Below are 57,021 nucleotides of genomic sequence, written 5' to 3'. Positions count from 1 at the left end.
AAACAGTCTGCCAGACAAAAAAAGAGCAAGGTCGGCACCTTGCTCAAGGACGGGCTGACGCCGTTTTGGCGCATTCATGCTGCTGTTGGCACGCCAGATGCAAAGACTTATATGTCCTGCATAAGGATATGTGTGTGATTGTTACCCCAATGTTCAGGTATTCAGGCCATTTCTCGCGAAATGGCCTCTTTTTTGGCTGATTGTCGGACGTTGGTCTGCCACAGGCTGTCATGAGTGCCGCTGATTGTGCCCGTTTGGGGCATCTCCTTGGTGAACTTATCCCATCATGGTGCGTTGGAGGGCTTAGTTGGCAAAGCCGCTCATGTCGATCACCAGCTTGCCTACCATGCGGCCCGCTTCCACCTCGGCATGGGCCTGAGCCAGCGTGACCGGGGTCAGTGACGGGATGGTTCTGGTCAGGGTGGTCTGCAATACCCCTTCATCGACCAGTGCCGCCACCCGGCCGAGCAGGCGGTGCTGTTCGATCATGTCCGGCGTCTGGAACAGGGAGCGGGTGAACATGAATTCCTGGCTGAAGGTGACGCTCTTGCTCTTGAGCAGGGAGAGATCCCACGGCTCGCTCGATTCTGCGATGGTACAGATATGGCCAAACGGACGGATCAGCCCAGCCATGGTGGCCCAGTGTTCGGCGGTGGCGTTGGTGCAGAAGATGGCATCGACCTGGGTGATGCCAAGGGCGGTCAGCTCCTCCTGCAACTTGTGGTGGTTTACGACCTGATGGGCGCCCATCTCGAGGCACCACTCGCGGCTCTCGGGGCGGGAGGCGGTCGCAATCACCTCCATGCCAGTGAGCTGGCGGGCCAGCTGGATGGCGATGGAGCCCACGCCACCGGCGCCGCCGATGATCAGCAGTTTGCCACGACTTTCGCGGGTAAGAGCGAAGCGCTCAAACAGGGTCTCCCAGGCGGTGATGGCGGTGAGCGGCAGGGCGGCGGCTTCCACATCGCTCAAGCTGGTGGGGGCGATGGCGGCGATGCGTTCATCCACCAGTTGCAGGGCGCTGTTGCTGCCGGGGCGGCTGATATCGCCGGCATACCAGACCCGGTCGCCCGCCTTGAACAGGGTGACTTCGCTGCCGATGGCGATCACTTCCCCCACCGCATCCCAGCCCAGTACCCGGGGCGAACTTTCAATTTTGGCCTTGGGGGAACGCACCTTGGTATCCACCGGATTGACGGAGGTGGCGGTGACCCGCACCAGCAGATCCCGCGGACCCGGAACCGGATCGGGCAGGTTGGCGGCGATGAAGCAGTCGGGGTGGTCGCTTGGCAGATAGTGAGTCAGGGCAATGGCTTTCATGGTTTTTCCTTTCAAATCGCTGTGTTCGGGATTGCCACTCACTCTAGTCTGGTTGATTATCAAGATTAAGATGGGTAATCGGTAAAGACTGTTTGAATATATGAACAATGTCGATCTGGAGTTGATGGGACTGTTTGCCACCGTGGTGGAGCAGGGAAGCTTTACCCGGGCCGCCGAGCTGCTTGGTATGCCCAAGTCATCGGTGAGCCAGAAGATCTCGCGGCTGGAATCCCAGCTCGGGGTACGGCTGTTGCAGCGCACCACCCGCAGGTTGAGCCTGACCCCGCAGGGGGAACTCTATGTGGAGCACTGTCAGGGGCTGCTGGCACTGGCCCGCAGTGCCAATCTGGCGATGGCACGGCTGCGCTCGGCCCCGGCGGGGCGGGTGCGGATCACCGCCCCCGAGGCGACCGGCACCCTGCTGCTTGGCCGGATCCTCGCCGAGTTTCGCGCCCTCTATCCCGAAGTGGTGCTGGAGCTGACCCTGAGTGACGATCAGCTCGATCTGGTGGGGGAAGGTTATGATTTGGCGCTGCGGGCGGCGCCGCTGAAAGACTCCAGCCTTATCTGTCGGCGTATCGGTCAGGTGGCGCGTCATCTGGTGGCAGCGCCCGCCTATCTGGCGGCCCACGGCATGCCGCAGCAGTTGAGCGAGCTGGGCCGTTATGCCTGTCTGGTGCACTCGGCCATGCCGGTGTGGCCATTGCAGGAGGGGGGCTGGCGGCCGCAGGGGGCCTGTGTCAGCAACAGCTTGCTGGCGCTGCGGGAGATGGCGCTTCATGACGGGGGGATTGCCCTGTTGCCCCACCATGTCTGTGAAGGGGATTTGGCGGCGGGGCGGCTGCAGAAGGTGTTGCCGGATCAGCCCATTCCGGCCAACCCGTTTTACCTTATCTATCCGAGTCGGGAGCATCTGGCTCCCGCCCTGCGCACCCTGATGGATTTCGTGGCCGAGCGGTTGCCGTTCGCCTGAGTTACCAGCTGCTCTGGCTGGCCGACTCCTGATTGGGTTTGAGGCCGAGCGGGACCGACTGGCGCTCCGCCAGCATGCGGATCTGCCCTTCAATCAGGCTGGCACTGGGGCCCAGCACCAGCACCAGCTGGTGGTCGTTGAGCTGGATCCAGGAGAGGCAGCCCAGGCCCAGCAGGCGGGATTCATCCACCAGTGAAATATCGCGCACCCGCAGGCTGAGGCGGGTGATACAGACACTCATCGCCACCAGATTGTCCATTCCGCCCAGTACCTTGAGATACTGGATCGCCAGCATCTGCGGGTCTGAGGGGGCAACGCTGGCAAGGCGCGGATGCTCCACCGCGATGGGCTTGCTCGGCATGCTGAGGGGGGCACGCTCCAGCAGTTGATAGAACAGCAGGGTGTAGGTGACGAAGAACAGGATACCGACCGGAATGAGCCAGAAGCTGTGCTCCCCAGCCTGATAGCTCAGCACCAGATCCAGCAGACCGGCGGAGAAGTAACTGCCCACCTTGATCCCCAGCCCGCTACAGACCGCCAGCGACAGTCCGGTCAGCAGGGCGTGGGCGAGAAACAGCCAGGGGGCGGTAAAGGCGAACAGAAACTCGATAGGCTCTGTGATACCCACCAGTGCCGAGGTGAGCGCCAGGGTGAGCAGCAGCCCGCCCTGCGGCAGCCGCTGCATCCGCTGGCGGTGCAGCCAGATGGCAAAACAGGCGCCCGGCAGGCCGAACATGATGATGGGGTAAAGACCGGCCACATACCCTTCATGAAGGGGTTGGGCGGTGGCCAGCGCCTGCAGGTTGCTCTCGCCAAGGCCGATGACGCTGCCCAATACCTGATGCAGCCCGAGCGGGATCAGCAGCCGGTTGAGGGTGCCGTAGCAGAAGGCGCCAAACGGCGTGGTAAGCAGCTCGGAGGTGAGCAGGGTCAGCCCGCGCTCCAGCGGCGGCCATAGCAGCGAGAGGGGAATGGCGATCAGCAGGCAGGCCAAGGCCGACACCAGCAGGCTGGGAAACTCCCCCTTGGCGATTTGCAGCCAGCGGGGCAGGGTTTGCTGGTGTACCCAGGGGTAGATGATGGCGGTGGTGAGCCCCGCCAGCAGGCCGCAGATCATGTCGGCGTGCAGGTTGGGGGCCAGCGTATTGAAGGCGGTGCTGAGCAGCAGGAAGTTGACCGCCCCCGCCAGCGTTTGTCCGCCCAGCTCCTGCCGACTCAGGCCAAAGGCGATCGCCACCGCATAGATGAGCGGCATCTGGCTGAAGATCGCCTGACCGGTGAGGGAGAGCACCGCCAAATCGAGCACGTCGGGTTGCCCAAGCCGGTAGATCAACGCCGCCATCGGCAGGATGGAGACGGGCAGCAGCAGGGCATAACCGAGCCGCTGCAGGGCTTGAGTAACGACTTGTCGAGTGGCTTTAACGGGCATACAGCGGCTACGTTCTGTGACTTGGCGCACAGTTTAACCGGAAAACACCTATTTGGGGATAGTTTTGGAACCCCTAATTTATATTTTTATTATTTCTGCCCGAAAAGCTCGCGCACTTCCCGCGAGGGCGGTGCCGTTAACAGGCACACCGTGACAAAGACCACCAGCGCCAGTGTAAGGCTTGGCACGATGGCGTGCAGGCCAGCCAGCTTGATCCCCCACTGACTGAGTACCCCATAGCTGACGATGCCGCTGACCATGCTGGCCAGCGCGCCCGAGCCGTTGGCCCGCGACCAGTAGAGGCCGAGCACCAGTGGCCAGAGGAACACCGCCTGCAGACCGCCAAAGGCGAGCAGGTTGAGCCAGATGATCATCTCGGGCGGTTGCAGCGCCGCCAGCAGCACTAGGGTGCCCAAGATCAGGGTGCAGAGCAGGGAGAGGCGCGGAATGCGCACTTCCAGCTTCTCCTGCTTTGGATTGAGATAGTTGAGGTAGAGATCCTTCACCAGAGTGGCGGAAGCCTGGATCAGCTGGGAGTCGATGGTGGACATGATGGCCGCCATCGGCGCTGCCAGAAAGACCCCGGCCAGCCAGGGGGGCAGCACTTCCATCATCAGGGAGGGCATGATCTTGTCCGGGCTGTCCATGCCCGGCAGGATGGCGCGGCCAAGGGCACCCGCCAGATGCATGCCGAACATCAGCAGGGCGCTGACCACTGTACCGATCAGAATGCCGCGATGAAGCGCCTTGCTGTCGCGATAACCAAAGCAGCGCAATGCCGAGTGGGGCAGCCCCACCACCCCGACACAGACCAGGATCCAGAAGCTCAGCATAAAGGGCTGGGTCAGCATGTCGCCGGCCCCCTGCGGGCTCACCAGTTTGGGATCGATCACCCTGAGCTGGTGGATGAGGTTTGGCAGCCCGTCACCGGCAATCAGAATTCCCGCCAGCAAGGCGCCGGTGCCGATCAGCATGATGATCCCTTGCAGGGCATCGGTCATCACCACCGCGCGGAAGCCGCCGATGATGGTGTAGAGCAGTACGCAGCTGGCAAACAGCATCAACCCCTGCTGGTAGGAGAGGCCGGTGGCGGTCTCCAGCAGGCGGGCGCCGCCGATAAACTGCACCACCATGGTCGCGATAAAGGCGAGGATGATAGTAACGGAGCCGAGGATCACCACCGCCTTGCTCTGATAGCGGGCCCACAGCATGTCGTTGATGGTCACCGCATTGACCCGGCGGGCGATGATGGCGAACTTCTTGCCAAGCACCCCCAGGGTGAGCCAGACGGTGGGCAGCTGGATCATCGCCAGCAACACCCAGCCCAGACCGATCTTGTAGGCCGCGCCCGGCCCGCCGATAAAGGAGGAGGCCGAGGTGTAGGTGGCCACTAGCGTCATCGCCAGCACCAGCCCGCCCATGCTGCGGTTGCCGATGAAGTACTCCTGCACGAAGTTGCCTTCTGCGCGATGGCGGCTGGCCCAGAAACCCACCCCCAGCACCAGCACCAGATAGATGACGAGTGGCAGCATCAACTCAAGATTCATGGGATGACTCCTTGCCGGAAGGGGAGTGGGTATCGAGGGGGATCTCCACAAACAGCCTGTTCACCATCAGGGCGCAGAGCAGAATGAACAGCAGCGGCATCACCATGCAACTGAGCAGGAACCACAGCGGCAGCCCCCACAACTCCAGCTGGAGCGGGATAAAATAGGCGGTGCCATACCAGGCAAAGAAGTAGAACAGGGTCAGCAGCAGGCAGAAAGCTGCTTCCCGGCGGGCGAGAGCAAAACGGTTCACCTTGGCCTCCGACAAATTTGAGGGGCGCAAGGATAACAAAAAAGGGCCATGTCGCCATGGCCCTTTTTCAGCAGAGGCTCCTTGCGGAGCAGACTTCCATCGGAAGTCCGGTCTCTATCAGCGATCCTTACAGACCCAACTTCTTGTGCAGATAGTGGGCGTTGGTACTGCCACCGTGCAATGTCATCGGGTCTCTATCAGCGATCCTTACAGACCTAACTTCTTGTGCAGGTAGTGGATATTGGTGCCACCGTGCTGGAAGTTTTCGTCTTTCATGATCTCTTTTTGCAACGGTACGTTGGTCTTGATCCCTTCCACCACCAGCTCGTCCAGCGCATGGCGCATGCGGGCGATGGCAATGTCACGATTCTCGCCGTAGCAGATCAGCTTGCCGATCATCGAATCGTAGTGGGGCGGTACCTTGTAACCGGCATAGATGTGGGAGTCCCAACGCACGCCCAGACCACCCGGCGCGTGGAAGCGCTGCACCAGACCCGGAGAGGGCATGAACGTGGCCGGATCTTCGGCGTTGATCCGGCACTCGATGGCATGGCCACGGATGCGGATATCCTGCTGGGTGATCGACAGAGGCTGGCCGGCGGCGATGCGCAGCTGCTCCTTGATCAGATCGATACCGGTGACCATCTCGGTGACCGGATGCTCAACCTGGATACGGGTGTTCATTTCGATGAAATAGAACTCGCCGTTCTCGTACAGGAACTCGAAAGTACCCGCACCGCGGTAGCCGATCTCGATACAGGCACGCACACAGCGCTCACCGATGAACTTGCGCATTTCGGCGGTGATGCCGGGTGCCGGCGCCTCTTCCACCACTTTCTGGTGGCGACGCTGCATGGAGCAGTCACGCTCGCCCAGATAGAGGGCGTTGCCCTGGCCGTCTGCCAACACCTGAATTTCGATGTGGCGCGGGTTTTCCAGGTACTTCTCCATGTAGACCATGTCGTTCTTGAAGAACTGGCCTGCTTCGGATTTGGTCAGCGCGATGGCGCCCGCCAGTTCCGCTTCATTGCGCACCACGCGCATACCGCGACCACCACCGCCACCGGCGGCCTTGATGATCACCGGATAGCCGATGCGCTTGGCAATGGCGGCGTTGTGCTTGGCGTCGTTGTCGACGGGGCCGTCAGAGCCCGGTACACACGGTACGCCCGCTTTCTTCATCGCTTCGATGGCGGAGACCTTGTCACCCATCAGGCGAATGGTCTCGGCGCGCGGGCCGATGAAGATGAAGCCGGATTTTTCGACCACTTCGGCGAAATCAGCGTTCTCGGAGAGGAAGCCGTAACCCGGGTGGATGGCCACAGCACCGGTTACCTCAGCGGCGGCGATGATGGCCGGGACGTTGAGGTAGGATTCAGTACTGGCCGGTCTGCCGATACAGATGGATTCGTCGGCCAGCAGCACATGTTTGAGCTCCCGGTCGGCGGTGGAGTGAACGGCCACTGTCTTGATCCCGAGCTCTTTACAGGCGCGCAGGATCCGCAGGGCAATTTCACCGCGGTTGGCGATGACTACTTTGTCCAACATGGGTGGCGATTTCCCTTATTCGATGATGAACAGCGGCTCGTCAAATTCGACGGCCTGACCATTTTCAACCAGGATCGCTTTGATCACACCGGCCTTGTCAGACTCGATTTGGTTCATCATTTTCATGGCTTCGACGATGCACAGGGTGTCGCCGACATTGACTTGCTGACCCACTTCCGCGAACGGCTTGGCATCCGGGCTGGAGGAGCGGTAGAAGGAGCCAACCATCGGGGAGCGCATCAGGTGACCGCTCGGGGCTGCATCTGCGGCCGGTGCGGCGGCAACTGGGGCGGCAGCAGCAGGTGCGGCAACCGGAGCGGCTTGCTGCATCATCATCTGCGGCATGGCGGTGGTCACCTGACCGGAGAAGTTGCGGCTGATGCGAACGGACTCTTCACCTTCGGAGATCTCCAGTTCGGCGATGCCGGACTCTTCAACCAGTTCAATCAGCTTCTTGATTTTGCGGATATCCATTAGCATTCTCTTTCTTCTTTATCTGATCAGTGATTATCAAGCCGCGCGCAGATGGTGCACGGCCGCGGTTAAAGCGAATTGGTAGCCATCGGCCCCCAGACCACAAATGACCCCTTTGGCGACATCAGACAGATAGGAGTGATGACGGAACGGCTCCCTGGCATGGACGTTTGACAGGTGAACCTCGATAAAAGGGATGGCGACACCCAGCAGCGCATCGCGAATGGCGACGCTGGTGTGGGTGAAGGCGGCTGGATTGATGATGATAAAATCCACCTGGCCCATGGCCTGATGGATGCGGCCGACCAACTCATGTTCGGCATTGGATTGCAGATGTTCCAGAGTGACACCGAGTTCGCTGGCGTTAAGCTTCAGATCGGCGACGATCTCATCAAGCGTCTTGCTGCCGTAGATACCCGGTTCCCGTTTGCCCAGCAGATTCAGGTTTGGTCCGTTGAGCAGGAGGATTCGGTGATTTTGCGACATATTGAGTACATCCTCGATGATAATGCTGCCATCTATCAGCTATCTTGTGGACTACCAGAAATCTAGCCATTTTCTGCGCAAATCGGTGTGCCCTGGCACACAGATTTCGCAATTATATTGATTTCGTGAAAATTAGCAGCATTTTACTGGTCTAATCTCTACATCTGGCTATTTATTGCACGTTTCGGTCGGCAAGGCTTCGTAGCTACTGCTTTGCTGTTTGCTGGCGGATGAGAAACGACAAAGCCGGCACGGGGCCGGCTTTATCGAGCTACAAACGAAGCGGGATCAGGCTGCTTCCGACTTCTCGCGGATGAGTTTGTCTACTACCCCCGGATCCGCCAGGGTGGAGATATCCCCCAGGCTGTCGGTCTCGCCGGTGGCGATTTTGCGCAAGATGCGGCGCATGATCTTGCCGGAACGGGTCTTCGGCAGCCCCTCTGCCCAGTGAATGACATCTGGCGTGGCGATGGCGCCAATCTCCTTGCGGACCCACTCCTTCACCTCTTTGTGCAGCTCGCGGCTCGGCTCTTCCCCGGCGATCAGGGTGACATAGGCATAGATCCCCTGACCCTTGATCTCGTGCGGTACCCCTACCACCGCAGCTTCGGCGATCTTGGGATGGGCCACCAGCGCCGATTCAATTTCGGCGGTACCCATGCGGTGGCCGGAGACGTTCAGTACATCATCCACCCGACCGGTGATCCAGTAGTAGCCGTCCTCGTCGCGACGGGCACCGTCGCCTGTGAAGTAGCGGCCCGGGAAGGTGGAGAAGTAGGTCTGCTCGAAGCGCTCGTGATCGCCGAATACGGTGCGCATCTGGCCCGGCCAGGAGTCGGTGATCACCAGGTTACCCTCGGTGGCACCTTCCAGCGGTTCGCCCATGTTGTCGACCAGCGCCGGTTGCACCCCGAAGAAGGGACGAGTCGCCGAGCCCGGTTTCAGGTCGGTGACGCCGGGCAGCGGCGTGATCAGGATGCCGCCGGTCTCGGTTTGCCACCAGGTATCGACAATGGGGCAGCGCTCGTCACCAATGGTGCGGTAGTACCACTCCCAGGCTTCCGGGTTGATCGGCTCACCCACCGAACCCATGATGCGCAGGCTCTGGCGTGACGTGCCGGTGACCGCTTCGTTGCCTTTGGCCATCAGGGCGCGGATGGCAGTGGGGGCGGTATAGAGAATGGTGACCTGGTGCTTGTCCACCACCTGACTCATGCGGTTGGTGGCCGGGTAGTTGGGCACTCCTTCGAACATGATGGTGGTGGCGCCGTTGGCAAGCGGCCCGTAGACCAGATAGGAGTGACCGGTAACCCAGCCCACATCGGCGGTACACCAGTAGATATCCTCTTCGTGGTAGTCGAACACATATTTGAAGGTGAGGGTGGCATAGACCAGATAGCCGCCGGTGGTGTGTAGCACCCCTTTGGGTTTGCCGGTGGAGCCGGAGGTATAGAGGATAAAGAGCGGATCTTCGGCGTTCATCGCCTCGGGCGGGCAGTCGCTGCTGACGGCGGCGGTCGCTTCATGCCACCAGATGTCGCGGTGGTTGTGCCAGGCGACATTGCCGCCGGTGCGCTTGAGGACGATCACCTTGTTGACCTGGGTTTCCGGGTTGGTGAGCGCTTCATCCACATTCTTCTTGAGCGGCACCGGACGGCCGCCACGCAGCCCTTCATCGGCGGTGATGACGATGCGCGAGCCCGAGTCGATGATGCGGCCAGCCAGCGCTTCCGGCGAGAAGCCGCCGAAGACGATGCTGTGTACCGCGCCGATGCGGGTACAGGCCAACATGGCGATGGCGGCTTCGGGCACCATGGGCATATAGAGGCAGACCACGTCGCCGCGGTGAACCCCTTGTGCTTTCAATACGTTGGCAAACTTGCACACTTCGGTGTGCAACTCGCGGTAGGTGAGTTTGCGATCTTCGGCAGGGTTGTCCCCTTCCCAGATGATGGCGACCTTGTCACCTCGTTCGGCGAGATGGCGATCGAGACAGTTGGCCGAGACGTTGAGCTGGCCATCTTCAAACCATTTGATGGAGACATGGCCCGGATCGTAGGAGGTGTTCTTGACCTTGGTATAGGGCTTCATCCAGTCGAGAATTTTTCCCTGCTCTCCCCAGAAGGTATCGGGATCCTCGACGGAGGCCTGATACATGGCGGCGTAGTCGCCCTTGTCGAGCAGTGCATTGCTGCTGATGTGGGGTTTGACCGGGTAGACCTTGCTCTCGCTCATCACTCACTCCTTTGAATACATACTTTTAATAATTAAGTAACAACTTATACCTTTGGCTGATGGGGGCAATTAGACTTTTGGATAGACAGCAACATTTGGTTACAGGGTTATGGGTGACACTCACGCAGTGAGTCGGTAAAAAGGAGGACTTCGATGGATGGAGGTAGTTATGTTCTCTCTATTGCTCTGTGCATCCCTGTGGCAGTTTGATACGACTGTTCTTGCAGACAACCCTCCCAAAGAGTTTGCGATTACACACCAGGAGCCTTCACTGACTGTGCGGGAGCGGGTTGCTGATCAGCTTGGTCATGCATGGCAGGACAAAAAGTCGGGAACCAAGTTTTCCCTCAGTGAGCCAGGATCCCGTTACTCTGGCGACTCACCGCTCACTCGCATGGCCAATGACCTGGATAATGGTGGTGTTCCTACCCTGACGTTTGGAAAGTAGTTTGATTGGCCGTTTGTTTCCTTGGTATCGCTAATGTTGAACGTTTTGGCAATCCAAGCGTTCGTGCATCTGTTCGACATGCAGTGGTTTGCTGAACAGATAACCCTGTCCTTCGCCGCAGTTGAGTGACTGCAAGAAGGCGTGTTGTGCCTTGGTTTCAATCCCTTCGGCGGTGACCTCCATATCCAGACTGTCGGCCAGATTGATGATGGTGCGGCAGAGCTCCCGACTGTTCTTGTCCTCCGGTAATGCTTGCACAAACGCTCGGTCGATCTTGATGCGATCGATCGGCAGGGTCTTGAGCAGGCTCAGTGACGAGAAGCCGGTGCCAAAGTCATCGATGGCAATCTGCACGCCGAGATTTTTCAGGCGGGTAAAGAGATCCAGACTCTGTTCGACCCGCTGGATGATGCTCTCCGTCACTTCAATCTCCAGCCGTTCTGGCGGAAATCCGGTCTCGGCCAGAATAGCGGCGACCCGTTCAACGTAGCCCGGGGAGCGCATCTCCCGTACCGACACATTGACCGACAAGCGGGGCACCGGCAGTCCGGCGGCCAGCCAGTTTTGTCCCTGCTCACAGGCGTTGCGCATCACCCACTCCCCAATTTTCTCGATCAGGCCGCACTCCTCCGCCACCGGAATAAAACGGGTCGGCGCTATCATCCCCTCATTGGGATGCTGCCAGCGCAGCAGGGCTTCCAGTCCACTCAGGTGGCCGTTGGCCAGATTGGTCATGGGTTGATAGAAGATGCAGAGCTGTTCGAGCTCCAGGGCCTTGAGCAGGCCCTGCTCAATCTGCATCCGCTCGCGGGCTCGAGCCGCCATGCAGGGGGTATAGAACTGGAAGCCGTTGCGCCCCTGACTTTTCGCCTCGTACATGGCGCTGTCGGCGGCGCTGACCAGGGTTTCCGGGCTGTCTGCATGATCCGGATAGATGGCGATACCGATACTTGCCGAGATTGCCACCAGCTCATGGGCCAGCTCAACCGGTTCACGCAACACGGTCAGCAGGGTATTGGCCAGGGTTGCCAGCTCGTCAGGCTCCTCCAGATAGGGGATCAGCACCAGAAACTCGTCTCCCCCGAGGCGGGTCGCCAGATCGTTGTGCTGCAGGCAGCCGCGGATCCGCTCTGCCAGCCGCTTGAGCAGCTCATCGCCAACTCCGTGGCCCAGGCTGTCGTTGATCAGCTTGAAGCCATCCAGATCGATAAAGAGCAGCCCCAACCGTTTGCGATTGAGCTGCGCGGTTTTCAGCTCAAGGGCCAGCCGCTCCTGCAACAGATGGCGATTGCCCAGCTCGGTCAGGGGATCGTGATAGGCAAGGTGATTCAGCTCGGCCTCCACCTTGCGAATGGCGCTGATGTCGGAGAGGGCGATCACATAGTGAGTGGTGTTGTTGAAGTTGTCATAGACAGCGCTGATCTGCTGCCAGGAGGAGAAGTAGCTGCCATCCTTGCGCAGACAAACCATCTCGCCATGCCAGGCGTTGTTGCCGGGGCGCAGGTGATACCAGGGATAGTCGAGGTCGGTGTAGCGCCTGGGATGCATGATGATATCCGGGGTACGGCCTATCACCTCCTCGGCATTGTATTGGGTCAGCATGGTGAAGGCCGGGTTGACCGACAGAATATGGTGCTCGCTGTCGAGGATGATGATCCCCTCGGCCGTGGTATCGAATACCACGTTGGCCTGATGGAGCCGCTCCTCCTGACGGCGGCGGGCGGTGGCATTGTGAATGACCCCCATGACCCGGTGGCCGACCGACTCGGTGGCGGGGACATGGTCGGCATGAATATCGACCCAGTGGCGCTCGTTGAGAGCGGTGAGGTAGCTCAGGGTGAGATGGATGGGGTCATGACTTTGCAGGGCGGCCTTGAGCTGGCTGCCGGATTCCGGTTCAAAACAGTCGACGAACGCTTGCAGCCCGCCGTGGAACTGGTTGGCCTCGATGCCCAGCAGCGGCTCAATCTGGCCGTCGAACAGCAGTCTGTCTTCCGCAACGTGCCATTCCCACACCCCGATTTGGGCCGCTCGCATTGCCAGTTGCAGCCGTTGTTCGGTTTCGTACTGCTCGGTGATGTCCCGCACGATGGCGAGGATGCCGTTCAGCTCTCCCTTCTCATCACGCATCGGGCTGTAGGTGGCCTGAAAGCGGCGTGAGCTGCTGTCGTACGCCGCGGTTTGGCCCGTGATGGCGATATCCACGTAGGGCATGCCGCTTCGCATGATCTGCTGAAACATGGGCTCCAGAGTCGGTGCCAGCTTGGGAACCACCTCTCTGAGGTGCTTGCCCTGATGCTCCTCGATGCTTTTGCCATTGATGTCGGCCAGCACCTGATTGACTTTACGGTAGCGAAATTCGCAGTCAAAGACGCCGATGCCCAGAGGGGCATTATCCATCAGCTGTTCCAGGACGGTGTGATCTGACAGCTGGGTCAACATTGCCTCGGTGTCGGCGTTGAAAAGCTTCCCATCCATGATGACCTCGGCATTGATTGTTTTATCACTTGCATCAGTTGTCAGTATGGCACGAACTGTTTGGCCGGGAGTCAAGCGGAGTTATCTGGTTGTTTTGACGGCAAGAATAGGCAGAAAAACCTGATAAAAAGGATGGAAAAGGGGCGAGTGGTTATCCCTTCTGGCGACCAAACGCCTGAATGCCGCGCACCAGTACCAGCCAGCCGAGCAGATGGAAGGGGAGGGCAAGCAGATAGAGCAGCAGGAAGTGTGACTCGCTGCCACTGCTGTTGATGAAGTCGATCCAGGCGGCCAGCAGCGCCAGCATGCCGGCGATCTGGAAGCGGCGGCGCAACACCACCTCGACGCCGAGGTTGGCAAGGTAGAGGGTGAGCAGGATGCCGGCAAAGCCGGTGAGCTGGGCGGTGCCGTAGAGCTCGCGATCTGGGTTGAACAGCAGCGCAATCAGGGGAGTAATGCCCTGATCCAGCGGGATCAGGGCCAGCAGCCAGCATGCAATCAGAAGCAGGGCTGTCTTCATCGCGGGCTCAGTCGGCGGACGGTGCCGGTTTGACCAGAGAGAGGTAGTTGGCATCCATCTTGAGGAAGACCCCCAGCAGACGGGCACTGGCGCCGTAGAAGCCAAACCGGTCGGCGGCGCGACAGGCGCTTTCGAACTTGTCAAACCAGCCCAGCAGATGGCCGTGCAGCAGCGCTTCCTGCTCGTCGAGCCAGCGTTCCCGCTCGGCTGCGCTCTTGGCTTCCGCCGCGCGGATGATGAGATTGCCCATCAGATCCAGCTCGATGGCTAGATGATCCGCAGGCTCTTTGTATTTATCGCTGACATTGATGCCGAGGCGATCTAGGCGGGCCTGCATCTCGGCCATCGGGGCCTGCATCAGCAGCTTGGCCTCGCCGCGGTAGAGCGATTCGTAGGGCAGGGCGCCCTGTTTGGGATCCACCAGAAACAGACCGGCGAAGTCGGCGGCGAGTTCCAGCTGGCGATCCGGACGCACCAGCAGGCGGGCGATGGCCTCGTTGAGTTCGGCCACGGCTTCGCGCATCGGATCCAGGGTGGAGAGGCTTTTCAGGAAGCTTCGTACGTCATAGGTGTCATATTCGGCGATCTGCTCATCACTGAGTTCGGCGGCGAACAGGGTGGAGAACCACCAGTAGAGTTCGGCCCGGCGTTCGCTGGTAGCCATAAATTCCTGCATTTTTCCTCCGTGGATGGCAATCGGGAGCCTTGATGGCTCCCGATTCTAACGACTTTAAAAATAAAGGAAACTCAAGGGGGCGCTTTCGTCCCCCCGGGGTCAGAGTGCCGGGAACATGGGGTCGATGCCTTTGGCCGATTCCGGCGCGCCGAAGGCAGTGACGGCAGGTGCCTGCCCGCGGAACTTCTCGATCTCCACCAGCGCGGTATGGGCCGTGGTAGCCTGCGCCAGGCTGGAGGAGCCGATGTCGGCAGTCAGCACGTTGGGATCGCCGTAGGTACAGAGAGTCCCTACCTTGCCACCCTCTTGCGGGCCATACCAGGCTCCTTCCTGAATGCGCACCACGCCGGGGGCGTAGTCATCGCTTACCACCAGACCGGCCAATACCTGACCGCGGCCGTTGAACACCCGCACCAGATCGCCGTCCTTGAGGCCGCGGGATTTGGCATCCTGCGGATTCATGTAGACAGGCTCGCGACCCTGCACTGTGTAGGTGGCGCGATAGTTGTCGGAGGAGCAGAGCTGGCTGTGCAGCCGCTTGTCCGGGTGGCAGGATTGCAGGTGCAGCGGGTACTGTTTGCTGCCCGACCCGCCGTGGGAGCGCTCGTAGGGCTCGATCCAGACCGGATGGCCCGGGCAATCCCCATAGCCGTAGTCGGCGATGGTCTTGGAGTAGATCTCGATAAGGCCAGACGGGGTACCGAGCGGCTCCAGATCCGGCTCCTGACGGAACGACTCGTGGCGCACCCAGGGTTGGCCTGCCGGGAAGGTGACGAAGCCCTCGCCGTGCCAGAACTGGCTGAAACGGGGCAGACGGATGCCGATGCCGCGACCCTGCAGGCGGGCATCGTCATAGATGCTCTGGATCCACTCCAGCTTGCTCTTGCCACCGGTGAACTCGACCTCACGACCAAAGCGACGGCAAAGATCGGCGAAGATGTCGTAGTCATCGCGCGCCTCGAACAGCGGCTCCACCACCTTGTACATGGCCAGAATGCCCGCGTTGGAGTGGGAGCCCCATTGCTCTATGTCGTCCCGCTCATAGGTGGTGGTGGCGGGCAGCACGATATCGGCGAAACGGCAGCTGGCCGTCCACTGGTGATCGATGCTGACCACGGTTTCCAGCTTGCGCCAGGCGGCGACCATCTTGTTGCGATCCTGCTGGTGGTGGAACGGGTTGTTGCCGCAGAACACCGCCATCTTCATGTGGGGGTAGGTGATGGTCTGGCCGTTGAAGTCGATCTGCTTGCCCGGATTGAGGATGCAGTCGACGAAGCGGGCCACCGGAATGAATTTGGAGTAGCCCTTCCAGTCGCCGTCATGGAGTGGTTTAACGCCGGGAATGACCGAGCTGAAACCGGACATGATGGGGCCGCTGGAGGTGATGGTGCCCGCCCCGTTGTAGTGCCAGCCAAAGCCGTAACCGCCACCTGGCAGGCCGATCTGACCAAGCATAGAGGCCAGTACCACCAGCATCCAGGCGTACTGTTCGCCGTGGTGCATGCGCTGCACGCACCAGCCGCCGATAAGCTGGGTGCGGCCGCTGCTCATGGCGCGTGCCAGCTCGCGGATGGTCTCGGCTGGTACGCCACAGATGGCCGCGGCCCACTCCGCATCCTTCACCTGACCATCGCTGGTGCCCAGCAGGTAGGGCAGGAACTTGTCAAAGCCGGTGGTGTAGTTCTTCAGGAACGCCTCGTCGTGGCGCTTCTCGCTGTAGAGGGTGTGGGCGATGCCCAGCATCAGCGGTACGTCGGTCTGCGGATTCAGGGTCACCTGATCGCAATTGAGGTACTTCTGGGTCTTGGATTTGACCGGATCGACACTGATCACCCGGATCTCGCCCTTGGCTACCTTCTCTTTCAGCTGTGCCCAGTAGTCGTAGACGCTGTGATCCGGCACCAGCCAGCCCACCTGCAGGTTCTTGATGGGATCGGAGCCCCAGATAACGATGGTCTTGCTGTGTTCCAGCACCAGCGGCCAGGAGGTCTGCTGCTCGTATACCTCCATGGCGCCCGCCACGTGGGGCAGGATCACCTGGGCGGCACCGGTGGAGTAGTCACCAGCCTTGGCCAGATAGGTGCCGTGCAGGTTCATGGCGCGCCCCAGCATGGCACCAGCGGAGTGCAGTTTGCCTACCGACTGCCAGCCGGAGTGACCGGCATAGAGGGCGCTCGGGCCATAGATCTTCTGCACCCGCTCCAGCTCGTGATAGAAGAAGTCCAGCGCCTGGGACCAGGTCACCCGCACGAAGCGGTTCTGGCCACGTTCGCTGGTGTCGGACTGGTGCCCCTTGCGCAGCCAGTCCAGTCGCACCATGGGGTAGCGGATGCGGGAGGGGTTGTAGACCACCTCACTCAAGGCCTTGAGCATGTCGGTGGGGTGCTTGTCATGCTCGAACGGCAGGGTCTCGACCCAGCGGCCATCGACCACCCGGGCACGGAAGGCGCCCCAGTGGGAGCCGGACTGCACCAGCTTGTCGCCAGACTCGGCGGCCATCACGGCGCGACCGAGCAGGGAGGGGCCGATCAGGGCAGAGGCACCGCTGACCAGCAAGCCACCCAGAAAACCACGACGGGAAATATTGATCATCTTGTTATTCCTCTTTCGAATCCGGACTTAGTGGCTGCCCTGACCACCGGTATCGGCGGCATGATTTTGCAGGTATTTGAGCAGGGTGCGCTCCTCTTCCTTGCTCAGGCGATAGTAGGCAGACATCGCCTTGAGCCCCGAGATCCAGCCGTTGGCAGTGAAGTGAGCGGGATCCGGCGCGCCGTGGCAGGAGTTGCAGGTGGATTTGTACATCTCGCCAGCGTAATCCCAGATCGGTTTGAGCGAGGACTCAAAGCCCTTGCCATCGACCCAGGCTTGCACCTGAACCTGTTCCCACTTGATATGGGTGGCGCTGTCGGTCTCCTGTTTGAGCACTTTCTCGCTCGCTTTCAGTTCGTCACGGATGGTGGCGACGAAGACCCGCTTGCCCATGTATTCGCTCAGCACCCGGCCCTTGCCATCGCTCTCGCGCCACCCTTCGATGGTCACCTTGAGGCGATCGCCGCTGCGGTCCACCACGTCGATGCGGGAGGCGGGCAGCAGTTTGCCGACCGGGTCGGTGCTCTGTTCGCTGGCATAGAGATCTTTTTCACCCAGGTTGTAGAGGGTCTCGGCGGCTGGCGCCTCTTGCGCGTCGTTGACCAGAGTGGCGTAAGTGGCCCGGAAGCCGCCCGCCATGTTGGGCAGTTCGTGGGCGATGCCCTTGTGGCACTCGATGCAGTTCATGTTCTTCGCCGCCGCATCTTTCATCGCCAGCGCAGCCGCCGGGGACTGCTTGGCGTGATCCATGTTGTCGTAGCTGTGGCAGGACTTGCAGGTCTTGGAGTTCTGGCTGCTCATCCGTGCCCACACCTTCTCGGCCAGATGCAGGCGCCGGTCCTCGAACTTCTCCTGGGTGTCGATGCTGTGGCCTATGTACTCCTGATAGAGGTCGTTGGCCGCCTCCATCTTGCGGGCCACCTTGCCGACGAAATCTTTCGGCTGATGACAGTCGGTACAGACCGCCTGTACCCCTGAGGCATTCTTGAAGTGGATGGACTCCTTGTACTCCGGATAGACGGTGTCTTTCATGGAGTGGCAGGAGATACAGAATTCGAGGCTGCTGGTTTTCTCAAAGCCGTAGTGCAGGCCGACGGTGCCCGCGAGGGTGACGCCGACGCCCACCAGAAGCAGCGCCAGTACCGACCAGCGACGGCTGGGGGTGCGCAGGAAGTGCCACAGTTTTTTCATCATGCTCTCTCACATCACTTTTTTGATGGGAGCCATGATAGGGAGGCGTTGTGAACAGGGCTGCCGCCACAAATTAATGAAATAGGGGTATTTATGACAAAATGTGAATAGAATAATCCTCCCTTGTCGACCATCGTGAACCCTGCCCATGAGCTACCACATTCTGGTTGTTGAAGATGATGCGGTTACCCGCGAGAAGCTGACCGGCTATTTCGAGCGGGAGGGCTATCGGGTGACGGCGGTCGAAAATGGCCAGGAGATGCGCGCCGTGCTGGCGGAGCAGACGGTCGATCTGGTGATGCTGGATATCAACCTGCCGGGGGAAGATGGTCTGCTGCTGACCCGTGAACTGCGGGCGCGCAGCACGGTGGGGATCATTCTGGTCACCGGCCGCAGCGATGCGGTGGACCGGATTGTCGGCCTCGAGATGGGGGCCGATGACTATGTCACCAAGCCATTTGAGCTGCGGGAGTTGCTGGTGCGGGTCAAGAATCTGCTGTGGCGGATCTCGCTGGCGGCCGCCGCGCCGAGCGAGCCTGCGGTGGTTGACGATGCGGTGCGCTTTGGCCCCTGGCGTTTTGACATTCCCCGTCGCCAGCTCAGCAAGGACGGAGTGCCGGTGCGTCTGACCAAGGCCGAATATGAAGTGCTGGTGGCCTTTGTCGCCCATGCCGGGCGGGTGCTCAGTCGGGAGCGGATCCTGACCCTTATCAGCCATCGCGGCGATGGCCCGAGCGATCGCACCATAGACGTGTTGATCCGGCGGCTGCGCGGCAAGATGGAAGCGGATCCGCGGGATCCCCAGCTGTTTGTCACCGTCCATGGTGAAGGCTATCTGTTTGCCGGCGAGATAGCCTCCTGATCCCGTTACGGTGGCCTTGACCTGTTTGACCGGGTATCAGACCGGCGGGCGGGTATCAAATTGCGGGCAGTCATCGCCAATCTGGTGCCAGGGCGCCTTGGAGCCGACAAAGATGTGAAACGCGGGTCGCTGGCTCGGCACGTCGTCCAGTACCCCCAACCGCAGGTTGATCTTGCCGCTGCTGCTCTTCTGGCTGAACAGGCTGGAGCCGCAGTGACGACAGAAGGCCAGGGTGGTCTCTGCCGATTTCCGGTAGCGGCCGATGGCCTCTTCCCCCTTTACGATGGTGACCTTGTTGCCATCCAGTCCACCTACAGAGGCGTAATCTCCCCCTGAAAACTTGCGGCATTCGCTGCAGTGGCAGTTACCCATATAGTCGAACTGATCCGGCAGGGTCAGGGCGATGGCGCCGCACAGGCAGCTGGCATGTAACTCTTTCATCTCTTCTCCTTGAGTGTGCTAATCGGATTTGGGACGGCTATTCGACCCGATAGACGGGACGAAAAGCGCCATCCGAGAGGGAATCGGCGGGGTCGGCCAGCGGTGCAGATAGCGTCAGAATGGGGGGGCCCATCACCCGCGGGCACTGCTCGGCATTGGCATCAGGGTCTTGCAGCAGGCAGACCGCCTGAGCGACCGCAAGGCGCCCCTGCAGCCGCATCTGATCGCTGTTGGCGGCCAGGATCTTGCCCCGGCGCAGGCCCCGCTGTACCCCGTGGCTGAAGTAGGTGCTCAGCACCTGGGGCCTGTCGAGATGGCGCTGCGCCAGCTCGTTGACCGCCACTTCGGCGGCGATGGCGCCCCCCACCAGATAGTCGAGGTCGGGATAGCGGGCCAGCGTCTGCTGCACCAGGGTGCGCTGGATTTCCCGGCTGTTGTCGCCGCGCTCGGTGGTGACCAGCTTGATGGCGCTCCCCTTGATGGCATCGGCAAAGCCCGGCTCGACGAAGTTGTTGCCGCCGCTTGCCTGCGGGCCGGGGAAGAGGGCGACCGAGACCGGCTTGCTGCCGGCGGGGTGGCGCTTCGCCAGCCAGTGGCCAATTTGCCAGCCCATCTGGTACCAGGAGACCCCCATCTTCGCTTGCACCAGACCGCTGGGTAGATCGTTGACCAACCCAAAGACCGGCAGCGGCGTGACCTTGATGGCCTCGCGCAAGCCCTGATAGCTCACCGCGCCGAACAAGATGGCGTCGCTCCCTTCCTGCACGCAGCGCTGCAACTGCTGGCGCTGCTCGGCGAGGGCGCCGTAACCCCCCGCTTCGTGGATCTGCAACTTGACTCCCAACCGCTTCGCCTCGTCCACCATGCCCTGATTGACCGAGAGCCAGTAGGCGTCGCGCAGATGGGGGTAGAGTGCACAGAGGGTCAGCGGTTTGGTTGCGGCGGCGGGTTCCTGCCACTGCTGGCGCAGCGGCTGGCCGCTGAATTCGCCGCCGGGCCAGATATCGACCGCAAAGGCGAGCGCGGCGCGGGGAAGCATTAGCAACCAGATCAGCAACAACGGGGAGAGATAGACGCTTCGCATGGTCAGGGGTTTTGTTAAAGTGTTGGGCCATATTATCCGGTCAAAGCCGACCACAACCAAGGGACTTCCCGTGAGAATCTTTTCCGGCCTGGGTGGCAAGTTGCTGCTGGCCTTCTCCCTGATGGCGTTGTTGACCCTGAGTGCCTCCCTGCTGGGCTGGGTGGGGCTTAGCCATCTGCGCCAGCTGGAGCAAGGGGTGCAGCAGACCCTGGCCGATCAGGAGCTGGCCCGCACACTCTCTCGCCTCAGCGGTGAGATCCAGAGCGCGTCACGGCTGCTGGCCACCGCAACCAGCGAGCAGGAGCGGGAGCATCAGGGGCGCTTGCTCACTCTGCAGGGGCAACAGTTGCAGCAGGTACTGGCACAACTTGGCCGTGGGCAGGGTTCAACAAGCCTCGATCAGCTCAGCCAGAGCATTATCGGTAATCTGGGTCAGCAGGGCTGGCTGGTGGGAGAGCGGTTGACCCTGATGGCACAGGGGGAGGCGCAGCGGGCCCGTCTGGTGGCGGGGGCCGGGCAGATTGCCGAGCTGGCGCGCAGTCAGATGGAGAACGCCGAAACCGTGATGGTGGCGGGATTGGGCTCCCTCTACCAACAACAAGGTGCGCAGGCGACCCGGACGCTGGACCGCCTGCTGGAGCAGGATTTCGACTGGCTGGAGCAGATGACCGAGCTGCGTCATCGCACCCTGATGCAGCAGCAGCGCATCGAGGAGATGTGGCGCAGCGAACGGCAGGAACAGTTGCAAACGCTATTGCAAGATGGGCAGCGGGAGCTGGCTATCTTGCAACTGCGGGCCGGGGCAGTGACCGACCCGGCCCGCCGGCAGGCGGTGGAGCAGGCGCTGACCGTGCTGGCGCAAAGCGACAAGCTGGTGCAACTGCGCAGTGACTGGCTCGGCAAGGGGGAGGCGCTGCGGGTGCTGGCCAATGCCAATGAGGCCCTGATGAGCAGCCTCAACCAGCAGGTCGGTGAGCTGGTCAGCCGTGCCCGCGATTCGCTGGGGCAGAGCCAGCAGGCGCTAAGCCAGCGCCTCAGGCTGCTGGAGCAGGCGCTGATGGGCATTGGCCTGCTCACCCTGCTACTGCTGATGCTGCTGATGTGGCGCATGGTCTACGGCCGGATCGTCTGGCCGCTGCAACGGGCGGTGGCGGGGATGAGCCGGTTGGCGCGCGGGGATCTGGCACCTCTTGAGCCGATCGCCAGCACCGGGCGCGATGAGCTGGCGGAGCTGGGCCGAGCTTTACAGGTGTTTCGTGACAATGCGGTGGAGCTGGGCCGCTATCAGCGCGAGCTGGAGTCGCGGGTCGAGGAGCGCACCGGCCAGCTCAGCCACGCCAACGAGCGGCTCAATGAGGAGGTGGAGAAGCAGCGGCAGGCCCGCGCCGAGGCAGAGCAGGCCAACCGCGCCAAGTCGGTGTTTCTCGCCACTATGAGCCACGAGATCCGCACCCCCATGAACGGCATCCTCGGGGGCCTGACGCTGCTGGAAGATACCCACCTCAGCGATACCCAGCAGCACTATCTGGCCGCCATCGAGCACAGCGGTGAATCCCTGCTGGAGATCCTCAACGACATTCTCGACTACTCCAAGATCGAGGCGGGCCATGTGGAGGCGCGCCGCGAACCCTTCCCCCTGTTCCAGCTGGTGGATGAGCTCTGCGCGTTGTTTCGGCCAAAGGCAGCGGCCAAGGGGGTCACCCTGGCGCTGGAATATGCGCCCGGGCTGGCGCCTGTGGTCGAGGGGGATCTAGGCAAGCTGCGCCAGGTGCTCGGCAACTTGCTCGGCAATGCGGTCAAGTTTACCGCCCGTGGCCAGATTACCCTGACGGTGGCGCCCCTTGCCTGCCAAGGCCCTTGCGCCGAGCCCTGCATCCGCTTCGTGGTGCGCGATACCGGCCCCGGCATTCCGGCCGATGAGCAGGAGGCGGTGTTCGAGGCGTTTCGCCAGCGCAAGCGTGATATAGGCCATCTGGGCGGCACTGGGCTGGGACTGGCGATCAGCCGCAAGCTGGTGACTGCCATGGGGGGCGAGCTGATCCTTGCCAGCGAACCGGGCAAGGGGTGTGAATTCAGCTTCAGTTTGCCGTTGCAGCGTTCGAGCGCCCAGCTGCCTGCCGAGGCGCAACCGCTGCACCTTGGCCAGTCCCGTGACATCCTGCTGGTGGAGGATAACGAGATCAACCGGTTGGTGGCGCACGGCATGCTGACCCGCCTCGGCCATCGCGTCACCCTGGCGGAGGATGGCCGCAGCGCGCTGGCGCTGGTGACCGAGCGCCCCTTCGAGTTGGCGCTGCTTGATATCAATCTGCCCGATATGGACGGCATGACCCTGCGCGAGGATCTGGCCGCCATCAGTGAAGAGATGCATGAGCGGCCGCTGCCCGCCATCGCTATCTCGGCCCAGATGTATCCGGAGGATATCCGCCATTGCCTTGCCGCCGGGTTTGTCGATTTTGTCGGCAAGCCGGTGCGGCTGGCGGTGCTGGCGAACGCCATAGATCAACTATTTCGGCAAGAAGGGGCCTCTATCGAGCCGCAGGTGCAGTTATCAATAGCCGTGCCCCCAACTAACCACCCCGAGTGGGCCAATCCGGTGCTGGATGCCGATCTGCCCCTGCTCGGCATGGCGCGGATCCGCCAGCTGGTCGCGCTGTTTGAGTCGCAAGGGCGGGTGTTGGTGGATAAGTTGGCTCAGGGTGAGGGAAGTGAGCAACGTCAGCTGGCGCACAAGCTCAAGGGGAGTGCGCTGGCGCTGGGGTTGACCGAATTGGCCAGCCATTGTGCGGTTCTTGAGGCGGGAGGCGGTGAGCCTGCGACAATCGGGGCGCAATTTGAAGCGGCGGTGAGCGGGTTGCAGCAGTGGCTGACGGCCAACAGGGATGCGCCGTTCTGATCCCAGCTGGCTATACAACGTTTAGAGGGGGTGGCCAGCCCCTGCGCCGTTATTCGATCTCGCGAAACAGCACCTGCTTGCACTTGGCACAGACCCATTCCCGGCGAAAATCGGTCAGGTGCACCATGCCTACCTCCAGCAACTCGTGGTGGCCGCAGTGATAACAGAAGATGATGTCGCCATCGACTGATTCAGGGTGGGCCGCCAGATATTCGGCTTTGGTGGGGAGTTGCTCCCACGAGGTGGTGGGGACATGCTTGCGCTGGCTGGTGTAGTAGACCCAGTAGAACAGAAAAAAGACAGCCAGGATCACGAATGTCAGCAGATGGTCCATCTTGAACTCCTCCGGTTAGGTGCAGCCCCTCGGATGCATGGCTGCAATCAGCTCCATCATCATTAAATTTGTTTCGAATGAATATGTTACAGGATGGATAAAGAGGGCGCTGTGATCCCCTTCGGGTTTTGCCCGCCCGCCGCAGGATGAAAAATGTGCCGTTTGGCGGAGCGGCCAGGGTATTGAACGGGGAGGGAATCTTGCTTTTTACAACATAAATTCAACATTTTTTTAGGTGGTTGGACTGTCTCTTTGATCCAGCTCACGTTACAATGCCCGCGCCCACTTCACCTAACGCGCAAACGATTTTTAGGAGAGAAACGGATGTTGAAACGTGACATGACCATCGCCAATTATGATCCGCAATTGTGGCAGGCCATCACAGACGAAACCCGTCGTCAGGAAGAGCATATCGAGCTGATTGCGTCTGAGAACTACACCAGCCCCCGTGTCATGGAAGCTCAGGGCTCCCAGCTGACCAACAAGTACGCTGAAGGTTACCCCTCCAAGCGTTACTACGGTGGTTGCGAGTATGTGGATGTGGTCGAAACCCTGGCCATCGAGCGCGCCAAAGAGCTGTTCGGTGCCACTTACGCCAACGTGCAGCCGCACTCCGGCTCTCAGGCCAACAGCGCCGTTTACATGGCTCTGCTGCAGCCGGGCGACACCGTACTGGGCATGAACCTGGCCCACGGTGGTCACCTGACCCACGGCTCTCCGGTCAACTTCTCCGGCAAGCTTTACAACATTGTGCCTTACGGTATCGATGAGTCCGGCAAGATCGACTACGACGACATGGAACGTCAGGCTGTCGAGCACAAGCCGAAGATGATGATCGGTGGCTTCTCCGCCTACTCCGGCATCGTTGACTGGGCCCGCATGCGCGAAATCGCCGACAAGGTCGGTGCTTACCTGTTCGTCGACATGGCTCACGTGGCGGGTCTGATCGCCGCTGGCGTCTACCCGAACCCGGTTCCCCACGCTCACGTGGTCACCTCCACCACTCACAAGACCCTGGCCGGTCCGCGCGGTGGTCTTATTCTCTCCGCTGCTGACGACGAGGAGCTCTACAAGAAGCTCAACTCTGCCGTCTTCCCGGGTGGTCAGGGCGGCCCGCTGATGCACGTCATCGCCGGTAAAGCCGTTGCCTTCAAAGAGGCGCTGGAGCCGGAGTTCAAGACCTATCAGGCTCAGGTCGTCAAAAACGCCAAGGCGATGGCCGCCACCTTTATCGAGCGCGGTTACAAGATCGTCTCCGGCGGTACCGACAACCACCTGATGCTGGTTGATCTGATCGGCCGCGAGCTGACCGGTAAGGACGCTGACGCTGCGTTGGGCAAAGCCAACATCACCGTCAACAAGAACTCCGTGCCCAACGACCCGCGCTCCCCGTTCGTCACCTCCGGTGTGCGGATCGGTACCCCGGCCATCACCCGCCGCGGTTTCAAGGAAGCCGAGTCCATCGAGCTGACCCACTGGATCTGCGACGTACTGGACAACCACGACAACGATGCCGTGCTGGCTACCGTACGCGAGAAGGTGCTGGATATCTGCCGCCGCTTCCCGGTCTATGGCTGATAAGTCAGACCATCCGGTTTGAGACCAATGCCACCTGCGGGTGGCATTGTTTTTTCTGGCTTTTACCGGTTTTGGATGGCCGTGCTACACTGGCCGACCTAGATCCTGGCCCGCCGGGCCGGTCCCTGTTCCATTAACGCCGGAGGTCCGATGCATTGCCCATTCTGTAGTGCGGTTGATACCAAGGTGATCGATTCCCGTCTGGTGGCAGAAGGCCATCAGGTGCGCCGCCGTCGTGAGTGTCTGCTCTGTCACGAGCGTTTTACCACCTTCGAGATGGCCGAGCTGGTGATGCCCCGCGTCATCAAGTCCAACGGTTCCCGCGAGCCGTTCAACGAAGACAAGCTGCGCGCCGGCATCCTGCGGGCGCTGGAGAAGCGGCCGGTGAGCATGGAGGCCATCGAAAAGGCGGTCAACCATATCAAATCCCGCCTGCGTGCCACCGGTGAGCGTGAGGTCGCCTCCGAGCTGGTGGGCAATCTGGTGATGGATGAGCTCAAGAGTCTGGACAAGGTGGCCTATATCCGCTTTGCCTCCGTCTATCGCAGCTTCGAAGATATTCGCGAGTTCGGTGAAGAGATCGCCAAATTGGAGAAATGATGGTATCGGATGGGCAAGTGGATATCCGCTTCGCCCCTCTCTACCTCAGGACACGAAGATATTCGCGAGTTCGGCGAAGAGATCGCCAAGCTGGAGAAGTAAACCGCCATTCTCACCCATGTTGCTGCGTCCGATTACGCTGCGCTAATCGAACCTACGATACTGCGTAAAGTCGAGATGTGTTGTCAAAGGAGCCCGAATGTTTAGTCAAGATGATTACCAATGGATGAGTCGGGCCCTCGAACTGGCCCGCCGCGGCCGCTACACCACGGCCCCCAACCCCTGCGTCGGCGCCGTGCTGGTCAAAGATGGCGTGGTGGTTGGCGAAGGGTGGCATCAGAAGGCGGGCGAGCCCCATGCCGAGGTCTACGCCCTGCGCGCCGCCGGTGACAACGCCCGTGGCGCTACCGCCTATGTAACTCTCGAACCCTGTTCCCATCATGGTCGTACTCCCCCCTGCGCCGAGGCGCTGATCAACGCTGGCGTAGCGCGGGTGGTGGCGGCCATGGTCGATCCCAATCCCCAGGTGGGTGGGCGTGGCCTGCGGATGCTCTCCGAAGCGGGGATCAAGACCGATTTCGGCCTGCTGGCGAGCGAAGCCGAAGCGCTCAACCCGGGCTTTTTCAAGCGGATGCGTACCGCCTTCCCGCGGGTGACCGTCAAGCTGGGGGCCAGCCTCGATGGCCGCACCGCCATGGCGAGCGGCGAGAGCCAGTGGATCACCTCCCCGGATGCACGCCGCGACGTGCAGCGGCTGCGGGCCCGTCACGATGCGGTGCTCTCCAGCGCTGAAACCGTGCTGGCCGATGGTGCTTCCCTGACCGTGCGCTGGGACGAGCTACCCCCCTCGGTCAAGGCAAGTTATCCCAAAGAGACCCTGCGCCAGCCGCTGCGGGTCATCGTCGATTCGCAAAACCGCCTCACACCCGACTTGCCGCTGTTCCAGAGCGAGAGCCCGGTGTTGCTGGCTCGGCACAAGGCGTCCGGCGAGTGGCCCGCATGGGTGCAGCAGTTGGAGCTGCCACTGCTGGATGGCAAGCTGGATCTGGTCAGCCTCTTCATGCTGTTGGCCAAGCAGAACGTCAACTCGGTACTGGTCGAGTCGGGGCCGCGGCTCTGCGGCGCTCTGCTGGAGAAGGGGCTGGTGGATGAGCTGGTGCTCTATCAGGCACCCAAACTGATGGGTGACGAAGGGCGCGGCCTGTTCCATCTGCCGGGCCTGACCCGGCTGTTCCAGGCGCCCAAGCTCGCCATCAAGGACGTGCGCATGGTGGGGCCGGATATTCGCATTACCGCCAAAATAGCCTGATTTATCAATGTTCAAGGGGGCATAATCAGCCCCCGTCATCAGCAAGGTGATCTGCATGTTTACCGGAATTATCGAAGCGGTGGGAACCCTGGCCGAACTGCGCCGTCAGGGCGATGACATGGCCCTCACCGTCCACGCACCAGGTCTGGATTTTAGCGACGTCAAACTGGGCGACTCCATCGCCACCAACGGCGTCTGCCTCACCGTCGTGGCGCTCGGCGACAAGAGCTATACCGCCGACGTGTCGCTGGAAACCCTCTCCCGAACCGGCTTTGCCGCCGCCAAGGTGGGCGATCGGGTCAACCTGGAGAAGGCGCTGATGCCCACCTCCCGCCTCGGCGGCCATCTGGTCTCCGGCCACGTAGACGGAGTAGGGGAAGTGAAAAGCGTCTCCAGCAGCGGCCGCGCCATCGAGTACTGGGTCAAGGCGCCGGGCGAGCTCTCCCGCTATATCGCCGAGAAGGGCTCCATTGCGGTGGATGGCATCAGCCTCACGGTGAACGCGGTGCAGGGGGACCTTTTCCGTCTGACCATCGTGCCCCACACAGCCCAGGAGACCACCATCGCCAGCTGGAAGCCGGGCCGCAAGGTCAACCTCGAGGTGGATCAGATCGCCCGCTATCTGGAGCGGCTGATGATGGGGAAAAGTCAGGAGAGCAGCGCCTCGACCCTGACCATGGAGACGCTGGCCAAGGCCGGTTTTCTCTGACGGTGTGCGCTAAATCTGGCCACCAAAACGATTTTCTGTGATCCCGCTCTGATTGAAATGGAGCCGCTAGCCCCAATCTAGAGCAACATACACACGCATTTGCGTTGAGCCTGCGGGCTCAACCCCCAAGCACACTGATGGAGTAGCCCATGGCGCTGAGCACAACCCAGGAAATCATTGCCGATATCAAGGCTGGCAAGATGGTGATCCTGATGGATGACGAAGACAGGGAGAACGAAGGGGACCTCATCATGGCCGCCTCCTGCGTCCGTCCGGAGGATATCAACTTCATGGCCCGCTACGGCCGTGGCCTCATCTGCCTGACCCTGACCCGGGATCGCTGCAAGCAATTGGCGCTGCCGCTGATGGTGGATCGCAACAATGCCCAGTTTTCCACCGCCTTTACCGTCTCCATCGAGGCGGCAGAAGGGGTGACCACAGGTATCTCAGCCGCCGATCGTGCGGTGACCGTGCAGGCGGCAGTGGCGCCCAATGCCAAGGCGGCCGATCTGGTGCAGCCGGGCCATATCTTCCCGCTGATGGCGCAGGATGGCGGCGTGCTGACCCGCGCCGGCCACACCGAAGCCGGTTGCGATCTGGCTCGTCTGGCCGGTTTCGAGCCTGCCGCCGTCATCGTCGAGATCCTCAACGAAGATGGCACCATGGCGCGCCGTCCGGATCTGGAGGTGTTCGCCGAGGAGCATGGCATCAAGCTCGGCACCATTGCCGACCTTATCGAGTACCGCAACCAGCACGAGACCACGGTCGAGAAGGTGGCCGAGTGCAAGTTGCCGACCGAGTTTGGCGAGTTTGACCTCATCACCTTCCGCGACACTATCGACAATCAGGTTCACTTCGCCCTGAAAAAGGGTGAGGTGCAGGCCGATCAGCCGACCCTGGTGCGGGTTCATCTGCACGATGTGCTGAGCGATCTGCTGCTGACCGACCGCCATGCAGCCCGTAGCTGGCCGCTGCCCAAATCCATGGCCCGCATCGCTGACGAAGGCGGGGTGCTGGTGATTTTGGGGGCGGAATCCCATGGCGCCGAGCTGCTGGCTAGGGTCAAGGGTTTTGAAGCCGCCGACAAGGGGCTAGCACCGGAAGGAGCCAAGTGGCAGGGCACCTCGCGCCGGGTTGGTGTGGGTTCCCAGATCCTCAAGGCCCTTGGCGTGAGCAAGATGCGCCTGTTGAGCTCGCCGAAGAAGTACCATGCCCTCGGTGGTTTCGGTCTGGAAGTGGTTGAGTACGTCGGCGAGTAAAGGACTCAAGGTTCTACCAGAGAAGCACCATCCCCTTCCGGGTGGCTTCGGTCTGGAAGTCGTGGAATTTACCGGCGAGTAAGCGCGCCGGACTGGTTAAATCGCGATCATGGCCGTCTATTGCGGCCATGGTTTTTGTCGTGGGTCTGTTGTGCTAGAATGTGCGCACTTTTGACTCCGGCCCTTTTGATTGCACAGATACAGGATTTCCAATGAAGGTTATCGAAGGAAATATCGCCGCTCCTGAGGCGCGTGTTGCTATTGTTGTTGCCCGTTTCAACAGCTTCATCAACGACAGTCTGGTGAACGGCGCGGTGGACGTACTGAAGCGTCAAGGTCAAGTGCAGGACAGCAACCTGACACTGGTAAAAGTGCCGGGCGCGGTTGAAATGCCATTGGTCATCAAGAAGCTGGCCAAGAGTGGTCAATACGACGCCATCGTGGCGGTCGGTACTGTCATCCGTGGCGGCACCTACCACTTCGACCTGGTGGCAAACGAGAACAGCAAGGGCATGGCCCAGGTAATGATGGAATATGAAATTCCCGTTGCCTTCGGTGTGCTGACCACTGAAAACATTGAACAAGCCATCGAGCGTGCAGGTACCAAGGCGGGTAACAAGGGTGCAGAGGCTGCACTGGCAGCGCTCGAAATGATCAACGTCCTGAAAGAACTGGACGTGTAACGAGGAGAAGTACATTGAAACCGTCTGAGCGCCGTAAAGCCCGCCATTGCGCCACCCAGGCCATCTACCAGTGGCAGATGACCAAGGCTAACGTGGGTGACATCGAAGAGCAGTTCAAGATCGATCAGGACACCAAGGGTGTAGACCTGAACTATTTCCGCGATCTGCTGTTCGGGGTAGCCCTCCACTGCAGCGAGCTGGACAAGGTGTTTGCACCTTTCCTCTCCCGTCCGCTGGAAGAAGTGGACATGGTGGACAAGGCGATCCTGCGTCTGGCGACCTACGAGCTGACCCGTCGTGATGATGTACCGCCGCGCGTGGTCATCAACGAAGCGATCGAGCTGGCCAAAGCTTTTGCTGCCGATGACAGCCACAAGTTTGTCAACGGTGTACTGGACAAGGTGATCAAGTCGCTGAACAAGCGTTGATCCTGCTGTCCGTCAGCATCTAAGAGAGGAGCCAGCTTATTGCTGGCTTTTTACTGTATGGGTGAATTTGAGCTGATTGATAAGTACTTCAAGGTTCCCCACGCCCGCAAGGACGTGGTGATGGGCCCTGGAGATGACTGTGCCCTGCTGACCCTGCCCCCCGATACCCAGCTGGCGGTGAGCACCGACACTCTGGTGAGCGGCGTACACTTCTTTCCCGACATGGATCCGGTGGATCTCGGCTACAAGGCGCTGGCGGTCAATCTCTCCGATCTCGCCGCCATGGGGGCCGAGCCGCGCTGGGTGTCGCTGGCGCTGACTCTGCCTGCCATCAACGAAGGTTGGGTTGCCGGTTTTGCCGAAGGGTTTCTGGAGCTGGCCGAGTACTACAACGTGGCGCTGGTGGGCGGAGACATGACCCGCGGACCACTCTCCATCACTATCTCGGTGAAGGGATCGGTGCCTGCCGGTCGCGCCCTGATGCGCAGCGGTGCCAAAGCCGGTGACGGCATCTATGTGACCGGCACTCTGGGAGATGCCGCGCTGGCGCTCTCCCACCTGCTGGGCAAACGCACCCTCAACGAGAACCAGCTGGCTGCGGTGCTGCCACGGCTCGACCACCCCCATCCCCGTATTCTGGCCGGTCAGGCCCTGCGCGGGCTGGCGGGCAGTGCGCTGGATCTCTCCGATGGGCTGGCATCGGATCTCGGCCATATCCTCAAGGCCTCCGGCGTGCGGGCCCAGATCGATCTCGATCTGCTGCCGCTCTCACCGGTGCTGCAGGATGCGGTGAGCGAGCAGGAGGCGTGGCAACTGGCGCTGGCCGGTGGCGATGACTACGAGCTCTGCTTCACCGTACCAGAGGAGCACCGCGGCGCGCTCGATACGGCGCTGGCCCACAGCGGGGTCAAGTTCAGCCGCATCGGCCGCATCGTGGCGGGTGAGCCGGGCATCGAGTACCTGCGTGGCGACCAGGCGGTCGAGTTGCAACTGAAAGGGTGGGATCACTTCGCATGAGTTTGTTCAGGATAAAGCCCGAGCTGAAACGACTGGATCTGAAAAATCCGCTTCATTTTTTGGCGGTGGGGTTTGGTTCCGGTCTCAGCCCCAAGGCGCCGGGCACCATGGGCACCCTGGTGGCCATTCCGCTCTACCTGCTGGTGAGCGGGCTGCCGACCCAATGGTTTATCGCCTTGCTGGCGGTGGGTTTTGTTGTGGGGATCCGTATCTGCCAGAGCGCCACCGATGCCATCGGCATGCCGGATCACGGCGCCGTCGTCTGGGACGAGGTGATCGGTTTTGGCGTCACCATGATCGCAGCGCCAGCCGGTTGGGAGTGGGTGGTGGCGGGCTTCGCGCTGTTCCGGTTGTTTGATGTGCTCAAGCCTTGGCCCATCTCCTGGTTTGATCGCCGGATCCACGGTGGCCTGGGCATCATGCTGGACGATCTGATCGCCGGCCTGTTCGCCCTGTTTTGTATGCAATTACTGGCATTCTGGCTCGGTTGAGAGCCATCTTCCGGGGGATGACTGTTCTTGCATCCCCCGATTTATATCTGCTTAATTTTCATTCATCGGCATATGCTGCCGTTTATCATCCATTTCACATAAATATTCACTACTCATTCGGGGCTGGTGATTGTTTTGGAAATAGTGATAAATGCTGCTTGTTGCGTTGTTGTTGAAATTAAAGTAATGATACCAATAGATGTACGGACGCACCGGCCATTTGTGTGATGAAAATCATCATTTATCTCTGACGAATTGGTGGTTATCTGCACAAAACATTGCGGAATTGTATAACTCAATCATTTACACCCGTGGTCAAACCGTCTAAGTTACTCGCGGGTTATTCCAAAAAAATGCAAAAAACCCGCCCGGATCGCTGGTTTCGCTGCCTCATGGATTGAGCAAATATTGCCCAAGGTAACAACCGGCATCTGCGGCTGATTTACGGACGAATTATTTGGGACGGATGTCCCCCGCAGAGGTAAACATGTCCTTGCTCGAAGTAAAGAACTTGCGGATCGAGTACCCCTCCCGCTACGGGGTACTGGCCGCGGTGAAGGATCTCTCTTTCTCTATCGAAAAGGGTGAGATTGTCGGGGTGGTCGGTGAATCCGGCGCCGGCAAGTCCACCATCGGCAACGCCGTTATCGATCTCCTGAGCCCGCCGGGTCGCATCGCCCGTGGTGATATCTATCTCAATGGCGAGCTCATCTCCGGCAAGAGCCAGAACGAGATGCGGGCCATCCGTGGCTCCCGTATCGGGTTCATATTCCAGGACCCCATGACCTCCCTCAACCCGCTGTTCACCGTTGAGCATCAGCTGGTGGAGACCATTCTGGCCAATACCGACCTCTCTCGCGAAGCCGCTTTTGCCAAGGCATTGGAGCTGATGGGGGCAGTGGGGATCCCGAGTCCGGAGCTGCGCATCAAGCAGTACCCACACCAGTTTTCCGGTGGCATGCGTCAGCGGGTGGTTATCGCCATCGCGCTCTCCTGCGATCCGGAGCTGATCATCGCCGATGAGCCGACCACGGCGCTCGACGTCTCCATTCAGGATCAGATCCTCCAGCTTATCCGCGCCCTCTGCAAAGAGCGTCAGGTGGGCTGCATGCTGGTGACCCACGATATGGGGGTGGTCTCCAACGTGACCGACAAGGTGGCGGTGATGTATCGCGGCGATCTGGTGGAGTTCGGCCTGACCGAACAGGTGCTGGGCAGCCCCAATCACCCCTACACCCGCAGCCTCATCTCGGCGGTCCCCCGCTCTGACGTGAAGCTGGTGCGCTTCCCGCTGGTCTCCTATATCGAGGATGCCAGTGCGCCGGATACCAATATCGACCTCAAGACCCACTGGCTCGGCCAGAGTCAGGACGAGCGTGCCTATGAAGGGGCGCTGCTGCGGGTGGAGAACGTCGATCTGAAGTTCGTCACCAAGGACTCCATCTTCCCGAGCCGCCGCCAGTATGTGCGCGCCTGCAACAACATCAGCTTCGAGATCTTCGAAGGGGAGACCTTCGGTCTGGTGGGGGAGTCGGGCTCCGGCAAATCGACCATTGCCCGCGCCATCACCGGTCTCTATCCGCCTGATACCGGCAAAATCTTCTTTGAGGGGATCGATCTGACCGCCCTCAAGAGCGAGCGCGAGCGTCGCCCACTGCGTCGCCAGATGCAGATGGTGTTCCAGAACCCCTATTCGTCGATGAACCCGCGGATGAAGGTGCGCGACATCATTGCCGAGCCGATCCGCTTCCATCAGCTGGCGAGCAGCGAGAGCCAGATTGAGGGGATTGTCGGCGATCTGCTGGATCACGTGGGTCTCGGTCGTGGTGCTGGCCTCAAGTATCCCCACGAGTTCTCTGGCGGCCAGCGCCAGCGCATCTCCATTGCCCGCGCCCTGGCCACTCGCCCGCGCTTCCTTATCTGCGACGAGCCGACCTCGGCGCTGGATGTGTCGGTGCAGGCCCAGATCCTCAACCTGCTCAAGGATCTGCAGCAGGAGCTCAAGCTCACCATGCTGTTTATCAGCCACGATCTGCCGGTGATCCGCCAGATGTGCGACCGCATCGGAGTGATGCAGCACGGCCATTTGGTGGAAGTGGCCGAGACCGAGAAACTCTTTACCAATGCCGAGCATGAGTACAGCCGCAAGCTGATCTCCCTCATGCCGGAGTTCAAGGGAATGTCCCGCGAGGGGCTGGAAATCGCAAGCTAGGAGAGCGCCGGTGCGCCGGTCTGCTTGTCAAAAAAAGTGTCATAAGAAAGCCAAAAGCATGGAGAACAAGATGAAGAAAGGATTGTCCAAGATTGCCCTGGCGCTGTTTGCCGCCGGTTTCGCCTTCAGTGTCTCAGCCGCTGATATCAAGGTGGGTGTCGCTTCTGACGCCACTTCGCTGGATCCGCAGGAGCAGCTCTCCGGTCAGACCCTGGAGATGTCGCACCTGGTATTCGATCCCCTGATGCGTTACACCCAGGACTTGCAGTTCGAGCCCCGTCTGGCCGAGAAGTTCGAGCGTGTCGATGACAAGACTGTCCGCTTCCACCTGCGCAAAGGGGTCAAGTTCCACTCCGGTAACGACTTCACCGCAGACGACGTGGTGTGGACCGTCAACCGCCTGAAATCCTCCGTCGACTTCAAGGCGATCTTCGATCCCATCAGCGAAGTGAAGAAGGTAGATGACTACACCGTCGATCTGATCACCGCCAAGCCGTTCCCGCTGGTGCTGCAGACCGTCACCTACATCTTCCCGATGGACTCCAAGTTCTACACCGGCAAGACCGAAGCGGGCAAAGACAAGGCCGAGATCGTCAAGAATGGTGACTCCTTTGCCTCGACCAATGTCTCCGGTACTGGCCCGTTCACCGTAAAGTTCCGCGAGCAGGGTGTGAAGCTGGATTATGCCCGCAACGCCAACTACTGGGATAAAGCCTCCAAGGGTAACGTCGAGAACCTGACCGTGGTGCCGATCAAGGAAGATGCGACCCGTGTTGCAGCCCTGCTGGGTGGCGATGTGGACATGATCTATCCGGTTGCGCCGAACGATCTGGAGCGCGTGAAGAATGGCAAGGACTCCCAGCTGGTCACCCTGTCCGGTACCCGCGCCATCATCATCGAGCTGAACCAGAACACCAACCCGGCACTGAAAGACAAGCGTGTACGTCAGGCCATCAACTACGCCATCAACCAGGTGGGTATCGTCGAGAAGATCAACAAGGGCTTCGGTACCCCTGCTGGTCAGCTGAGCCCGAAAGGCTATGCCGGTCACAACGAGGCGCTGGTACCCCAGTATGATCTGGCCAAGGCCAAGGAGCTGATGAAAGAGGCCGGTTACGAGAAAGGCTTCAAGATGACCTTCATCTCCCCGGCTGCCCGCTACGTCAACGATGTCAAGATTGCCCAGGCTGTTTCTGCCATGCTGGCCAAGATCAACATCAAGGTGGATCTGAAGACCATGCCGGTGGCCCAGTACTGGCCTGAGTTTGACAAGTGCGCCGCGGACATGCAGCTGATTGGCTGGCACTCCGACACCGAAGATACCGCGAACTTCTTCGAGTTCCTGACCTTCACCAAGGACGCCAAGACCGGTATGGGTCAGTACAACTGCGCCGGTTATGCCAACGCCGAAGCTGACAAGCTGGTGATGGATGCCAACGCCGAGACCGATCCGGCCAAGCGTGCCGAGATGCTGAAAAAGGTCGAAGCCATGCTGATCGAAGATGCTGCCTACGTGCCGTTGCATTGGGAAGATCTGGCCTATGGCGCCAAGAAGAACGTCGACATCAAGCCGGTGGTCAACGTGATGAACTTCCCTTACCTGGGTGACCTGGTGGTCAGCAAGTAAGAGAACGTCGCAAGGAAGGACGGGGCGGGGTGGTCAGCTGGCCACTCCGCCCACTAACAGAAGCCTGTGCCACGACACAGGCCACGTAGAAGGACAAGCATGTTTACATTCCTGCTGAAACGGTTCTATCAGGCCGTGATAGTGATGTTCGTCATCAGCCTGGTCGCCTTCTCCATCCAGGACAACCTGGGTGATCCGTTGCGCGAGCTGGTGGGACAATCCGTCTCCGAAGCCCAGCGTCACGAGTTGCGCGAGAAGATGGGCCTTAACGATCCCTTCCTCATCAAATACAGCCGCTTTTTGAAAAATGCGGTGCATGGGGATTTGGGCACCTCCTATTTCTTCAAGCGACCCGCTCTCGAGGTGATCCTCGACAAGCTGGTGGCTACCCTTGAGCTGGTGTTTGCCGCCGCGCTCATCATCGTGGTGGTCTCCATTCCACTCGGTGTCTATTCGGCGATCCGCCCGCGCAGCATTCCCACCAAGATCATCATGGCAGGGAGCAGTATCGGTATCTCGATCCCGGTATTTTTGACCGCCATCATGCTGATGTACCTCTTCTCCATCCAGCTGGGCTGGCTGCCGGCCTATGGCCGCGGCGAGACCCGTAACCTGCTGGGCTGGGAGTCGGGCTTCTTTACCTGGGACGGCATCCTGCACCTGATCCTGCCCGCGGTGTCGCTCTCTTCCATCATGCTGCCGCTGTTTATCCGGTTGGTGCGCTCCGAGATGCTGGAGCAGCTCTCCTCCGAATACGTCAAGTTCGCCCGAGCCAAGGGGCTGGACAACAACAAGGTCTACTATCAGCACGCTCTGAAGAACACCATGCTGCCGGTCATTACCGTCGGCGGGGTGCAGATCGGCACCATGGTGGCCTACACCATTCTGACCGAGAGCGTGTTCCAGTGGCCGGGCACCGGCTTCCTGTTCCTTGAGGCGATCCACCGGGTCGATACGCCCCTCATCACCGCCTACGTCATCTTCGTGGGACTGATCTTCGTGGTGACCAATACCCTGGTCGATCTGCTCTACGGGTTGATTAACCCGACCGTTAACCTGACCGCCAAGGGGTAACAGATGACTAATGCTGTAACTGCAAGCCCAAGCCGTTGGGCACGATTTAAGAACTCTGACATCGTCTACTACTTCCTGCGGGACAAGGTAGCCATGTTCAGCTTTGCGGTGTTCGTGGTATTTGTGCTGGCGGCGCTGCTGGCGCCCTGGCTCGCCCCGCACAACGTCTATGACCAGACCAGTTTTGATCTGATGGATGCCGAGTTGCCCCCCTCCTGGCTGGAAGGCGGCGAGGAGCGTTTCTGGCTCGGTACCGACAACCAGGGGCGGGATATCTGGAGCACCATTCTCTATGGCGCCCGTATCTCCCTCACCATCGGCCTGTTTGCGGTGGCGCTGCAGCTGGTGCTCGGTATCGTCATCGGTCTGATTGCCGGTTACTTCGGTGGCCGCATCGACAACCTGTTGATGCGCTTTGCCGATGTGCAGCTGTCGTTCTCCACCATGATGGTGGCGATCATCATCTCTGCCATCTTTCAGGCAACCTTTGGCTCCGAGTTCTACTCGAAGTTCGCCATCATGATGCTGGTGGTGATCATCGGTATTGCAGAGTGGCCGCAGTACGCCCGTACTGTGCGCGCCTCTGTGCTGGCGGAGAAGAAGAAGGAGTATGTGGAAGCGGCCAAGGTGATGGGGTTCCGCGCCCCGCGCATCATGTTCCGCCACATTCTGCCCAACTGCCTGTCGCCCATTCTGGTGATCTCCACCGTGCAGGTGGCCAACGCCATCATGAGCGAGGCGGCGCTCTCCTTCCTCGGGCTGGGAATGCCGGTTGATCAGCCCTCGCTCGGTTCGCTTATCAGCGTCGGCTTCAACTACATCTTCTCCGGCTCCTGGTGGATCACCGCCTTCCCGGGTATCTGTCTGGTGGTGCTGGTGCTGGTCATCAACCTGCTGGGTGACTGGCTGCGGGATGTGTTTAACCCCAAGATCTACAAAGGTTAACGCGGGCTGATTCTGAGGCGCCGAGTCGCAGCTGTCAGAGCATTTGGATAAAAAAATCCGAAACCGGTTTAGCCGGTTTCGGATTTTTATTGGTCTTGAGCATACAGCTTGTTGATTGCGCACCCATCAATAGTGCGGCGGCGGGGTCTCTTCGGCCATGCTGGCAATCTGGCTGGGCTGTACGCTTTGTAGTTTGTCGATCAGCAGCTGGATCTGGTATTTGAGCCGATCGAGTTCACGGCCCTGGGTGGTTACCTCGTCGTTGAGCTGCTCTATGGTGTACTCCGCATAGGCGAGACGGGTTTCCAGGGTTTCGATGCGATCGTTAAGTTGCTGACTCATGGGCCTTCGGGTCCTTACTTGATTGTCCAGATTTCGGCCAGACCACTGGAGCTGGCACTGACAAGGTGGCTATTGTCGCGCAAAGCGACGCCGTAGACCACTGCGCTGGGCGGTTTCACCTTGGGTTGCGGCGAGACGCGCCAGCTCTGCAGCAGGGCACCATCGCTCACTTGCCACAGGGATAGCTGACGGGAAGGGGCGCCGGTGATGAGCCACTTGCCATCGTTGGCAAAGCGGGCGCTGGTGTAGACCTCGAAGCGGTGATCATATTGCAGCTGACTCACCTCCTTGCCGGTTTTCAGATCCCAGATGCTGGCCCGGCTGCTGTCGGCGGTGAAGGCGTAGCGGCCGCTCGGCTCCAGTCTGGCCATGATCACCCGGCCACCATGGTTGAAGCGCCAGATCACCTGCCCGCTACGGGTATCCCACAGATAGGCGCTATAGTCGTTGCCGCCGGTCAGGGCGTAGCGACCGTTGGCGGAGAGATCCACCGTATTGACCTGTTCGGTGTGCCCCAGAAACTGCAGGCGACGACCACTTCGGGTATCGAGCCACTCGGCCTTGCCATCTTCCCGCCCGATCAGCACATAACGACCGTCGGCAGAGAGCGCGATGTCCCTCAGCCTGGATTCAGGAAGTGAGTAGTAGCCTTGTGATTGCCCGTCGTTCAGCCGCCAGGTAGCAAAGGTGTCTGGGGTGGCGGTGACGGCATGGCTGTTGCCTTCGGAAAAGCGGGTAATGAATACCAGATCTTCCGCAGAGTCGGATTGCTTCCAGCGCCAGCGTTGACGGTTCTGTTCCAGATCCCAGACGATGATGCCCTGGCTGATGCTGGAGACGATGGCCTGCTTGCCATCACTGGAGAGATCTGCGGTCAGCAGACCCGTGCTGGCGAGGGTCATTTGCTGGTTGGGTTGGGAGCTTTGCTCGCAACCGGTGAGCATTAAACAGAGGCTCACCAGATAAATGGCACTTTTTATCATTTTTGCGGTCTCACGCTTTTGTTACCTGCGATCACGGCGTTAGTATAAGGCGCTTATCACGATAAACCTCTCATTTCACGATGGAACCGAGAGCGGTATTTGGAGTTTGGAGAAACTGATGAACAAATTTCTGAAGGTGTCCCTGTTGGCGGCGGCCGTTGCCGTCGGTCTGACTGCTTGCCAAAAAGACGAGAAGCCTGCTGCGGCCAATACCGCCGAAGTGAAGGCTGAAGCCAGCAAGCCGGCAGAGGCGACCAAGGCCGAAGCCAAGAGCTTTGAAGAGCAATCTGGCTACGCAATTGGCCTCTCCATGGGTCGTTACATCGCCAATACCCTGGAGCGTCAGCAGGAACTGGGCATCAAACTGGACAACGCCGTGATCCTGAAAGGGGTGACTGACGGTCTGGGCAAAGAAGCCAAGATGACTGATGAAGAGATCCAGAAGGTACTGCAGGATTATGACGCCAAGATCAATGAGCTGACCAAGGCCAAGGCCGAGAAAGATGCCGTTGAGAATCTGAAGAAGGGCGAAGAGTTCCTGGCTGCCAACGCCAAGAAAGAGGGTGTTAAGAGCACTGAATCCGGCCTGCAATACGTGGTCGAGAAGATGGGCACTGGCGCCAAGCCGAAATCTACCGATATCGTCAAGGTTCACTACACCGGTACCCTGACCGACGGCACCAAGTTCGACAGCTCCGTCGATCGCGGCGAGCCGGCTACCTTCCCGCTCAACCAGGTTATCCCGGGTTGGACTGAAGGTGTTCAGCTGATGCCGGTTGGCTCCAAGTTCAAGTTCTTCCTGCCGTCCAAGCTGGCTTATGGCGAGCACGGTGCAGGCTCCATCCCGGCGAACGCCGTGCTGGTGTTTGACGTTGAGCTGCTGGCTATCGAGAAGCCGACTGCAGACGACGCCAAGAAGTAATCCCTTCTTGTAGTTAAAAACGGCTCCTTAAGGAGCCGTTTTTACTTGTGTATTCCCTGCAATCGCGGGATAACAGAGCTGTCTTGGCGTTGGGTTTGCGCGCGAAAATAAGGCAAAATAGATCGCAGAATCAAATACAAGGATGAGTCCAGTGGCTGAAAATAAATCGCGTGTCCTGCTGGTGGAAGATACCCGTAGTCTGGCGGTGGTCTATGAACAGTACCTGCGCCAGGAGGGGTATGAGGTGGTGCTGGCCGATTGTGGTCAGCAGGCGTTGGCGCAGTTGCTGGCAAGTCCTCCCCCCGTGGTGCTGCTGGATCTGGAGCTGCCGGATATGTCCGGTATGGATATTCTGCAGATGATCACCGAACAGCAGTTGCCCTGCTCGGTGGTGGTGATCACCGCCCACGGCTCGGTGGATGTGGCGGTGGAGGCGATGCGCCTCGGTGCCTTCGATTTTCTGACCAAGCCGTTTGACAGCAAGCGGCTCTGCGCCACCGTTCGCAATGCCTTGAAACACCAGCAGTTGAGCTCGCTGGTTGCCCACTATCGGGAGAACTTCGAGCGCAGCTCGTTTTTCGGCTTTATCGGTGCCTCCATGTCGATGCAGGCGGTCTATCGCATCATCGAGAGCGCTGCGCCCAGCAAGGCGACCGTCTTTATCACTGGCGAAAGCGGCACCGGCAAAGAGGTGTGTGCCGAGGCGATTCACCAGTGCAGTCCCCGCAGCGAACAGCCCTTTATTGCCCTCAACTGCGCCGCCATTCCCCACGATTTGATGGAGAGCGAGATCTTCGGTCATGTGAAGGGCTCTTTTACCGGCGCCCAGGGGGATCGCAAGGGGGCGGCCAGTCTGGCCGATGGTGGCACCCTGTTTCTCGACGAGATCTGCGAGATGGATCTCGACCTGCAGAGCAAGCTGCTGCGCTTCATCCAGACCGGCACAGTGCAGCGAGTCGGCAGCGGCAAGCTCGAGACGGTGGATGTGCGCTTTATCTGCGCCACCAACCGGGATCCGCTGGTGGAGGTGAAAGCGGGCCGTTTTCGCGAGGATCTCTACTATCGGCTCCACGTCATTCCCCTCACTCTGCCGCCGCTGCGGGAGCGGGGCGAGGATATCCTGCTGCTGGCGCGTACCCTGCTGCAGAGCTACGCCAAGGAGGAGAACAAACGCTTCAAGGATTTCGATGTCGAGGCGGCACGAGTGCTGCTCGACTACCCCTGGCCTGGCAACGTACGCGAGCTGCAAAACGTGGTGCGCAATATCGTGGTGCTCAACGACAAGGAGCTGGTGAGCCCGGATATTCTGCCGCCACCGCTCAATGGGGTTCGTCCCCAGCTGCCGGCTGCGATTGCGGCAGCGGTGGCATCGGCTCCGGCAGCCACCGGGGTGGCCAACGGGCCAATTCGTCCGCTCTGGCTGGTGGAGAAAGAGGTGATCGAACAGGCCATCGCCAGCTGTGACGGCAACATTCCCAAGGCGGCGGCCCTGCTCGAGATCAGCCCCTCCACCATTTATCGTAAAAAGCAGGGGTGGGAGGAGTCCAATCGGGCCTGAACCATCTTGCCAGCAGAGAGGGCGGCTAGCGTGCCGCCCTTGCTATTTTGGGGGATCAGAGTTTGGCGAGGTGTTTGAGGCGGGCCAGTCGCTCCCCCTCGTTGGCGCTGAACCAGCGGTCCTGCGACAACAGAAACCAGGCGCGGGAGAAGTATTCCGCGGCCAGCGGATCGTCCAGCACCAAGGCATTCTCCCCCAGCTCCTCGAACAGATAACCATCCTCTGGTTCGCCAGCCTCGGCCATATCGGCCTTGAGCTGGTGCAGCTCTGCCAGTGCCTGCTGGTGCTGACCCTGGGCCCGGGTCAGGCGAGCCAGACTCCAGCGAGCGATAAACGCCTTGGCCGGCTGGTTATGTTGCAGATGCCAGGCCAGGCACTTCTGTTGCTGGATTTTCGCCTCATCAAAGCGGCCCAATTCGAACAGGGTCCAGCCCTGATTGTTGTAAAGGGGGGCAAGCCAGCCACGCACCTTCTCGTCACTGCTGCGTTCCGCCAGCTCCATCGCCAGTTGATGCCAGCGGCTCTGCTCTTCCAGTGGTGCGGCGATGGCGATCATGTGAGCGGCGTCGATGGCGAGATAGGTTTCTTTCTCCTTGAGCCCCCATTGCCAGGCTTGTTCAAACAGCGGTTTGGCACTGGCTTTGTCGCCCGCCGAGTTAAAGGTGCGGCCTCGCTCCAGCAGGGCCCTGATCCGCGCTCTGGGGGTTTTATCTGTGAGGCGAGGCTCTATCTCGTCGAGCAGCTGATGGGCTTCGGCAAACTGGCGCTGCAGTGAATGGGTGCGGGCAATTTGGGTCAGCAACTCCAGTTCGAGTTGCAGGTCGGCGGCGGCACGCGCTTCGGGAAGAAGGGTGTGAAAACGCAGGGCGCTGGCGGCGGGATCCTGATAATCCCACAGCGCCATGAAATCGGGCGGATTGTCCATCTGGCCTCCTTGCTGGTTATCCTGTCACCAAGATGCCTGCAGGCCATTGTTTGTACAAGGGGTGCCCGTCACAGAGCGCCCCTTGAGTCATGTTAACGGCTGTGGCCGGTTGGTCAGTAGACCATGGCCAGGCTCATCAGCATCAGACCGAGGGCGGCAAAGGCCCCCTCTTTGATGGCGAGCCGTGGCACCAACGCCTTGGGCAGGGCCGGGAACAGGCTCAGGGCAAAGCCAAGGCCCGGCATCAACCAGTGGAATGCCGGATCACGCAGGGCGGGATCGGCGGCACCGTTGATGATGATCAGCAAAATAAACAGGGTGAAGGCGGGGAGGATAAACCAGCGTACCCCGCCGGCGGCGACCGCCCGCAGCGGCGAAATGCGATAGAGCAGCATGGTCACAAGGAACAGTACAAAAGGGGCCAGCAGATAGAGCGGAGCGGGGTTCATAACATCTTTCCTGAAAACTGATCGTCAAAAAACCGGTTGTCCGGTGCAAGAGGCGCGGGATTTAATCACTCTTCGCAGGTAATCACCAGCAGCTCGGGCCCGGGCTGTGAAGAGGATCCCGGATAAAGGTTTGCTAGCGCGTCTTAGTGCAACCAGAAACAGGCTGCCGCAAATCCCAGCCAGCTCAGCACCAGCAAGATCCAGGGCAGGGGATGCTGATGGCTTACTTCAACCAGCTCCAGCTGATCGTCTTGATCTGCGGGTTGTGGAGCGCCCTGTGGCTGCCTGGCTTTGGCCTGCAATTTTTTCTGGCGGCTCGCTTCGCGGGCCCGCGCCTTCATCTGTTTCTTGTATTCGTCGATGCCTTTCTGGATCCCTTGCGCGATAAGCTGGGTCTGCTCCTTGGTCTGCCCCGGCTTCTGGTTGGCACGGGCAATTTTCATCGCCTCCTGCTGGGTCTCGGGGGAAATCTTGTCGTACTTGGCCATCAAATCATCTCCTCGGGCATGGCTGGCTGGGGAGTATGCCATAAAGGCGCGTCCGGGTGGCGCCTCCTTGGTGCGGGAGGGACGCAAGTGAGTGACTGCTCAACAAAAAACCTGATAAATCAGCAGGAAGCCGGATGTTGGGCCGAAGATCACAATTAGCAGAATTTGTGAGTCATCGATGAAAAACGGTCATCTGTTGTTTGTTATATTGGCGCCCGACCCGCTGGACAGGGTTGATAAATAACAAAACAATCAAGGTGATATGGAAATGAATAATAACTTTATCAAAGGCGGCGTGGCACTGGCCGTGCTTGCTGCACTGACTGGCTGTAATACCTCGACCAATGACACCGTTGCACCCTGCACCGAAAATGTCTGCAAACTGACCATACTGCACACCAACGATACCCACGGCCGTTTCTGGCACAACGCTGAAAATGAGTACGGTATGGCTGCCCAGAAGACTCTGGTCGAACAGCTGCGTGCCGATGCCAAGGCTGCTGGCAGTGACGTACTGGTTCTCTCCGGTGGTGATGTGAATACCGGCGTGCCGGAGTCCGATCTGCAGGATGCCGAGCCTGACTTCATGGCGATGAACAACATTCGCTACGATGCCATGGCGGTGGGCAACCATGAATTCGACAACCCCCTCAGCGTGCTGGAGAAGCAGCGCAAGTGGGCCCAGTTCCCTATGCTCTCGGCCAACATCTATGACAAGGCCAGTGGCAAACACTACTTTGACCCCTACAAGGTGTTCAAGCTGGAGAGCGGTCTCAAGGTCGCCGTACTGGGTCTGACCACCGAGGATACCGCCCAGCTGGTGGATCCCAACAACGTGCAGACCCTGGAGTTCCGCGATCCGACCAGCGAGGCGGCCAAACTGGGCCAGCAGATCCGCAGCAACAAGGAGGCCAATCTGGTCTTCGCCATCACTCACATGGGCCATTACGAGAATGGTCAGCACGGCAGCAATGCGCCGGGCGATGTAGAGATGGCTCGTGCACTGCCGGCAGGGACTCTGGATGCCATCATTGGTGGCCACTCCCAGAATCCGGTCTGTATGGAGCCGGGCACCACCAACAAGTACGCCAATTTCAAACCGGGTGATAACTGCCAGCCAGATCAGCAGAACGGTACCTGGATCATGCAGGCTCACGAGTGGGGCAAGTATGTGGGCCGTGCCCAGTTTGAGTACCAGAATGGCAAATTGACCCTGACCAGCTATGACCTGATCCCGGTCAACCTGATCAAGCGCAACGCCAAGGGCGAGGCGATCGATGCCAACGGCGCCGTGACCAAGGATCCAGCCAAGATGCAGTTCGTACAGGACGAGATCACCAAGGATCCCGAGCTGTATAACACCCTGCTGGGTTATCAGGAGAAAGGTCAGCAAGAGTTGAATGTCGTCATTGGCTCGGCAGATGGCTTGCTGGTTGGTGATCGCAACTCGGTTCGCAACAAGCAGACCAACCTGGGTCGCCTCATCACCACTGCGACCAGCAGCAAGCTGGGTGTCGACTTTGGTATCGTCAACTCAGGCGGTGTGCGCGACAGCATCCCGGCCGGTGATATCACCTACCGCAGCGTGCTGCTGGTGCACCCGTTTGGCAACACGGTCAACAAGGCTGTCATGAAGGGAAGCGATCTGGCGACCTATCTGGGCCAGGTGGCAAGCAAGACTCGCAATACCGGTGGTTATGCCCAGTTTGGCGGTATCAACATGGCGGTAGATTGCCAGGCCAAGAGCGTCAATATCACCAGTATCGGTGGCAAGGCGTTTGATCCGGCAGCAACCTACAGCTTCGCGATCCCGAGCTTCAGCGCCTCTGGTGGTGACGGCTATCCGAAGATCGATACCATCAATGCCGGCTTGGTGGATGCAGCCGTGCTGAAAGAGTTCATCGAGATCAAGAAGGTGATCAACGTGGCCGATTATCAACCGTCCAATGAGGTGACCTATCTGAACTCAACATCTGCCGAAGGGTGTAACTAAGAGCTGTCGATTCGGTATCGTCACAACAGTAGTCACACTCTGCTGTCATCTTAAAAAAATCCCCAGGCATTACCTGGGGATTTTTTCGAACCGTTACTGAATTTTCCTGTCTATTGCATCACATCATGGTGACACGCACTTTCTGAGCTGTTCGTGTCTCGTCAGGCTTGCAGCCAGCTTTCGATGCTGCGCTGGATGCCAGCATCGTCCAGACCGAGCAGGGCATAGATCTCCTGCTGGGTGCCCTGTTCGACGAAGCGATCCGGCAGGCCGAGGTTGAGCACCGGCTTGCACTGTTTGCTGCGCATCAGCAGTTCGTTCACCGCCGAACCGGCGCCGCCCATGATGGCGTTGTCTTCGATGGTGACGAAGTGATCGTGGCTGGCCGCCAGCGACAGCACCAGCGCCTCATCCATCGGCTTGACGAAGCGCATATCCACCAGGGTGGCATCCAGTGCTTCGGCCGCCGCTTTCGCGTGGTGCAGCAGGGTGCCAAAGGCCAGAATAGCTGTGCCTTTGCCCTCTCGAATAATGCGTCCCTTGCCAAGCTCCAGTGCCTGCATCTCTGACGAGATGGGCGTATCGCTCAGGCTGCTGCCGCGCGGGTAACGTACTGCGGCAGGGCCCTGATGGATATAGCCGGTATAGAGCATCTGGCGGCACTCGTTCTCATCAGATGGCGTCATCACTACCATGTTGGGCACGGTGCGCAGGAAGCTGATGTCGAACGCCCCCTGATGGGTCGGGCCATCGGCGCCCACCAGACCGGCCCGGTCGATGGCGAATAGCACCGGCAGATCTTGCAGCGCTACGTCGTGGATCACCTGATCGTAGGCGCGCTGCAGGAAGCTCGAATAGATAGCCACCACCGGCTTCTTGTCGGCGATGGCAAGACCCGCAGCGAACGTGACTGCATGCTGCTCGGCAATGGCCACATCGAAGTAGCGATCCGGATACTGCTGGCTGAATTTCACCAGCCCGGAACCTTCGCGCATGGCGGGGGTGATGCCAACCAGCTTCTCGTCTTTGGCAGCCATGTCGCACAGCCACTGGCCAAAGATGGCGGAGAAGGTGGGTTTGGCGCTGCTCGCCTTGGGCAGGGAGCAATCGTCAGGATTGAACTTGGGCACGGCGTGATAACCGATAGGGTCTTTCTCCGCCGGCTCGTAACCCTTGCCCTTCTTGGTCTTGACGTGCAGCAGCTGCGGGCCCTTGAGGTTGCGCATGTTGCGCAGGGTCTCGACCAGCGCCTCGATATCGTGACCGTCGATGGGGCCGATATAGTTGAAGCCGAACTCCTCGAACAGGGTGCCGGGCACCACCATCCCCTTGAGGTGCTCTTCGGCCCGCTTGGCCAGCTCCTTGACCGGCGGCAGACCCGCCAGCACCTTCTTGCCACCTTCGCGGATGGTGGTATAGAGCTTGCCGGACATGACCCGGGCCAGATGGTTGTTCAGCGCCCCGACATTCTCGGAGATGGACATCTCGTTGTCGTTGAGGATCACCAGCATGTCTTTATGGACATCGCCGGCGTGGTTGAGCGCTTCAAAGGCCATCCCTGCGGTAATGGCACCGTCACCGATCACCGCCACCACCTTGCGACCCAGCCCTTCACTCTCGGCGGCGACCGCCATACCGAGCGCCGCACCGATGGAGGTGCTGGAGTGGCCGACGGAGAGCACGTCATACTCGCTCTCGCCACGCCAGGGGAAGGGGTGCAGGCCATCCTTCTGCCGGATGGTGTGGATCTGGTCACGGCGCCCAGTCAGGATCTTGTGGGGATAGGCCTGATGGCCCACATCCCAGATCAGCCGATCGAACGGGGTGTTGTAGACGTAGTGCAGGGCGACGGTCAGTTCGACCGTGCCGAGACCGGAGGCAAAGTGTCCGCTGGAGCGGCTGACTGAGCGCAGCAGATATTCGCGCAGCTCGTTGCACAGCACCGGCAGCCGATCTTTGGGCAAGGAACGCAGCTCGACCGGAGTGTCCGCGAGGGCCAGGTTGGGGAAATTGCTAATATCAACGCTCATATTGTTACTGTTATCCAGCGTTTAGTGGGTTCGCTCGATGATGTAATCGGCAAACGCTTCCAGAATGTCGGTATTGTAGGGCAAGGATTGCAGGGCTGTTAAGGCTTTCCCATGCAGTTCGCGAGCCAGCTCACGGGCATTTTCGAGTCCGAGCAGGGCCGGATAGGTACTTTTCTCCAGCGCCAGGTCAGAACCTTGCGGCTTGCCCAGGGTGGCGGTATCACCTGTGATGTCGAGGATGTCATCCTGCACCTGAAAGGCGAGGCCAATCGCGGCGGCATAGGTTTGCAGGGCAGCCAGCGTGTCGTCATCGACATCGGCTTTGCACAGGGCGCCGAGCGTCACGGCGCATTCAATCAGCGCACCGGTCTTGTGGCGGTGTACCTGCTCCAGTTCGGCAAGCGTGATCTGGCGCCCTTCGGCCTGCAGATCCAGCGCCTGACCGCCACACATACCCAGATAGCCGGAGGCACGGGCGAGGGTACTCAGCATCCGCACCCGGTTGGCCATCAAGGTATCGGGCATGGGGTGATCGGCCAGAATGGAGAACGCCAGGGTCTGCAGCGCATCACCGGCCAGAATAGCGGTTCCTTCGTCAAACGCCTTGTGAACGGTTGGCTGACCACGACGCAGGTCGTCGTTATCCATGGCGGGCAGGTCATCGTGTAGCAGGGAGTAAGCGTGGATGCACTCCACGGCAGCCGCGGGGCCATCCAGCAGTTCGCTCTTGACGCCCAGCATCTCGCCGACCGCGTAGACCAGAAACGGGCGAACCCGCTTGCCGCCCAGCAGCAGGCCATAACTCATGGCATCGCGCAGGCGCGGCGCCATGGCGGGCAAGGATTCAAGTTGTGCTGACAGACAGTCGTCAATACGCTGACGATGCAGACGGGAAAAATGGTCCAGCGCCACTCACTCCTCTCCTTGTTCTGGCTGGAAGGGGGCGAGCTGGTCACTGCCATCGGCTTGACTGAGCAGGATCTGGATCTTCTGTTCGGCCAGTTCCAGCTTCTGCTGACCGGCCCGTACCAGATGAACGCCCTGCTCGAACTGCTTGAGTGCCTCTTCCAGGGGTAGGGAACCTTGTTCCAGCTGATGAACGATGGTTTCCAGCTCTTCCAGAGTGGCATCAAAACTCAGACGGTCGATTTTTTTACTGGCCATGTCCATCCTCGGGGATTGAAAAAAACGGCTTATATTAACATCGACCGTCCACAGGGGGGAGGCAGAAAAGCATTGCCCCCTCAAACTCTCGCTAAACTGGCCGATAATGAGCCATCATTCTCAGTGGATGCATGCTTGCCGCATGGGTCGCAATAGCAGAAAATTCAACAGACTATAAATAGACATAAGAACCGGTGACAGGAGTAGGGACGTGGATCTAGGCAGTCTGATAGGGATAGTGCTGGGTTTCGGGGTGGTGGTGTACGGCATGCTGCTGGGTGGCCCCATGAGCATGTATGTTGATATGCCATCGGTCTACATCACTGTATTGGGATCAATCTTCATCGCCATGATGAAGTTCAACCTTGGCCAGTTCCTGATGGCATTCAAGGTGGCGGGTAAAGCCTTTATGTACAAGGGCGACAAGCTTGAAGACCTGATTACCAAAGCCGTTGAACTGGCTGACGCGGCTCGCAAAGGGGGCTTTCTTGCGCTGGAGGCCGCAGAGATCCCCAATGCATTTATGAAAAAAGGGATCGATATGCTGGTGGATGGTCACGATGCCGAAGTGGTGCGCGCCGTGATGGAAAAGGATATCGACCTGACAGCCGAGCGCCATGTCATTGCCATCAAGGTCTTCCGTACCCTTGGGGATCTGGGCCCTGCCATGGGGATGATAGGTACGTTGGTGGGTCTGGTGGCCATGTTGGCCAACATGAGTGACCCCAAGTCGATCGGGCCGGCGATGGCGGTGGCCTTGCTTACCACCCTGTACGGTGCGATAGAGGCCAATATGTTGGCGATCCCGATTGCCGACAAGCTGGAGCTGCGCAGCGGAGAGGAGAAGCTCAGTCGTACCCTGATCCTTGATGCCATTATGGGGATTCAGGATGGCCAGAACCCGCGGGTGATCCAGTCCATGCTGCAAAACTATCTGAACCAGTCCAAACGTAATACTGGCACCGAATAGGGGGCGCTATGTCTGATTGCAAGTGCCCACCACCAGGTCTTCCTGGTTACATGGGAACCTTTGCCGACCTGATGTCGCTGCTGATGTGCTTCTTCGTGCTATTGCTCTCTTTTGCCGAGATGGATGTGCAGAAGTTCAAGCAGATAGCCGGTTCCATGGACAAGGCATTCGGGGTACAGAACATCCTTGAGGTGAAAGATATTCCCAAGGGAACCTCGGTGATTGCCCAGGAGTTCAGGCCCGGTCGCCCGGAACCCACGCCGATTGATACCGTGATGCAGCAGACCATCGATCTGACCCAGACCGAACTGGAGTTTCTGCCCGGCGAGTCGGATCAGGCCGGTGGTCAGGACAAGAGTGATGGCAAACAGACGGGGGGCGATACCGCGCAGGATGCGAAGAAGGCGCAAGAACAGTCCAATACCCTGGCCAAAGCCCTCGCCGAGCAGATGAAAGATCAGATCCAGGATGGCGCCATCGAAATTGAGGCGCTGGGCCAGCAGATCATCATCCGGATCAGGGAAAAAGCGTCTTTCCCGGCCGGTTCGGCATTTCTGCAGCCACAGTTCTGGCCAGTCATTCGCAAGGTCGCGACCCTGCTCAAGGATGTGCCGGGTGAAATCACCATCTCCGGTCACACCGACAACGTGGCGACCGAAGATGAGCTGTTCCAGTCAAACTGGGAGCTGTCGTCGCAACGGGCGGTGGCGGTGGCGCACCAGATGCTGAAGGTCCCCGGTTTTGATCAGGGGCGACTTGTGGTGCAGGGGATGGCGGACTCCCAACCATTGGTGCCCAATACCACCCCGGAAAATCGTCGGATGAACCGGCGGGTGGAGATCGCCATCATGCAGGGCAAACCGACTGTTTCGGCCCCCATTTCCGTACCGGAAGGAAAGTAAGCGAGGGGAATGTCGATGACGCAAGTGGGATCTGCATCAGGGGGCTGACGTGGATTTTGTGTTGGCTTCATATTAAGATGCCTCATCCGAACCGATTGCTGCGGCCTCCTTGCAGATGGCCGCAGTTTCTATTTTCAAGCAACCCAGGTTTCGACTATGAATCATACTCCGATGACTGTTCGCGGCGCTGAGAAGCTGCGCGAAGAGCTCGATTATCTCAAGACCGAGCTTCGTCCCCAGATTATCGAAGCGATTGCCGATGCCCGTGAGCACGGCGATCTGAAGGAAAACGCCGAATACCATGCCGCTCGCGAGCAGCAGGGGTTCTGTGAAGGTCGCATTCAGGAGATTGAAGCCAAGCTCTCCAATGCGCAGGTGATCGATGTCACCAAGATGACCAACAACGGTCGTGTTATTTTTGGCGCGACTGTGACTCTGCTCAAGAGCGAGACAGAGGAAGAGGTGGTTTACCGCATCGTGGGTGATGATGAGGCTGATATCAAACAGAACCTCATCTCTGTCAACTCCCCCATTGCCCGCGCCCTGATTGGCAAGGAAGTGGACGATGTTGCAATCGTCAAGACGCCGGGCGGTGATGTGGAATACGAAGTACTGGAAGTCGCTTATATCTAAGCGAATGCTACAGACGATGAAACAGGGGGGCTGGCGCTCCCCTGTTTGTCTTTATCTATATGATTATTGATAAAAATCAGGACAGATACGCCTCGGTAAAGGCGTCCTGATGACGCTGAAACAACCAGTGGCGCAGCCGTTCGATGTTGCTCTCGCTCATTTGAAAGCTCAGTGCCCAAGTGGCATGGTCGGCATTGGCTTTGATGCGCCTTACCAGTCGTCCCTGCAGTGGAAGAGGGTCCTCTTGCTCGATGCAGAGCTCGCCGTTGATGGGGGTATCGGCCACCATGTCGGTTGGCAAATTTTCCACGATGAGGCCGTTGAGGGAGAGGCTGAGTACCTGAAACAGGCCCAGTTCGCTGCAAAGCTTGGCTTTTTGGGTGAGACGCCAGGCACGCGGTTGCGCAAACCCCAGTTCCCTGATGACCGGTGCAGATAAGCGGGGCTCGACGAAGCCATCTTCCCCTTGGGTAAAGCTCAGGGGAAAACGCAGCTGATGGCCTGCGAAGCGGGCTTCGAGTACAAGGTGTTCGGCTTTTTGCAGCAAGCCAAGCATGGGGGCATCGAGGTGACCACTCAGAACATGGGTGTCCTGATTGCTCCCCAAGTCCCGCAGCATGGCCAGCTCATCGTCGGTCAGAATAGGATGGTGAGCCATAATGCGTGTCCGGAAGTATTCATCGCAGGTTAAGGGCTTTGCGACTACTTTGGCAAGCGACTCGGGAAGAAGTGGAATAAGGAAAGAGCGATGCTCTTTCCTTTTACTTGCGGGGCAGCTGGATTTTGGGTTCGTTGGCTTGACGATAAATGGTCAGCACATGACCCATGCTTTGCACCTTGATTGAACCGGTTTCACGGACGATAGCATCCATAACCAGTTGTTTCATTTCGCGATCTTCAGAGGCAACCTTAACCTTGATCAGCTCGTGATGGTTCAGTGCCAGATCGATCTCGGCCAGTACACCTTCGGTCAGACCATGCTGACCCAGCAGGACGACAGGCTTGAGGCTATGGGCAAGGCCCTTGAGGTACTGTTTCTGTTTATTGTTGAGAATCATCGCAATTTCTTCATAAGTCAGGGTTGAAAGGGGCGTATTCTACCCCCACTTAGCCCTTAATACTAATAACCCTTGTGGTTTTTTAAAGTCGATTATCATGACCCAGAAAAAACGTTCCCCCAGTTCAACTCGCTGGTTAAAAGAACATTTCGACGATCAATACGTCAAAAAAGCCCAGAAAATGGGCCTGCGTTCTCGTGCTGTTTTCAAGATTGACGAGATCCAGGGCAAGGATCGCTTGCTGAAACATGGCATGACCGTAGTGGATTTGGGTGCAGCCCCCGGTGGTTGGTCCCAGTTCGCGGTTGAACAGGTTGGTGATTCGGGTCGCGTCATCGCATGTGACATTTTGCCGATGGATCCCATTGCCGGTGTCGATTTCCTGCAAGGGGACTTTCGGGAGGAAACTGTACTCGGCGCCTTGCTGGAGCGAGTGGGTCCCGACAAGGTCGATGTCGTGATGTCTGATATGGCGCCCAACATGAGCGGTACCCAGCAGGTGGATCAGGCTCGCGCCATGTATCTGGTCGAGCTGGCGCTGGACATGTGCAATCAGGTATTGCGTAGTGACGGCAGTTTCGTAGTGAAGGTGTTTCAGGGAGAGGGCTTTGATGCCTATCTCAATGAAATTCGTAAACTTTTCTCCGCCGTCAAAATTCGTAAACCAGACTCATCCCGTGCCAGATCACGGGAAGTCTACATTGTGGCTACCGGTTTTAAACTGTAGTACCCTAACCTTCATCGTTAACTGTCAGTCTGCGAGGTTACTGATTTGAGTGACATGGCGAAAAACTTAATCCTGTGGCTGGTCATCGCCGTCGTTTTGATGTCGGTGTTCAATAGCTTCAGCCCCAGCGATACCACCAGTCGCCAGCTGGACTATTCCAGCTTCGTTAAAGAGGTGACCCAAGAGCAGATCCGTGAAGTGCGGATGGACGGTAAGGTCATTAATGGCGTCAAGCGTACTGGTGAACGATTCACCACCATCATCCCGGCGCCGGATCCCCAGCTGCTCAACGACATGCTCAATCACAATGTCAAAGTGATGGGTGAGAAGCCGGAAGAGCCGTCTCTGTTGACCTCTATCTTCATCTCCTGGTTCCCGATGCTGCTGCTGATCGGTGTCTGGGTCTTCTTCATGCGTCAGATGCAGGGCGGCGGTGGCAAAGGTGCCATGTCGTTCGGCAAGAGCAAGGCTCGCCTGATGAGCGAAGATCAGATCAAGACCACCTTTGCTGACGTTGCAGGTTGCGATGAAGCCAAGGAAGAGGTGAAGGAGCTGGTCGACTATCTGCGCGACCCGAGCAAATTCCAGAAACTGGGCGGCAAGATCCCGACCGGTGTGCTGCTGGTTGGTCCTCCCGGTACCGGTAAGACCTTGCTGGCCAAGGCTATTGCGGGCGAGGCCAAGGTGCCGTTCTTCACCATCTCCGGTTCCGATTTCGTGGAGATGTTCGTTGGTGTCGGTGCTTCCCGGGTGCGTGACATGTTCGAACAGGCCAAGAAATCTTCCCCTTGCATCATCTTCATCGATGAAATTGATGCGGTCGGTCGTCAGCGTGGCGCCGGTCTGGGTGGTGGTCACGATGAACGTGAGCAGACCCTTAACCAGATGCTGGTCGAGATGGATGGTTTTGAAGGCAATGAAGGCATTATCGTCATCGCTGCCACCAACCGTCCTGACGTACTGGATCCGGCACTGCTGCGTCCGGGCCGTTTCGACCGTCAGGTGGTGGTCGGTCTGCCTGATGTCCGTGGTCGTGAGCAGATCCTGAAAGTGCACATGCGCAAAGTTCCGCTGGCGGATGACGTCAATCCGGCACTGATTGCCCGTGGTACTCCCGGTTTCTCCGGTGCGGATTTGGCCAACCTGGTCAACGAAGCTGCCCTCTTCTCTGCCCGTGAGAGCCGCCGAGTGGTCTCCATGGCCGAGTTCGAGAAGGCCAAGGACAAGATCATGATGGGTGCGGAACGCCGCTCCATGGTGATGAAAGAGTCCGAGAAAGAGATGACTGCATATCATGAAGCTGGCCACGCCATCATTGGTCGTCTGGTTCCGGATCATGACCCGGTTTACAAGGTCTCCATCATTCCGCGCGGTCGTGCGCTGGGTGTGACCATGTATCTGCCGGAGCAGGATCGCTGGAGCCACTCCAAGCAGCATCTGGAGTCGATGATCTCCAGTCTGTATGGCGGTCGTCTGGCAGAAGAGCTGATCTATGGTGCCGAGAAGGTATCGACCGGTGCTTCCAACGACATCGAGCGAGCGACCGAGATTGCACGCAAGATGGTGACCCAGTGGGGTATGTCCGAGCGTCTCGGCCCAATGCTCTACGCGGAAGAAGATGGTGAGGTGTTCCTCGGTCGCAGCATGGCCAAGGCCAAGCACATGTCCGACGATACCGCTCGCGTTATCGATGCCGAAGTCAAGCAGGTCATCGACCGCAACTACGCCCGTTCCAAGCAGATCCTGCTGGATAACATGGACGTGTTGCACAGCATGAAAGATGCGCTGATGAAGTACGAAACCATCGATGCCAAGCAGATCGATGATCTGATGGCGCGTCGCGAGGTACGTGCTCCGAGCAACTGGCATGACGAGCACGGTGATACCCCGCAAGGTGGTTCCACCGTGGCTGCCGAGGCCAAGCCTGCCGATGAGGCTGCACCGGTGGCGGATGTCACTATCGACAAAGCCAACGATGCTCCGGCCAAATAATTGTGACTCTCCAAACCCCGGGCTTGCCCGGGGTTTTTCTTTATCAGATGGACATGAAAATGCAGTTAACCAGCAAGGGGCTCAGCCTCTCCCTCGATCGTCCCCATGTGATGGGGATCCTCAATGTGACGCCCGACTCCTTCTCCGATGGCGGCCATTTCAACCAGTTTGAACGGGCAATGGCCCATGCGCGCCAGATGGTCTCTGACGGTGCGACCCTCATCGACATCGGTGGCGAGTCAACCCGCCCTGGTGCGCCCGATGTGAGCGAGCAGGAGGAGCTGGACAGGGTCATTCCTGTCGTGGAGCAGATGGTTCGTGAGCTGGATGTGATGATCTCCCTCGATACCTCCAAAGCGGCTGTGATGCGGGAGGGTTGCAAGGCGGGTGCCCATCTGATCAACGATGTGCGGGCACTGCAAGAACCTGGAGCACTGCAAGCCGCGGCCGAAGCTCGGGTTCCGGTCTGTCTGATGCATATGCAGGGGCAGCCGAGAACCATGCAGGTCGAGCCGCACTATGAGGACCTGATCGGGGAGGTTCGCGCCTTCTTTGATGAGCGTATTGCGGCTTGTCTGGCGGTCGGGATCCGTCGTGAAGAGCTGTTGCTGGATCCGGGATATGGCTTTGGCAAAACCCTTGCACACAACTATCAGCTGTTGGCGGCTCAAAAGGAACTGCTTGATTATGGCTTACCGCTATTGGTGGGGATGTCGCGAAAGTCTATGATAGGCAACCTGCTGGGCCGTCCGGTGGATGAGCGTCTGGCGGGCAGTCTGGCATGCGCCCTTATCGGCATGCAGCATGGGGCCCGCATCATCAGGGTACACGATGTACGGGAGACCATGGACGCATTGCGCGTCGGTTGGCTGGCAATGACGGGACAAGATTTTATTTCCAGATAATAAAGAGAACAGACAATGGCAAGAAAGTATTTCGGTACCGATGGTGTGCGCGGCAAGGTTGGCGAATACCCGATTACCCCTGATTTTGTAATGAAATTGGGTTGGGCTGCCGGCAAAGTGCTCTCCAAGAAGGGCACTAAAAAGGTGCTGATTGGCAAAGATACCCGCATCTCCGGTTACATGCTGGAATCCGCGCTGGAAGCGGGGCTCTCCGCGGCAGGCCTCAAGGCCATTCTGATGGGGCCGATGCCCACGCCGGCGGTTGCCTACCTGACTCGCACTTTCCGTGCCGAAGCTGGCATCGTCATCAGTGCTTCCCACAACCCCTTCTACGACAACGGCATCAAGTTCTTCTCCGCCGACGGCACCAAGCTGCCCGATGATGTCGAGCTGGCTATCGAAGCCGAGCTGGATCACGAGCTCAAGTGTGTCGAGTCGGCCGAACTTGGCAAAGCGGTGCGCATTGATGATGCCGCCGGTCGCTATATCGAATTCTGCAAGAGCACCTTCCCCTCTCACATGAATCTGGATGGGGTGAAAATGGTGGTCGACTGTGGCCACGGCGCCACTTACCACATTGCGCCGTCGGTTTTCCGCGAACTGGGTGCCGAAGTGATCACCATGGGCTGTGCCCCGGATGGTCTCAACATCAACGATGGTGTCGGTTCGACTGCTCCTGACGCTCTGGTGGCCAAGGTACTGGAGTGCAAGGCCGATCTGGGGGTTGCCTTTGATGGCGATGGTGATCGTCTGATCATGGTTGACCATACCGGCTATCTCATCGACGGTGATGAAGTGCTCTATATCATCGCGCGCGATGCTCTGCGCAATGGTCGCCTCAAAGGCGGTGTCGTCGGCACCCTGATGGCCAACATGGGTCTGGAGCTGGCGCTGCAAACCCTGGGCATTCCGTTTGCCCGTGCCAAGGTGGGTGACCGCTATGTGCTGGAGATGATGGAAGAGAAGGGCTGGCGTATCGGTGGCGAGAACTCCGGCCACATAATCTGCCTGGATCAGACCACTACGGGTGATGGCATCGTAGCCGCCTTGCAGGTGCTTACCGCCATGCGCAGCGCCGAGATGCCGCTGGCCAAGCTGCGCTCCGGCATGAGCAAGTTCCCGCAGGTGCTGGTGAATGTTCGTTTTGCCGAAGGCAAGGATCCGCTGGCCGCTGATGCGGTCATGGCTGAGGTTGCCAAGGTGGAACAGGAGCTGGCTGGTCGTGGTCGCGTACTGTTGCGTAAATCAGGTACCGAACCGC

53 protein-coding genes (1 of these 53 cut by a window edge) are annotated in these 57,021 nt (G+C 59.4%); 27 read left to right on the top strand and 26 right to left on the bottom strand.

Going from position 1 to position 57,021, the window contains the following annotated elements:
- Positions 1–303: 303 nt before the first annotated feature.
- The gene (locus tag WBR25_RS16805; protein ID WP_139740031.1) at positions 304–1,320 is read right to left on the bottom strand and encodes a zinc-binding alcohol dehydrogenase family protein; all 1,017 of its coding nucleotides are present in this window, start codon (positions 1,318–1,320) and stop codon (positions 304–306) included.
- A gap of 100 nt (positions 1,321–1,420) precedes the next feature.
- Between WBR25_RS16805 and WBR25_RS16800 the strand changes: the two genes are divergently transcribed.
- Positions 1,421–2,293, top strand: a complete 873-nt coding sequence (locus tag WBR25_RS16800) for a LysR family transcriptional regulator (RefSeq protein ID WP_162504381.1) — start codon at positions 1,421–1,423, stop codon at positions 2,291–2,293.
- 1 nt (position 2,294) lies between these two features.
- On the opposite strand, the gene WBR25_RS16795 is transcribed toward WBR25_RS16800, so the two are convergent.
- The 7 genes from WBR25_RS16795 to acs form a co-directional block, all read right to left on the bottom strand.
- A complete protein-coding gene (locus WBR25_RS16795) occupies positions 2,295–3,722 on the bottom strand; it encodes a PTS transporter subunit EIIC (RefSeq protein WP_042054940.1) in 1,428 nt (475 codons plus the stop codon).
- A gap of 89 nt (positions 3,723–3,811) precedes the next feature.
- The gene (gene panF / locus WBR25_RS16790; RefSeq protein ID WP_479748670.1) at positions 3,812–5,269 is read right to left on the bottom strand and encodes a sodium/pantothenate symporter; all 1,458 of its coding nucleotides are present in this window, start codon (positions 5,267–5,269) and stop codon (positions 3,812–3,814) included.
- Positions 5,259–5,522, bottom strand: a complete 264-nt coding sequence (locus tag WBR25_RS16785) for a YhdT family protein (protein WP_005349483.1) — start codon at positions 5,520–5,522, stop codon at positions 5,259–5,261. Before WBR25_RS16785 ends, panF begins: the two co-directional genes overlap by 11 nt.
- 207 nt (positions 5,523–5,729) lie before the next feature.
- Positions 5,730–7,070, bottom strand: a complete 1,341-nt coding sequence (gene accC, locus WBR25_RS16780) for an acetyl-CoA carboxylase biotin carboxylase subunit (RefSeq protein ID WP_005338910.1) — start codon at positions 7,068–7,070, stop codon at positions 5,730–5,732.
- 15 nt (positions 7,071–7,085) lie between these two features.
- Positions 7,086–7,544, bottom strand: coding sequence for an acetyl-CoA carboxylase biotin carboxyl carrier protein (gene accB, locus WBR25_RS16775; protein ID WP_005338908.1), 459 nt, complete (start codon positions 7,542–7,544; stop codon positions 7,086–7,088).
- Between the two features lie 36 nt (positions 7,545–7,580).
- A complete protein-coding gene (gene aroQ, locus WBR25_RS16770) occupies positions 7,581–8,030 on the bottom strand; it encodes a type II 3-dehydroquinate dehydratase (protein WP_005338907.1) in 450 nt (149 codons plus the stop codon).
- A gap of 288 nt (positions 8,031–8,318) precedes the next feature.
- Positions 8,319–10,265 (bottom strand): acetate--CoA ligase, encoded by a 1,947-nt coding sequence (gene acs / locus WBR25_RS16765; RefSeq protein WP_202000106.1) that lies wholly within the window; start codon positions 10,263–10,265, stop codon positions 8,319–8,321.
- A gap of 169 nt (positions 10,266–10,434) precedes the next feature.
- Between acs and WBR25_RS16760 the strand changes: the two genes are divergently transcribed.
- Positions 10,435–10,713, top strand: coding sequence for a hypothetical protein (locus WBR25_RS16760; RefSeq protein WP_042054214.1), 279 nt, complete (start codon positions 10,435–10,437; stop codon positions 10,711–10,713).
- 30 nt (positions 10,714–10,743) lie between these two features.
- On the opposite strand, the gene WBR25_RS16755 is transcribed toward WBR25_RS16760, so the two are convergent.
- From WBR25_RS16755 to torC, 5 genes are all read right to left on the bottom strand, one after another.
- On the bottom strand, positions 10,744–13,191 hold the full coding sequence (locus tag WBR25_RS16755; RefSeq protein WP_021230392.1) for a sensor domain-containing protein: 2,448 nt from the start codon (positions 13,189–13,191) through the stop codon (positions 10,744–10,746).
- Positions 13,192–13,342: 151 nt separating this feature from the next.
- The gene (locus WBR25_RS16750) at positions 13,343–13,711 is read right to left on the bottom strand and encodes a hypothetical protein (protein WP_005349490.1); all 369 of its coding nucleotides are present in this window, start codon (positions 13,709–13,711) and stop codon (positions 13,343–13,345) included.
- 7 nt (positions 13,712–13,718) lie between these two features.
- Positions 13,719–14,387: a molecular chaperone TorD gene (torD, locus tag WBR25_RS16745; RefSeq protein ID WP_021230390.1), complete on the bottom strand. Its 669-nt coding sequence runs from the start codon at positions 14,385–14,387 to the stop codon at positions 13,719–13,721.
- Between the two features lie 99 nt (positions 14,388–14,486).
- Positions 14,487–16,979: a trimethylamine-N-oxide reductase TorA gene (gene torA / locus WBR25_RS16740; RefSeq protein WP_479748667.1), complete on the bottom strand. Its 2,493-nt coding sequence runs from the start codon at positions 16,977–16,979 to the stop codon at positions 14,487–14,489.
- Positions 16,980–17,006: 27 nt separating this feature from the next.
- Positions 17,007–18,173, bottom strand: coding sequence for a pentaheme c-type cytochrome TorC (gene torC, locus WBR25_RS16735; RefSeq protein WP_005343495.1), 1,167 nt, complete (start codon positions 18,171–18,173; stop codon positions 17,007–17,009).
- A 145-nt stretch (positions 18,174–18,318) separates the two neighbouring features.
- Here torC and torR point away from each other — a divergent pair, with 145 nt between their 5' ends.
- Positions 18,319–19,032, top strand: a complete 714-nt coding sequence (gene torR, locus WBR25_RS16730; RefSeq protein WP_021230387.1) for a two-component system response regulator TorR — start codon at positions 18,319–18,321, stop codon at positions 19,030–19,032.
- A 36-nt stretch (positions 19,033–19,068) separates the two neighbouring features.
- On the opposite strand, the gene WBR25_RS16725 is transcribed toward torR, so the two are convergent.
- Positions 19,069–19,473, bottom strand: coding sequence for a GFA family protein (locus WBR25_RS16725; protein WP_040095811.1), 405 nt, complete (start codon positions 19,471–19,473; stop codon positions 19,069–19,071).
- A gap of 37 nt (positions 19,474–19,510) precedes the next feature.
- Positions 19,511–20,557: a TMAO reductase system periplasmic protein TorT gene (gene torT / locus WBR25_RS16720; protein WP_479748665.1), complete on the bottom strand. Its 1,047-nt coding sequence runs from the start codon at positions 20,555–20,557 to the stop codon at positions 19,511–19,513.
- 70 nt (positions 20,558–20,627) lie between these two features.
- Between torT and torS the strand changes: the two genes are divergently transcribed.
- Positions 20,628–23,453, top strand: coding sequence for a TMAO reductase system sensor histidine kinase/response regulator TorS (gene torS, locus WBR25_RS16715; RefSeq protein ID WP_479748664.1), 2,826 nt, complete (start codon positions 20,628–20,630; stop codon positions 23,451–23,453).
- A gap of 49 nt (positions 23,454–23,502) precedes the next feature.
- On the opposite strand, the gene WBR25_RS16710 is transcribed toward torS, so the two are convergent.
- Positions 23,503–23,787: a hypothetical protein gene (locus WBR25_RS16710; RefSeq protein ID WP_019445934.1), complete on the bottom strand. Its 285-nt coding sequence runs from the start codon at positions 23,785–23,787 to the stop codon at positions 23,503–23,505.
- A gap of 324 nt (positions 23,788–24,111) precedes the next feature.
- Between WBR25_RS16710 and glyA the strand changes: the two genes are divergently transcribed.
- The 13 genes from glyA to WBR25_RS16645 all read left to right on the top strand — a co-directional run bounded on the left by glyA (position 24,112) and on the right by WBR25_RS16645 (position 37,719).
- Positions 24,112–25,365, top strand: coding sequence for a serine hydroxymethyltransferase (glyA, locus tag WBR25_RS16705; RefSeq protein WP_005338884.1), 1,254 nt, complete (start codon positions 24,112–24,114; stop codon positions 25,363–25,365).
- Positions 25,366–25,515: 150 nt separating this feature from the next.
- Positions 25,516–25,965 carry a transcriptional regulator NrdR gene (gene nrdR / locus WBR25_RS16700; protein ID WP_005338880.1) on the top strand — a complete coding sequence of 150 codons (450 nt, stop codon included), beginning with the start codon at positions 25,516–25,518 and terminating at the stop codon, positions 25,963–25,965.
- A gap of 199 nt (positions 25,966–26,164) precedes the next feature.
- On the top strand, positions 26,165–27,274 hold the full coding sequence (ribD, locus tag WBR25_RS16695) for a bifunctional diaminohydroxyphosphoribosylaminopyrimidine deaminase/5-amino-6-(5-phosphoribosylamino)uracil reductase RibD (protein ID WP_279486015.1): 1,110 nt from the start codon (positions 26,165–26,167) through the stop codon (positions 27,272–27,274).
- A gap of 55 nt (positions 27,275–27,329) precedes the next feature.
- The gene (locus tag WBR25_RS16690; protein ID WP_371166971.1) at positions 27,330–27,983 is read left to right on the top strand and encodes a riboflavin synthase; all 654 of its coding nucleotides are present in this window, start codon (positions 27,330–27,332) and stop codon (positions 27,981–27,983) included.
- 149 nt (positions 27,984–28,132) lie between these two features.
- Complete coding sequence (ribBA, locus tag WBR25_RS16685; protein ID WP_005358461.1) at positions 28,133–29,242, top strand: bifunctional 3,4-dihydroxy-2-butanone-4-phosphate synthase/GTP cyclohydrolase II; 1,110 nt, start codon at positions 28,133–28,135, stop codon at positions 29,240–29,242.
- Between the two features lie 212 nt (positions 29,243–29,454).
- Entirely contained in the window at positions 29,455–29,925 is a 471-nt protein-coding gene (gene ribH / locus WBR25_RS16680; protein ID WP_005338866.1) for a 6,7-dimethyl-8-ribityllumazine synthase, read from the top strand.
- A 14-nt stretch (positions 29,926–29,939) separates the two neighbouring features.
- Complete coding sequence (nusB, locus tag WBR25_RS16675) at positions 29,940–30,353, top strand: transcription antitermination factor NusB (protein WP_005343514.1); 414 nt, start codon at positions 29,940–29,942, stop codon at positions 30,351–30,353.
- 57 nt (positions 30,354–30,410) lie between these two features.
- On the top strand, positions 30,411–31,370 hold the full coding sequence (thiL, locus tag WBR25_RS16670) for a thiamine-phosphate kinase (RefSeq protein WP_031227625.1): 960 nt from the start codon (positions 30,411–30,413) through the stop codon (positions 31,368–31,370).
- Positions 31,367–31,861, top strand: a complete 495-nt coding sequence (locus tag WBR25_RS16665; RefSeq protein WP_201952506.1) for a phosphatidylglycerophosphatase A family protein — start codon at positions 31,367–31,369, stop codon at positions 31,859–31,861. Before thiL ends, WBR25_RS16665 begins: the two co-directional genes overlap by 4 nt.
- Positions 31,862–32,348: 487 nt before the next feature.
- Positions 32,349–34,073, top strand: coding sequence for a dipeptide ABC transporter ATP-binding protein (locus WBR25_RS16660; RefSeq protein WP_167556690.1), 1,725 nt, complete (start codon positions 32,349–32,351; stop codon positions 34,071–34,073).
- A gap of 70 nt (positions 34,074–34,143) precedes the next feature.
- Positions 34,144–35,700: an ABC transporter substrate-binding protein gene (locus WBR25_RS16655; protein WP_139472032.1), complete on the top strand. Its 1,557-nt coding sequence runs from the start codon at positions 34,144–34,146 to the stop codon at positions 35,698–35,700.
- A gap of 99 nt (positions 35,701–35,799) precedes the next feature.
- The gene (locus tag WBR25_RS16650) at positions 35,800–36,774 is read left to right on the top strand and encodes an ABC transporter permease (protein ID WP_005349514.1); all 975 of its coding nucleotides are present in this window, start codon (positions 35,800–35,802) and stop codon (positions 36,772–36,774) included.
- 3 nt (positions 36,775–36,777) lie between these two features.
- On the top strand, positions 36,778–37,719 hold the full coding sequence (locus WBR25_RS16645) for an ABC transporter permease (RefSeq protein WP_019445927.1): 942 nt from the start codon (positions 36,778–36,780) through the stop codon (positions 37,717–37,719).
- A 126-nt stretch (positions 37,720–37,845) separates the two neighbouring features.
- Here WBR25_RS16645 and WBR25_RS16640 read toward each other — a convergent pair whose 3' ends face one another.
- Positions 37,846–38,061 carry a SlyX family protein gene (locus tag WBR25_RS16640; protein ID WP_005335285.1) on the bottom strand — a complete coding sequence of 72 codons (216 nt, stop codon included), beginning with the start codon at positions 38,059–38,061 and terminating at the stop codon, positions 37,846–37,848.
- A gap of 14 nt (positions 38,062–38,075) precedes the next feature.
- Positions 38,076–39,044 carry a WD40 repeat domain-containing protein gene (locus tag WBR25_RS16635; RefSeq protein WP_005349516.1) on the bottom strand — a complete coding sequence of 323 codons (969 nt, stop codon included), beginning with the start codon at positions 39,042–39,044 and terminating at the stop codon, positions 38,076–38,078.
- A 118-nt stretch (positions 39,045–39,162) separates the two neighbouring features.
- On the opposite strand from WBR25_RS16635, the gene fkpA reads away from it, so the two are divergent.
- On the top strand, positions 39,163–39,966 hold the full coding sequence (gene fkpA, locus WBR25_RS16630) for an FKBP-type peptidyl-prolyl cis-trans isomerase (RefSeq protein ID WP_005335283.1): 804 nt from the start codon (positions 39,163–39,165) through the stop codon (positions 39,964–39,966).
- Positions 39,967–40,117: 151 nt separating this feature from the next.
- Complete coding sequence (locus WBR25_RS16625) at positions 40,118–41,524, top strand: sigma-54-dependent transcriptional regulator (protein ID WP_005348258.1); 1,407 nt, start codon at positions 40,118–40,120, stop codon at positions 41,522–41,524.
- Between the two features lie 55 nt (positions 41,525–41,579).
- Here the strand turns inward: WBR25_RS16625 and WBR25_RS16620 are convergent, their stop codons facing one another.
- The 3 genes from WBR25_RS16620 to WBR25_RS16610 form a co-directional block, all read right to left on the bottom strand.
- Positions 41,580–42,449, bottom strand: coding sequence for a tetratricopeptide repeat protein (locus WBR25_RS16620; protein ID WP_479748659.1), 870 nt, complete (start codon positions 42,447–42,449; stop codon positions 41,580–41,582).
- A 113-nt stretch (positions 42,450–42,562) separates the two neighbouring features.
- The gene (locus tag WBR25_RS16615) at positions 42,563–42,898 is read right to left on the bottom strand and encodes a hypothetical protein (protein ID WP_005358483.1); all 336 of its coding nucleotides are present in this window, start codon (positions 42,896–42,898) and stop codon (positions 42,563–42,565) included.
- A gap of 143 nt (positions 42,899–43,041) precedes the next feature.
- Positions 43,042–43,386, bottom strand: a complete 345-nt coding sequence (locus tag WBR25_RS16610) for a DUF2956 domain-containing protein (RefSeq protein ID WP_323906718.1) — start codon at positions 43,384–43,386, stop codon at positions 43,042–43,044.
- Between the two features lie 268 nt (positions 43,387–43,654).
- Here WBR25_RS16610 and ushA point away from each other — a divergent pair, with 268 nt between their 5' ends.
- Positions 43,655–45,379, top strand: a complete 1,725-nt coding sequence (gene ushA, locus WBR25_RS16605) for a bifunctional UDP-sugar hydrolase/5'-nucleotidase UshA (protein WP_236271693.1) — start codon at positions 43,655–43,657, stop codon at positions 45,377–45,379.
- Positions 45,380–45,540: 161 nt separating this feature from the next.
- Here the strand turns inward: ushA and dxs are convergent, their stop codons facing one another.
- Genes dxs through xseB form a run of 3 tightly spaced genes read right to left on the bottom strand, consistent with a single transcriptional unit; the run spans position 45,541 to position 48,573 of the window.
- Entirely contained in the window at positions 45,541–47,409 is a 1,869-nt protein-coding gene (gene dxs / locus WBR25_RS16600; protein ID WP_479748656.1) for a 1-deoxy-D-xylulose-5-phosphate synthase, read from the bottom strand.
- Positions 47,410–47,430: 21 nt separating this feature from the next.
- Positions 47,431–48,321 carry a (2E,6E)-farnesyl diphosphate synthase gene (gene ispA, locus WBR25_RS16595; RefSeq protein WP_479748654.1) on the bottom strand — a complete coding sequence of 297 codons (891 nt, stop codon included), beginning with the start codon at positions 48,319–48,321 and terminating at the stop codon, positions 47,431–47,433.
- Complete coding sequence (gene xseB / locus WBR25_RS16590; protein WP_005338838.1) at positions 48,322–48,573, bottom strand: exodeoxyribonuclease VII small subunit; 252 nt, start codon at positions 48,571–48,573, stop codon at positions 48,322–48,324.
- 211 nt (positions 48,574–48,784) lie between these two features.
- Between xseB and pomA the strand changes: the two genes are divergently transcribed.
- From pomA to greA, 3 genes are all read left to right on the top strand, one after another.
- The gene (gene pomA / locus WBR25_RS16585) at positions 48,785–49,543 is read left to right on the top strand and encodes a flagellar motor protein PomA (protein ID WP_005349525.1); all 759 of its coding nucleotides are present in this window, start codon (positions 48,785–48,787) and stop codon (positions 49,541–49,543) included.
- Positions 49,544–49,551: 8 nt separating this feature from the next.
- The gene (locus WBR25_RS16580; RefSeq protein WP_005349528.1) at positions 49,552–50,445 is read left to right on the top strand and encodes a flagellar motor protein MotB; all 894 of its coding nucleotides are present in this window, start codon (positions 49,552–49,554) and stop codon (positions 50,443–50,445) included.
- Between the two features lie 156 nt (positions 50,446–50,601).
- Positions 50,602–51,078 carry a transcription elongation factor GreA gene (gene greA, locus WBR25_RS16575; RefSeq protein ID WP_005338833.1) on the top strand — a complete coding sequence of 159 codons (477 nt, stop codon included), beginning with the start codon at positions 50,602–50,604 and terminating at the stop codon, positions 51,076–51,078.
- Between the two features lie 76 nt (positions 51,079–51,154).
- On the opposite strand, the gene WBR25_RS16570 is transcribed toward greA, so the two are convergent.
- On the bottom strand, positions 51,155–51,736 hold the full coding sequence (locus WBR25_RS16570) for a hypothetical protein (RefSeq protein WP_042080640.1): 582 nt from the start codon (positions 51,734–51,736) through the stop codon (positions 51,155–51,157).
- 103 nt (positions 51,737–51,839) lie between these two features.
- Positions 51,840–52,136: a ribosome assembly RNA-binding protein YhbY gene (yhbY, locus tag WBR25_RS16565; protein WP_005338829.1), complete on the bottom strand. Its 297-nt coding sequence runs from the start codon at positions 52,134–52,136 to the stop codon at positions 51,840–51,842.
- 97 nt (positions 52,137–52,233) lie between these two features.
- On the opposite strand from yhbY, the gene rlmE reads away from it, so the two are divergent.
- The 4 genes in view from rlmE to glmM are tightly spaced (at most 59 nt apart) and all read left to right on the top strand, a layout consistent with a single transcriptional unit that may run on beyond the window.
- Positions 52,234–52,863 (top strand): 23S rRNA (uridine(2552)-2'-O)-methyltransferase RlmE, encoded by a 630-nt coding sequence (rlmE, locus tag WBR25_RS16560; RefSeq protein WP_005338828.1) that lies wholly within the window; start codon positions 52,234–52,236, stop codon positions 52,861–52,863.
- A 45-nt stretch (positions 52,864–52,908) separates the two neighbouring features.
- Positions 52,909–54,855 (top strand): ATP-dependent zinc metalloprotease FtsH, encoded by a 1,947-nt coding sequence (gene ftsH, locus WBR25_RS16555; protein WP_042060094.1) that lies wholly within the window; start codon positions 52,909–52,911, stop codon positions 54,853–54,855.
- Between the two features lie 59 nt (positions 54,856–54,914).
- Positions 54,915–55,760 (top strand): dihydropteroate synthase, encoded by an 846-nt coding sequence (gene folP, locus WBR25_RS16550; protein ID WP_368192409.1) that lies wholly within the window; start codon positions 54,915–54,917, stop codon positions 55,758–55,760.
- Positions 55,761–55,775: 15 nt separating this feature from the next.
- Positions 55,776–57,021, top strand: partial view of a phosphoglucosamine mutase gene (glmM, locus tag WBR25_RS16545; RefSeq protein ID WP_005338823.1) — the 5' portion only. Its footprint extends 89 nt past the window's final position; 1,246 of the gene's 1,335 nt are visible here — the first part of the coding sequence; the start codon lies at positions 55,776–55,778; its stop codon lies off the right edge, out of view.

It is taken from the genome of Aeromonas sp. MTB, assembly GCF_056632455.1.
The sequence above is the reverse complement of the archived record's forward strand: the minus strand, read 5'-3'. Positions and strand labels throughout refer to the sequence as shown.

Bases quoted from the DNA above. Each gene is read 5' to 3' on its own strand.
- WBR25_RS16655 (WP_139472032.1), top strand. From the start codon at position 34,144: ATGAAGAAAGGATTGTCCAAGATTGCCCTGGCGCTGTTTGCCGCCGGT.
- WBR25_RS16690 (WP_371166971.1), top strand. From the start codon at position 27,330: ATGTTTACCGGAATTATCGAAGCGGTGGGAACCCTGGCCGAACTGCGC.
- nrdR (WP_005338880.1), top strand. From the start codon at position 25,516: ATGCATTGCCCATTCTGTAGTGCGGTTGATACCAAGGTGATCGATTCC.
- WBR25_RS16805 (WP_139740031.1), bottom strand. From the start codon at position 1,320: ATGAAAGCCATTGCCCTGACTCACTATCTGCCAAGCGACCACCCCGAC.
- torT (WP_479748665.1), bottom strand. From the start codon at position 20,557: ATGCGAAGCGTCTATCTCTCCCCGTTGTTGCTGATCTGGTTGCTAATG.
- dxs (WP_479748656.1), bottom strand. From the start codon at position 47,409: ATGAGCGTTGATATTAGCAATTTCCCCAACCTGGCCCTCGCGGACACT.
- WBR25_RS16645 (WP_019445927.1), top strand. From the start codon at position 36,778: ATGACTAATGCTGTAACTGCAAGCCCAAGCCGTTGGGCACGATTTAAG.
- WBR25_RS16750 (WP_005349490.1), bottom strand. From the start codon at position 13,711: ATGAAGACAGCCCTGCTTCTGATTGCATGCTGGCTGCTGGCCCTGATC.
- WBR25_RS16795 (WP_042054940.1), bottom strand. From the start codon at position 3,722: ATGCCCGTTAAAGCCACTCGACAAGTCGTTACTCAAGCCCTGCAGCGG.
- yhbY (WP_005338829.1), bottom strand. From the start codon at position 52,136: ATGATTCTCAACAATAAACAGAAACAGTACCTCAAGGGCCTTGCCCAT.
- WBR25_RS16570 (WP_042080640.1), bottom strand. From the start codon at position 51,736: ATGGCTCACCATCCTATTCTGACCGACGATGAGCTGGCCATGCTGCGG.
- glyA (WP_005338884.1), top strand. From the start codon at position 24,112: ATGTTGAAACGTGACATGACCATCGCCAATTATGATCCGCAATTGTGG.
- WBR25_RS16615 (WP_005358483.1), bottom strand. From the start codon at position 42,898: ATGAACCCCGCTCCGCTCTATCTGCTGGCCCCTTTTGTACTGTTCCTT.
- accB (WP_005338908.1), bottom strand. From the start codon at position 7,544: ATGGATATCCGCAAAATCAAGAAGCTGATTGAACTGGTTGAAGAGTCC.
- torR (WP_021230387.1), top strand. From the start codon at position 18,319: ATGAGCTACCACATTCTGGTTGTTGAAGATGATGCGGTTACCCGCGAG.
- torD (WP_021230390.1), bottom strand. From the start codon at position 14,387: ATGCAGGAATTTATGGCTACCAGCGAACGCCGGGCCGAACTCTACTGG.
- WBR25_RS16755 (WP_021230392.1), bottom strand. From the start codon at position 13,191: ATGGATGGGAAGCTTTTCAACGCCGACACCGAGGCAATGTTGACCCAG.
- WBR25_RS16660 (WP_167556690.1), top strand. From the start codon at position 32,349: ATGTCCTTGCTCGAAGTAAAGAACTTGCGGATCGAGTACCCCTCCCGC.
- folP (WP_368192409.1), top strand. From the start codon at position 54,915: ATGCAGTTAACCAGCAAGGGGCTCAGCCTCTCCCTCGATCGTCCCCAT.
- ushA (WP_236271693.1), top strand. From the start codon at position 43,655: ATGAATAATAACTTTATCAAAGGCGGCGTGGCACTGGCCGTGCTTGCT.
- ribH (WP_005338866.1), top strand. From the start codon at position 29,455: ATGAAGGTTATCGAAGGAAATATCGCCGCTCCTGAGGCGCGTGTTGCT.
- WBR25_RS16610 (WP_323906718.1), bottom strand. From the start codon at position 43,386: ATGGCCAAGTACGACAAGATTTCCCCCGAGACCCAGCAGGAGGCGATG.
- acs (WP_202000106.1), bottom strand. From the start codon at position 10,265: ATGAGCGAGAGCAAGGTCTACCCGGTCAAACCCCACATCAGCAGCAAT.
- aroQ (WP_005338907.1), bottom strand. From the start codon at position 8,030: ATGTCGCAAAATCACCGAATCCTCCTGCTCAACGGACCAAACCTGAAT.
- WBR25_RS16725 (WP_040095811.1), bottom strand. From the start codon at position 19,473: ATGAAAGAGTTACATGCCAGCTGCCTGTGCGGCGCCATCGCCCTGACC.
- torA (WP_479748667.1), bottom strand. From the start codon at position 16,979: ATGATCAATATTTCCCGTCGTGGTTTTCTGGGTGGCTTGCTGGTCAGC.
- accC (WP_005338910.1), bottom strand. From the start codon at position 7,070: ATGTTGGACAAAGTAGTCATCGCCAACCGCGGTGAAATTGCCCTGCGG.
- WBR25_RS16650 (WP_005349514.1), top strand. From the start codon at position 35,800: ATGTTTACATTCCTGCTGAAACGGTTCTATCAGGCCGTGATAGTGATG.
- WBR25_RS16620 (WP_479748659.1), bottom strand. From the start codon at position 42,449: ATGGACAATCCGCCCGATTTCATGGCGCTGTGGGATTATCAGGATCCC.
- WBR25_RS16710 (WP_019445934.1), bottom strand. From the start codon at position 23,787: ATGGACCATCTGCTGACATTCGTGATCCTGGCTGTCTTTTTTCTGTTC.
- WBR25_RS16635 (WP_005349516.1), bottom strand. From the start codon at position 39,044: ATGATAAAAAGTGCCATTTATCTGGTGAGCCTCTGTTTAATGCTCACC.
- thiL (WP_031227625.1), top strand. From the start codon at position 30,411: ATGGGTGAATTTGAGCTGATTGATAAGTACTTCAAGGTTCCCCACGCC.
- panF (WP_479748670.1), bottom strand. From the start codon at position 5,269: ATGAATCTTGAGTTGATGCTGCCACTCGTCATCTATCTGGTGCTGGTG.
- WBR25_RS16665 (WP_201952506.1), top strand. From the start codon at position 31,367: ATGAGTTTGTTCAGGATAAAGCCCGAGCTGAAACGACTGGATCTGAAA.
- WBR25_RS16580 (WP_005349528.1), top strand. From the start codon at position 49,552: ATGTCTGATTGCAAGTGCCCACCACCAGGTCTTCCTGGTTACATGGGA.
- greA (WP_005338833.1), top strand. From the start codon at position 50,602: ATGAATCATACTCCGATGACTGTTCGCGGCGCTGAGAAGCTGCGCGAA.
- WBR25_RS16800 (WP_162504381.1), top strand. From the start codon at position 1,421: ATGAACAATGTCGATCTGGAGTTGATGGGACTGTTTGCCACCGTGGTG.
- rlmE (WP_005338828.1), top strand. From the start codon at position 52,234: ATGACCCAGAAAAAACGTTCCCCCAGTTCAACTCGCTGGTTAAAAGAA.
- fkpA (WP_005335283.1), top strand. From the start codon at position 39,163: ATGAACAAATTTCTGAAGGTGTCCCTGTTGGCGGCGGCCGTTGCCGTC.
- torC (WP_005343495.1), bottom strand. From the start codon at position 18,173: ATGATGAAAAAACTGTGGCACTTCCTGCGCACCCCCAGCCGTCGCTGG.
- xseB (WP_005338838.1), bottom strand. From the start codon at position 48,573: ATGGCCAGTAAAAAAATCGACCGTCTGAGTTTTGATGCCACTCTGGAA.
- WBR25_RS16760 (WP_042054214.1), top strand. From the start codon at position 10,435: ATGTTCTCTCTATTGCTCTGTGCATCCCTGTGGCAGTTTGATACGACT.
- WBR25_RS16640 (WP_005335285.1), bottom strand. From the start codon at position 38,061: ATGAGTCAGCAACTTAACGATCGCATCGAAACCCTGGAAACCCGTCTC.
- ribD (WP_279486015.1), top strand. From the start codon at position 26,165: ATGTTTAGTCAAGATGATTACCAATGGATGAGTCGGGCCCTCGAACTG.
- ribBA (WP_005358461.1), top strand. From the start codon at position 28,133: ATGGCGCTGAGCACAACCCAGGAAATCATTGCCGATATCAAGGCTGGC.